Annotated in this window: 54 protein-coding genes and 4 tRNA genes (2 of these 58 running past the window's edge); 42 read left to right on the forward strand and 16 right to left on the reverse strand. The window is 71.7% G+C overall.

The features are described 5' to 3' along the window. The 4 genes from ROT00_RS02140 to ROT00_RS02155 form a co-directional block, all read right to left on the reverse strand. Positions 1–410 carry the beginning of a 3-hydroxyacyl-CoA dehydrogenase NAD-binding domain-containing protein gene (locus tag ROT00_RS02140; protein ID WP_404771978.1) on the reverse strand. Its footprint begins 1,732 nt before the window's first position, so the window shows 410 of its 2,142 coding nt (coding positions 1–410); the start codon lies at positions 408–410; the stop codon falls past the left edge of the window. Positions 411–415: 5 nt separating this feature from the next. Beyond that, positions 416–1,621 carry a thiolase family protein gene (locus tag ROT00_RS02145; protein ID WP_404771980.1) on the reverse strand — a complete coding sequence of 402 codons (1,206 nt, stop codon included), beginning with the start codon at positions 1,619–1,621 and terminating at the stop codon, positions 416–418. A 77-nt stretch (positions 1,622–1,698) separates the two neighbouring features. After that, the gene (locus tag ROT00_RS02150) at positions 1,699–2,895 is read right to left on the reverse strand and encodes a ribonuclease D (RefSeq protein ID WP_404771981.1); all 1,197 of its coding nucleotides are present in this window, start codon (positions 2,893–2,895) and stop codon (positions 1,699–1,701) included. Then, positions 2,888–3,472, reverse strand: coding sequence for a DUF3000 domain-containing protein (locus ROT00_RS02155; RefSeq protein ID WP_404771982.1), 585 nt, complete (start codon positions 3,470–3,472; stop codon positions 2,888–2,890). Before ROT00_RS02155 ends, ROT00_RS02150 begins: the two co-directional genes overlap by 8 nt. A gap of 91 nt (positions 3,473–3,563) precedes the next feature. Between ROT00_RS02155 and ROT00_RS02160 the strand changes: the two genes are divergently transcribed. Then, entirely contained in the window at positions 3,564–4,733 is a 1,170-nt protein-coding gene (locus tag ROT00_RS02160; protein WP_404771984.1) for an alpha/beta hydrolase family protein, read from the forward strand. A 54-nt stretch (positions 4,734–4,787) separates the two neighbouring features. Here ROT00_RS02160 and ROT00_RS02165 read toward each other — a convergent pair whose 3' ends face one another. After that, on the reverse strand, positions 4,788–5,222 hold the full coding sequence (locus ROT00_RS02165) for a SufE family protein (RefSeq protein ID WP_404771986.1): 435 nt from the start codon (positions 5,220–5,222) through the stop codon (positions 4,788–4,790). Positions 5,223–5,290: 68 nt separating this feature from the next. Further along, positions 5,291–6,190 carry a sulfurtransferase gene (locus ROT00_RS02170; RefSeq protein ID WP_404771987.1) on the reverse strand — a complete coding sequence of 300 codons (900 nt, stop codon included), beginning with the start codon at positions 6,188–6,190 and terminating at the stop codon, positions 5,291–5,293. 144 nt (positions 6,191–6,334) lie between these two features. Between ROT00_RS02170 and zapE the strand changes: the two genes are divergently transcribed. From zapE to ROT00_RS02190, 4 genes are all read left to right on the forward strand, one after another. Further along, positions 6,335–7,390: a cell division protein ZapE gene (gene zapE, locus ROT00_RS02175; RefSeq protein WP_404771989.1), complete on the forward strand. Its 1,056-nt coding sequence runs from the start codon at positions 6,335–6,337 to the stop codon at positions 7,388–7,390. Positions 7,391–7,620: 230 nt separating this feature from the next. Further along, on the forward strand, positions 7,621–8,883 hold the full coding sequence (locus ROT00_RS02180) for an ammonium transporter (protein ID WP_404771990.1): 1,263 nt from the start codon (positions 7,621–7,623) through the stop codon (positions 8,881–8,883). A 40-nt stretch (positions 8,884–8,923) separates the two neighbouring features. After that, on the forward strand, positions 8,924–9,505 hold the full coding sequence (locus tag ROT00_RS02185) for a type II toxin-antitoxin system PemK/MazF family toxin (RefSeq protein ID WP_404771992.1): 582 nt from the start codon (positions 8,924–8,926) through the stop codon (positions 9,503–9,505). Between the two features lie 25 nt (positions 9,506–9,530). Further along, a complete protein-coding gene (locus tag ROT00_RS02190; RefSeq protein WP_404771993.1) occupies positions 9,531–10,424 on the forward strand; it encodes an EamA family transporter in 894 nt (297 codons plus the stop codon). A gap of 69 nt (positions 10,425–10,493) precedes the next feature. On the opposite strand, the gene ROT00_RS02195 is transcribed toward ROT00_RS02190, so the two are convergent. After that, positions 10,494–10,569 (reverse strand) — tRNA-Val (locus ROT00_RS02195). 271 nt (positions 10,570–10,840) lie between these two features. Between ROT00_RS02195 and ROT00_RS02200 the strand changes: the two genes are divergently transcribed. The 6 genes from ROT00_RS02200 to ROT00_RS02225 all read left to right on the forward strand — a co-directional run bounded on the left by ROT00_RS02200 (position 10,841) and on the right by ROT00_RS02225 (position 15,552). Then, a tRNA-Gly gene (locus ROT00_RS02200) sits at positions 10,841–10,913 on the forward strand. 55 nt (positions 10,914–10,968) lie between these two features. After that, positions 10,969–11,042 (forward strand) — tRNA-Cys (locus ROT00_RS02205). A 25-nt stretch (positions 11,043–11,067) separates the two neighbouring features. Further along, a tRNA-Val gene (locus ROT00_RS02210) sits at positions 11,068–11,142 on the forward strand. Positions 11,143–11,375: 233 nt separating this feature from the next. After that, positions 11,376–12,830, forward strand: a complete 1,455-nt coding sequence (locus ROT00_RS02215; RefSeq protein WP_404771995.1) for a cell wall-binding repeat-containing protein — start codon at positions 11,376–11,378, stop codon at positions 12,828–12,830. Positions 12,831–13,003: 173 nt separating this feature from the next. Continuing rightward, a complete protein-coding gene (gene thrS, locus ROT00_RS02220; protein WP_404771996.1) occupies positions 13,004–14,998 on the forward strand; it encodes a threonine--tRNA ligase in 1,995 nt (664 codons plus the stop codon). Continuing rightward, complete coding sequence (locus ROT00_RS02225; RefSeq protein WP_404771997.1) at positions 14,995–15,552, forward strand: HIT family protein; 558 nt, start codon at positions 14,995–14,997, stop codon at positions 15,550–15,552. The genes thrS and ROT00_RS02225 overlap by 4 nt, the downstream gene beginning before the upstream one ends. A 43-nt stretch (positions 15,553–15,595) precedes the next feature. Here ROT00_RS02225 and ROT00_RS02230 read toward each other — a convergent pair whose 3' ends face one another. Continuing rightward, complete coding sequence (locus ROT00_RS02230) at positions 15,596–16,198, reverse strand: response regulator transcription factor (RefSeq protein ID WP_404772146.1); 603 nt, start codon at positions 16,196–16,198, stop codon at positions 15,596–15,598. A 23-nt stretch (positions 16,199–16,221) separates the two neighbouring features. Next, positions 16,222–17,427, reverse strand: coding sequence for a sensor histidine kinase (locus ROT00_RS02235; RefSeq protein WP_404771999.1), 1,206 nt, complete (start codon positions 17,425–17,427; stop codon positions 16,222–16,224). Between the two features lie 160 nt (positions 17,428–17,587). Between ROT00_RS02235 and ROT00_RS02240 the strand changes: the two genes are divergently transcribed. Then, positions 17,588–18,064, forward strand: coding sequence for a hypothetical protein (locus tag ROT00_RS02240; protein ID WP_404772001.1), 477 nt, complete (start codon positions 17,588–17,590; stop codon positions 18,062–18,064). A gap of 76 nt (positions 18,065–18,140) precedes the next feature. On the opposite strand, the gene pdxY is transcribed toward ROT00_RS02240, so the two are convergent. Both pdxY and ROT00_RS02250 read right to left on the reverse strand, forming a co-directional pair. Continuing rightward, the gene (gene pdxY / locus ROT00_RS02245) at positions 18,141–18,992 is read right to left on the reverse strand and encodes a pyridoxal kinase PdxY (RefSeq protein ID WP_404772002.1); all 852 of its coding nucleotides are present in this window, start codon (positions 18,990–18,992) and stop codon (positions 18,141–18,143) included. 7 nt (positions 18,993–18,999) lie between these two features. Further along, positions 19,000–20,385, reverse strand: coding sequence for an aminotransferase class I/II-fold pyridoxal phosphate-dependent enzyme (locus ROT00_RS02250; protein ID WP_404772004.1), 1,386 nt, complete (start codon positions 20,383–20,385; stop codon positions 19,000–19,002). A gap of 89 nt (positions 20,386–20,474) precedes the next feature. Between ROT00_RS02250 and pdxS the strand changes: the two genes are divergently transcribed. From pdxS to ROT00_RS02305, 11 genes are all read left to right on the forward strand, one after another. Further along, complete coding sequence (pdxS, locus tag ROT00_RS02255) at positions 20,475–21,365, forward strand: pyridoxal 5'-phosphate synthase lyase subunit PdxS (RefSeq protein WP_279399732.1); 891 nt, start codon at positions 20,475–20,477, stop codon at positions 21,363–21,365. Then, entirely contained in the window at positions 21,362–21,997 is a 636-nt protein-coding gene (pdxT, locus tag ROT00_RS02260; RefSeq protein WP_404772006.1) for a pyridoxal 5'-phosphate synthase glutaminase subunit PdxT, read from the forward strand. The genes pdxS and pdxT overlap by 4 nt, the downstream gene beginning before the upstream one ends. A gap of 9 nt (positions 21,998–22,006) precedes the next feature. Then, positions 22,007–22,543, forward strand: a complete 537-nt coding sequence (locus ROT00_RS02265; protein ID WP_404772008.1) for a DUF1697 domain-containing protein — start codon at positions 22,007–22,009, stop codon at positions 22,541–22,543. An 87-nt stretch (positions 22,544–22,630) separates the two neighbouring features. Continuing rightward, positions 22,631–23,386, forward strand: a complete 756-nt coding sequence (locus tag ROT00_RS02270; protein ID WP_404772010.1) for a YebC/PmpR family DNA-binding transcriptional regulator — start codon at positions 22,631–22,633, stop codon at positions 23,384–23,386. Positions 23,387–23,396: 10 nt separating this feature from the next. After that, positions 23,397–24,029 (forward strand): crossover junction endodeoxyribonuclease RuvC, encoded by a 633-nt coding sequence (gene ruvC / locus ROT00_RS02275; RefSeq protein ID WP_404772011.1) that lies wholly within the window; start codon positions 23,397–23,399, stop codon positions 24,027–24,029. Continuing rightward, positions 24,026–24,646 (forward strand): Holliday junction branch migration protein RuvA, encoded by a 621-nt coding sequence (gene ruvA, locus ROT00_RS02280; RefSeq protein WP_404772012.1) that lies wholly within the window; start codon positions 24,026–24,028, stop codon positions 24,644–24,646. The genes ruvC and ruvA overlap by 4 nt, the downstream gene beginning before the upstream one ends. Further along, a complete protein-coding gene (gene ruvB, locus ROT00_RS02285; RefSeq protein ID WP_404772014.1) occupies positions 24,643–25,701 on the forward strand; it encodes a Holliday junction branch migration DNA helicase RuvB in 1,059 nt (352 codons plus the stop codon). The genes ruvA and ruvB overlap by 4 nt, the downstream gene beginning before the upstream one ends. 98 nt (positions 25,702–25,799) lie before the next feature. Beyond that, entirely contained in the window at positions 25,800–26,183 is a 384-nt protein-coding gene (gene yajC, locus ROT00_RS02290) for a preprotein translocase subunit YajC (protein ID WP_404772016.1), read from the forward strand. Positions 26,184–26,250: 67 nt separating this feature from the next. After that, entirely contained in the window at positions 26,251–27,978 is a 1,728-nt protein-coding gene (secD, locus tag ROT00_RS02295) for a protein translocase subunit SecD (RefSeq protein WP_404772017.1), read from the forward strand. Beyond that, positions 27,978–28,982 carry a protein translocase subunit SecF gene (gene secF, locus ROT00_RS02300; RefSeq protein WP_404772019.1) on the forward strand — a complete coding sequence of 335 codons (1,005 nt, stop codon included), beginning with the start codon at positions 27,978–27,980 and terminating at the stop codon, positions 28,980–28,982. The genes secD and secF overlap by 1 nt, the downstream gene beginning before the upstream one ends. Positions 28,983–29,050: 68 nt before the next feature. Next, positions 29,051–31,297, forward strand: coding sequence for a RelA/SpoT family protein (locus ROT00_RS02305; RefSeq protein WP_404772020.1), 2,247 nt, complete (start codon positions 29,051–29,053; stop codon positions 31,295–31,297). Here the strand turns inward: ROT00_RS02305 and ROT00_RS02310 are convergent. The 3 genes from ROT00_RS02310 to ROT00_RS02320 form a co-directional block, all read right to left on the reverse strand. After that, positions 31,284–31,886, reverse strand: coding sequence for a hypothetical protein (locus tag ROT00_RS02310; RefSeq protein ID WP_404772022.1), 603 nt, complete (start codon positions 31,884–31,886; stop codon positions 31,284–31,286). The genes ROT00_RS02305 and ROT00_RS02310 overlap by 14 nt on opposite strands. A 92-nt stretch (positions 31,887–31,978) precedes the next feature. Beyond that, on the reverse strand, positions 31,979–33,211 hold the full coding sequence (locus tag ROT00_RS02315; RefSeq protein WP_404772024.1) for a DUF349 domain-containing protein: 1,233 nt from the start codon (positions 33,209–33,211) through the stop codon (positions 31,979–31,981). 123 nt (positions 33,212–33,334) lie between these two features. Beyond that, positions 33,335–34,108 carry a peptidylprolyl isomerase gene (locus ROT00_RS02320; protein ID WP_404772025.1) on the reverse strand — a complete coding sequence of 258 codons (774 nt, stop codon included), beginning with the start codon at positions 34,106–34,108 and terminating at the stop codon, positions 33,335–33,337. Positions 34,109–34,221: 113 nt separating this feature from the next. Here ROT00_RS02320 and ROT00_RS02325 point away from each other — a divergent pair, with 113 nt between their 5' ends. The 13 genes from ROT00_RS02325 to nusB all read left to right on the forward strand — a co-directional run bounded on the left by ROT00_RS02325 (position 34,222) and on the right by nusB (position 46,923). Then, on the forward strand, positions 34,222–35,787 hold the full coding sequence (locus ROT00_RS02325; RefSeq protein ID WP_404772147.1) for a replication-associated recombination protein A: 1,566 nt from the start codon (positions 34,222–34,224) through the stop codon (positions 35,785–35,787). Between the two features lie 180 nt (positions 35,788–35,967). Further along, the gene (gene rpsD / locus ROT00_RS02330) at positions 35,968–36,591 is read left to right on the forward strand and encodes a 30S ribosomal protein S4 (protein WP_404772027.1); all 624 of its coding nucleotides are present in this window, start codon (positions 35,968–35,970) and stop codon (positions 36,589–36,591) included. Between the two features lie 147 nt (positions 36,592–36,738). After that, entirely contained in the window at positions 36,739–36,933 is a 195-nt protein-coding gene (locus ROT00_RS02335) for a hypothetical protein (RefSeq protein WP_404772028.1), read from the forward strand. 78 nt (positions 36,934–37,011) lie between these two features. After that, entirely contained in the window at positions 37,012–39,669 is a 2,658-nt protein-coding gene (alaS, locus tag ROT00_RS02340; protein ID WP_404772029.1) for an alanine--tRNA ligase, read from the forward strand. Beyond that, positions 39,669–40,148 (forward strand): Holliday junction resolvase RuvX, encoded by a 480-nt coding sequence (gene ruvX / locus ROT00_RS02345; RefSeq protein WP_404772031.1) that lies wholly within the window; start codon positions 39,669–39,671, stop codon positions 40,146–40,148. Before alaS ends, ruvX begins: the two co-directional genes overlap by 1 nt. Then, positions 40,145–41,632 carry an endolytic transglycosylase MltG gene (gene mltG, locus ROT00_RS02350; protein ID WP_404772033.1) on the forward strand — a complete coding sequence of 496 codons (1,488 nt, stop codon included), beginning with the start codon at positions 40,145–40,147 and terminating at the stop codon, positions 41,630–41,632. The genes ruvX and mltG overlap by 4 nt, the downstream gene beginning before the upstream one ends. Further along, positions 41,629–42,477 (forward strand): shikimate dehydrogenase, encoded by an 849-nt coding sequence (locus ROT00_RS02355; RefSeq protein ID WP_404772034.1) that lies wholly within the window; start codon positions 41,629–41,631, stop codon positions 42,475–42,477. Before mltG ends, ROT00_RS02355 begins: the two co-directional genes overlap by 4 nt. Before the next feature lie 75 nt (positions 42,478–42,552). Continuing rightward, positions 42,553–43,782 carry a chorismate synthase gene (gene aroC, locus ROT00_RS02360; RefSeq protein ID WP_404772035.1) on the forward strand — a complete coding sequence of 410 codons (1,230 nt, stop codon included), beginning with the start codon at positions 42,553–42,555 and terminating at the stop codon, positions 43,780–43,782. Then, positions 43,779–44,312 carry a shikimate kinase gene (locus ROT00_RS02365; RefSeq protein WP_404772036.1) on the forward strand — a complete coding sequence of 178 codons (534 nt, stop codon included), beginning with the start codon at positions 43,779–43,781 and terminating at the stop codon, positions 44,310–44,312. The genes aroC and ROT00_RS02365 overlap by 4 nt, the downstream gene beginning before the upstream one ends. Then, positions 44,309–45,403, forward strand: coding sequence for a 3-dehydroquinate synthase (aroB, locus tag ROT00_RS02370; RefSeq protein ID WP_404772037.1), 1,095 nt, complete (start codon positions 44,309–44,311; stop codon positions 45,401–45,403). Before ROT00_RS02365 ends, aroB begins: the two co-directional genes overlap by 4 nt. A gap of 31 nt (positions 45,404–45,434) precedes the next feature. After that, entirely contained in the window at positions 45,435–45,872 is a 438-nt protein-coding gene (locus ROT00_RS02375) for a type II 3-dehydroquinate dehydratase (protein ID WP_404772038.1), read from the forward strand. Between the two features lie 74 nt (positions 45,873–45,946). Further along, entirely contained in the window at positions 45,947–46,510 is a 564-nt protein-coding gene (gene efp / locus ROT00_RS02380) for an elongation factor P (RefSeq protein ID WP_243568243.1), read from the forward strand. After that, the gene (gene nusB, locus ROT00_RS02385; protein ID WP_404772040.1) at positions 46,510–46,923 is read left to right on the forward strand and encodes a transcription antitermination factor NusB; all 414 of its coding nucleotides are present in this window, start codon (positions 46,510–46,512) and stop codon (positions 46,921–46,923) included. The genes efp and nusB overlap by 1 nt, the downstream gene beginning before the upstream one ends. 113 nt (positions 46,924–47,036) lie before the next feature. Here nusB and ROT00_RS02390 read toward each other — a convergent pair whose 3' ends face one another. Then, positions 47,037–48,395, reverse strand: a complete 1,359-nt coding sequence (locus ROT00_RS02390; RefSeq protein ID WP_404772042.1) for an 8-oxoguanine deaminase — start codon at positions 48,393–48,395, stop codon at positions 47,037–47,039. Between the two features lie 213 nt (positions 48,396–48,608). Then, positions 48,609–49,949 (reverse strand): MFS transporter, encoded by a 1,341-nt coding sequence (locus tag ROT00_RS02395; RefSeq protein WP_404772043.1) that lies wholly within the window; start codon positions 49,947–49,949, stop codon positions 48,609–48,611. A gap of 103 nt (positions 49,950–50,052) precedes the next feature. Between ROT00_RS02395 and pyrR the strand changes: the two genes are divergently transcribed. The 6 genes in view from pyrR to carB are tightly spaced (each overlapping or abutting the next) and all read left to right on the forward strand, a layout consistent with a single transcriptional unit that may run on beyond the window. Then, entirely contained in the window at positions 50,053–50,640 is a 588-nt protein-coding gene (gene pyrR, locus ROT00_RS02400; protein WP_404772044.1) for a bifunctional pyr operon transcriptional regulator/uracil phosphoribosyltransferase PyrR, read from the forward strand. Further along, a complete protein-coding gene (locus ROT00_RS02405) occupies positions 50,637–51,590 on the forward strand; it encodes an aspartate carbamoyltransferase catalytic subunit (RefSeq protein ID WP_404772046.1) in 954 nt (317 codons plus the stop codon). The genes pyrR and ROT00_RS02405 overlap by 4 nt, the downstream gene beginning before the upstream one ends. After that, complete coding sequence (locus tag ROT00_RS02410) at positions 51,587–52,927, forward strand: dihydroorotase (RefSeq protein WP_404772048.1); 1,341 nt, start codon at positions 51,587–51,589, stop codon at positions 52,925–52,927. The genes ROT00_RS02405 and ROT00_RS02410 overlap by 4 nt, the downstream gene beginning before the upstream one ends. Then, on the forward strand, positions 52,920–53,468 hold the full coding sequence (locus ROT00_RS02415) for a PH-like domain-containing protein (protein WP_404772049.1): 549 nt from the start codon (positions 52,920–52,922) through the stop codon (positions 53,466–53,468). Before ROT00_RS02410 ends, ROT00_RS02415 begins: the two co-directional genes overlap by 8 nt. Further along, on the forward strand, positions 53,461–54,615 hold the full coding sequence (gene carA, locus ROT00_RS02420; protein ID WP_404772051.1) for a glutamine-hydrolyzing carbamoyl-phosphate synthase small subunit: 1,155 nt from the start codon (positions 53,461–53,463) through the stop codon (positions 54,613–54,615). Before ROT00_RS02415 ends, carA begins: the two co-directional genes overlap by 8 nt. Continuing rightward, positions 54,615–56,928, forward strand: the 5' portion of a protein-coding gene (gene carB / locus ROT00_RS02425; RefSeq protein ID WP_404772052.1) for a carbamoyl-phosphate synthase large subunit. The gene runs 977 nt beyond the window's last position; only the first 2,314 of its 3,291 coding nucleotides appear in the window; it begins with the start codon at positions 54,615–54,617; its stop codon lies off the right edge, out of view. Before carA ends, carB begins: the two co-directional genes overlap by 1 nt.

Genomic DNA, 56,928 nt, shown 5'->3' on the forward strand with positions numbered 1-56,928 from the left:
GCGAGGCCGTTGATGAAGCAGAACGAGGGGACGCCGAGCTCGCCCAGCTTGCCGAGCACGAAGTGGCCGAGCTGACCCATCTTCAGCGCGACCTCGCGGCTCGGGATCTCGCCGACCTTCGAGAGGTCGGCCCCGGCGGCGAGGAAGTACGGCTTGCCGGTGATCGCGACGGCGTCGATCTCGCCGGCCGCGGCGCGGGCCCGCAGCTCGACGAGGCGCTCGTCGAGCTCGAGCAGGGTGACCGGACCGAGCGTGGTGGGCCGGGTGTGGTCGCGCCCGTTGTCGAGCGTGATGAGCGCCAGCGTCTTGCCCGACGGCAGGCGGACGTCGCGCACGTAGGAGTGCGTGACGACCTCGTCGGCCGACATGGCGGCGAGCTCGGAGAAGTCGATCTTCGAGTAGTCGGTCATGTCGTTCAGCGACCCTTTCCGTAGCGCTTGTGGTGCGGGTTCTCCCAGATGACGGTGCCGCCCTGGCCGAGGCCGACGCACATCGCCGTGATGCCGTAGCGCACGTCGGGACGCTGCGCGAACTGGCGAGCGAGCTGGGTCATCAGGCGGACGCCGGATGCCGCCAGCGGGTGCCCGATGGCGATGGCGCCGCCCCACGGGTTCACCCGCTCGTCGTCGTCGGCGATGCCGAAGTGGTCGAGGAAGCTCAGCACCTGCACCGCGAACGCCTCGTTCAGCTCGAACAGGCCGATGTCGGTGATGTCGAGGCCGGCGCGCTTCAGCGCCTTCTCGGTCGAGGGGATCGGGCCGATGCCCATCACCTCGGGCTCGACGCCGGCGAAGGCGAAGCTGACCATGCGCATCTTCGTGCCGAGACCGAGCTCCTTCGCGGCGTCCGAGCTCGCGAGGATGGCGGCGGTGGCGCCGTCGGTGAGCGGCGAGGCGTTGCCCGCGGTGACGCGCCCATGCGGGCGGAACGGCGTCTTCAGCGTCGCGAGGCCCTCCATGGTCGTCTCGGGGCGGCGGCCCTCGTCCTCCGTCGCGAGGCCCCAGCCCGACTCGGTGCGGAGGGCGACCGGGACGAGGTCGGGCTGGATGCTGCCGGCGTCGTAGGCGGCCTGCACCTTCTGCTGGCTGAGCATGCCGAAACGGTCGGCCCGCTCCTTCGTGAGCTCGGGGAAGCGGTCGTGCAGTCGCTCGGCGGTGTTGCCCATGTTGAGCGCGTCGGCGGCGACGAGCTTCTCGGCGAGGAACCGGGGGTTCGGGTCGGCGTCGAGCCCCATCGGATGACGGCCCATGTGCTCGACCCCGCCGGCGATGACGACGTCGTACTGGCCGAAGCCGATGCCGGATCCCGTCGTCGTGACCGCGGTCATGGCGCCCGCGCACATGCGGTCGATCGCGAAGCCCGGCACGCTCATCGGCAGGCCGGCCAAGATCGCGGCCGTGCGGCCCAGGGTCAGGCCCTGGTCTCCCTGCTGCGTCGTCGCCGCGATGGCGACGTCGTCGACCCGCGCGGGCGGGAGGGAGGGATTGCGTTCGAGGAGCCCGGTGATGGTCTTGACCGCGAGGTCGTCGGCCCTGGTGTTCCAGTACATGCCCTTTTCACCGGCTCGTCCGAACGGGGTCCGGACCCCGTCGACGAACACGACATCAGCTCGTTCAGCCACGCTGCAGCTCCCTTTCGGATCAGGATGACTCGATCCTACGAAGCCTCGGTTCGGGGCGTGGAATCGCTTGACGGAACCTACGAAGCGCTGTCCTCGGCATCCTGAATGCTTTGTGCCGCTTCGCTAAAGGCCTCCGCGATCTTCTGTGCGGTGGCCTCAATCTGCCACGGCCGTGCGCCGTGCTGCGCGAGCGCTGCGGAGATGCCGTCGGCATCGCGCTCGACCGGCGGATGCCACGCCACGCGCCGCAGGGTGTCGGGCGTGAGGAGGTTCTCCACGGGCATCCCGTACTCCTCGGCGATCGCGGCGACGGCCTCCTTCGCGAGACGCAGCCGCGCGTCCGCCTCGGGGTTCCGGGCAGCCCACGCCCGCGGCGGCGGCGGCGCGTCGCTCGGCACGCGGGCGGCGGGCAGGTCGCTCGTCTGGATGGCGGCCTCGACGGCCTTCCACCAGCGGTCGAGCTCGCTGCGGCTCGCGCGGCCGTTGAAGTCCTTCATGTCGGCGAGGGCACGACGGGTGCGCGGCATCGCCTTCGCGACCGTGAGGATCGAGGAGTCCGGCACGAGCCGGCCCGGTGCCACGTCGCGCTCGATCGCGAGCTCGTCGCGCGCGTGCCAGAGGGCTCGGGCGACCGCCAGGTTCCGCGGCGAGCGGAGCGCGTGGATGCCGGAGAGCCGGCGCCAGGGCTCGTTGCTCGCCGGCTTCGGCTCGCGTCGGAGCACCGCGTCGAACTCCTGCTCGGCGATCCCCGTCTTGCCGGCCGCGACGAGCTCCTCGGCGAGCCGGTCGCGGACGTCCACGAGGAGCTCGACGTCGAGGGCCGCGTACGTCAACCAGGGCTGGGGGAGCGGACGCGTCGACCAGTCGGCGGCCGAGTGCTCCTTCGCGAGCGTGACGCCGAGGAGCTCCTCGACCACCGCCGCGAGGCCGACCCGCTGCATGCCGAGGAGGCGCGCGGCCAGCTCCGTGTCGAAGATGCGCTCCGGGTCGAGGCCGACCTCGCGCAGGCAGGCGAGGTCCTGGCTCGCCGCGTGCAGCACCCACTCGTCGTGGTGCACGAGCTCCTGCAGCCGGCCGAACTCGCCGAGCGCCGGCGGGTCGAAGAGGAACGTGCCCGAGCCGCGCCGGAAGAGCTGGATCAGGTAGGCGCGCTGCGAGTAGCGGAATCCGCTCGCCCGCTCGGCGTCGACCGCGATGGGGCCGTCGCCGTCGGCGATCCGGTCGACCGCGGCCGCGAACGCGTCGGGCGTGTCGATCACCCGGTAGTCAGTCACGGTTCCTCCGTCTGGGTAGGGTCGTCACCCCTTCGGAACGGGGTGGGAGCCCGGCAAGCATGCACAGCAACTCGCCCCAGCCTTCCACATGCGCGTCGATCCGGGGGTCGAGCGGGGTCCACGAGGCGCGGAGTTCGATCTGGGCGCCGTCGCCCTGCTGGGACAGCTCCCCGAAGCCCGTCGAGAGGATCTTCGTCGCGGTGCCCGAGGCGGCGACGTAGCTCGCACCGCGGGCGTCGAGCGCGTCGACGAGCCACGACCAGGCGACGTCCGCGAGGAAGGGGTCGAGCCCGATGTCGGTCTCGAGCGGCGCCTGGGCGAAGCACACGACGCGGAAACTGCCGCCCCACTGCTCGGGTTCGCTCGGATCGTAGAGCAGCACGAACCGCCCGGTGCCGAGCTCGGAGTCGGCATGTCGACTCGGCAGCACATCGGCGGACAGCGCGGTCGCGTACGGGGCGAGCGCCGCGGGCGCGGGGATCTCGGACACGCGGAGCTCGCTTCGGGGCGAGGCCGCTCGGATGGATTCGAGCGCGACCTCGAACTCGTGGGGCGGTCGCGTCGCTGAGTCGGGCACGAGTGCAGACTAGAGTCTGCGTCGAGGCGGATGTCGGCGGCACGCCGGTCCGGCCGGCACCACCTCGACGGGAACGCACGGAGGGGGACGTATGCCACGGGGAGCGCGCATCGCGAAGGGACTGGGGATCGCGATCGGCGTGGTCGCGCTGACGGCGGTCGCCGCCGCGGCGGCGACGGCCGCGATCGGCGTCCGCTTCGCCCGCAAGGTCGTCACTCCGCCGCTCGAACGCGAGGAGGACGTGCGGATCCTCGGCGTCGACCGGGCGCGGAACGAGATCCTGCTCGCGCCGTCCGACGAAGCGCGGATGGCCGGCCGGTACGGCTTCTGGTTCGACCGCGACGCCGGCTACGCGAGACTCGGCGAGGTGCTCGACGAGGGGCCGCGCGGGGTGCGACGCGTGATCGAGTCCATCGACTTCGGTCGGCTGGAGCGCGCGCAGCGCGGCCGGATGAGCGGCTGGTACCACCTGGGGCCGTGGGAGCTCGGCATCCCGTACGAGAACGTCGCGATCCAGACGCCGATCGGTCCGGCGCCGGCCTGGCACGTGCCGGCTGCCGAGCCCGGCGGCGACTGGATCATCCAGGTGCACGGCTGGGGCGCCCGGCGGGCGGAGGGGCTCCGCGCCGTCGCGCCGGCTCGTGCGCAGGGCTGGGACACCCTCCTCATCTCCTACCGCAACGACGGCGAGGCGCCCGCCTCCGGCGACGGCCGGTTCGGCCTCGGCAGCACGGAGTGGCGCGACGTCGAGGCCGCCGTCGCCTACGCGAAGGAGCACGGCGCGCGCCGCATCGTCCTCATGGGCTGGTCGATGGGCGGCGGCACGGTGCTGCAGGCGATGCTCCGTTCGCCGGGCATCGCCGATGCGGTGTGCGGCCTCGTGCTCGAGTCGCCCGCCGTCGACTGGGCCGACATCCTGCGCTTCCAGGGCACCCTGTACCGGCTTCCGGCGGAGTTCGCCGTGGTCGTCTCGCGGGTGCTCCGCGACCGGCTCGGCTCAGGCCTCGCCGGCCTCGCCGAGCCGATCGACCTCGCCGAGCTGGACGCGGCCGACCGCGCCGATGAGCTGGCGGTGCCGATGCTGCTGCTGCACAGCGTCGACGACGGCTTCGTGCCGATCGACGGCTCCCGCCGGCTCGCCGAGGCGCGTCCCGATCTCGTGCAGTTCGAGATCTTCGAGGGAGCCCGACACACGAAGCTCTGGAACGAGGATCCGGACCGCTGGAGCGGGCTCATCGAGGACTGGCTCGCCGCGCGCTGAGCGCCGACCGGATGCCGCCCGCCGTGCGCCCCGGGGCGCGACGGTCCGATCGGCTCAGGCGGTGCGCTCGCGCACCTGGCGCTTGATGCGGCCGAGCATGCCGGTCATACCGCGCACGCGGAGCGGCGACACGGCCTCGCCAAGCCCGAGCGACTGCGGGTAGTCGGCGGGGACGTCGAGCACCTCCTGGACGCCGAGCCCGTCGAGCCCCTGCACGAGGATCGAGGCGAAGCCGCGCGTCGTCGGCGCCTCCCGCGGCGCCGTCGCGTGCAGATGCACCCGGCCGTCGTCGACCTCGACGAAGAGGAAGACGGGGGACTGGCACTCCTCGACGCGCTCGAGGAGCTCGGGGTGATCGGCGTAGCGCTCGGGAAGCTCGGGCAGCTCGTTCGAGAACTCGAGCAGGAGCTGCAGGCGGTCCTTCACGCCGAGCGCGAGGAAGTCGTCGCGGGTCTCGGCGAGCCGCTCGGGGAGTGCGGTGGTGTCCATCCCGTCGATTCTCCCACCGATCGGGGCGGCGTGGACGGGCGCGCCGCCTCGATCGCCGCCGGCGCCCCTCAGCGGGACGGCAGCTCGCCGCGCGCCTCGCCGGTGACGATGGGCACGCGCACCGCGCTGCCCCACTCCGTCCACGATCCGTCGTAGTTGCGCACGTGCTCGAAGCCGAGCAGGTGCGTGAGCACGAACCAGGTGTGGCTGGAGCGCTCGCCGATCCGGCAGTAGGCGACGACCTCGTCGTCGTCCTCGAGGCCGACCTCCTCGCGGTAGATGGCGTCGAGCTCCGCGCGCGTGCGGAAGGTGCCGTCGGACGCGGCGGCGCGCGCCCACGGCACCGACGCGGCCGTCGGGATGTGCCCGGCGCGGAGCGCGCCCTCCTCCGGATAGGCCGGCGCGGTCGTGCGCTCGCCCGAGTACTCCTCAGGGGATCGCACGTCGATGAGCGGCTTGCCGAGGTGAGCGAGCACGTCCTCCTTGAACGCGCGCACGGCGGTGTCGTCGCGCTCGACGACAGGGTACTCGACGGGCGTCACCTCGGCCGGAGCCGTCGTGAGCTCCCGGCCCTCGGCGATCCAGAGGTCGCGCCCGCCGTCGAGCAGCCGGACGTCCTCGTGCCCGAAGAGCGTGAACACCCACAGCGCGTACGCGGCCCACCAGTTGTTCTTGTCGCCGTAGATGACGACGGTGGTGTCGCGGGCGATGCCCTTGGAACCGAGCAGCGCGGCGAACTGCTCGCCGTCGAGGTAGTCGCGGACGACCGGGTCGTTGAGCTCCGTGTGCCAGTCGATCTTCACCGCGCCGGGGATGTGCCCGGTCTCGTAGAGGAGCACGTCCTCGTCGGACTCGACCACCACGAGGCCCGGTTCGCCCAGGCGTTCGGCGAGCCACTCGGTGGAGACGAGGCGCTCCGGGTGGGCGTACTCGGCGAACTTCTCGGCGGGGTCGAACGCGATGGACATGCTGGCCTCCTGCGGGCGCCCGGTCGGGCGCGTGGGTTCGGGGGAGCGGACTAGGCTGGTGGCGAAATCCAACTCGAATCTACGCGGCGCGCCGGTCGAAGTCACAGGGGCCGTCATCGGATGCAACACGGGAGACCCCTGAACATGACCACGGCTGAGGCCAGCACGCTCGTCCGGCTCATCGAGCGGAACCCGACCATCACGGGCGCCGAGATCGCCGCGGCGCTGACCCCGCCCCCGCAGTTCGAGCACGCGTCCTTCGACTCGTACCGTCCCGACCCCGACTTCCCCTCCCAGCAGGCCGCGCTCGCGCGACTCAAGGAGTTCGCCGGCGCCTGGCGCGCCGCGCAGCGGCCCGGCGGGTTCTTCTCGCGCAAGCGGCCCGCGCGCATCGAGCTTCCGGGCGTCTACCTCGACGGCGGCTTCGGCGTCGGCAAGACGCACCTCCTCGCGGCCCTCTGGCACGTCGCGCACGGGCCGACGTACTTCGGCACCTTCATCGAGTACACGGCGCTCGTCGGCGCGCTCGGCTACGCGCAGGCGGTCGAGCTCCTCCGCGGGGCGAAGCTCGTCTGCATCGACGAGTTCGAGCTCGACGACCCGGGCGACACGATGCTCATGACCCGCTTCCTCGGCGAGCTGATGGCGGGCGGCACGCGCGTCGCCGCGACGAGCAACACCCCGCCGAACGCGCTCGGCGAGGGGCGGTTCGCCGCCGCCGACTTCCTGCGTGAGATCCACGCGCTCTCCTCGAACTTCGAGACCCTGCGGATCGACGGCCTCGACTACCGCCGTCGCGACACCGAAGGCCACGCGGTCGTCGCCGGCGACGACGGGACCGTGCAGCGCACCGCGGCGGCGCTCGCGAACCACGGGCACGCCACCTCCCTCGACGGCTTCGACGAGCTCATCGCGCACCTCGCGACGGTGCATCCCTCGAAGTACGTGCGACTCATCGACGGCGTCGACGCGATCGCCCTCACCGGCGCGCACGTGCTCCATGACCAGAACGCGGCACTGCGCCTCGTCGCGTTCATCGACCGCGTCTACGACGCCGAGGTCCCGATCATCGCGAGCGGCGTGCCGCTCGACGAGGTCTTCGACGACGAGATGATGGCCGGCGGCTACCGCAAGAAGTACCTGCGCTCCATGAGCCGGATGATCGCCCTCACCTCCGGCGAGCTGCCGCCGCACGACTGAGGGTCGTCGGAGGGGACGGCGACGGCCGCTCGGCCGCGAATCGGCGCCGCCTCCGCTCCGGGCATCCCCTCGGCGGATGCCCGGAGGACTCACCGCGCCTCGAAACGTGCTGTTTACATCGGGGGCCGCTCCGTAACCGCGCCGAAACACGACGAAGAATCGTTCGAAACCCGCTCTCGTGACACTGGGCGAGCACCGGATCCCCAGTTGCACCCGAGAGAGGTTTCGAGATGGACCAAGGCAACACCGCGTTCCTGTTGATCGCGGCGGCACTCGTGCTGCTGATGACCCCAGGGCTCGCGTTCTTCTACGGCGGCCTCGTGAAGGCGAAGAGCGTCATCAGCATGATGATGATGAGCTTCGGCGCGATGGGCCTCATCGGCGTGCTCTGGGTGCTGTTCGGCTACGCGATCGCGTTCCCCTCGGCCGAGGGGCTGAGCGCGCCCTGGTCGATCGACTGGTCGGCGATCGGCCTGCAGAGCCTCCTCGAGACGCCCGAGGACGCGGCCTTCCCGCCGCTCGCCTTCGTGGCCTTCCAGGCGACGTTCGCGATCCTCACCGTCGCGCTCATCTCCGGCGCCATCGCCGACCGTGCGAAGTTCGGCGCCTGGATGATCTTCGCCGGGATCTGGGCCGTGGTCGTGTACTTCCCGGTCGCGAGCTGGGTCTTCAACTTCGGGCTCGCCGACGACGGCAGCTTCGCGTACGGCGGCTGGATCACGTACGGCCTGCAGCAGGCGTTCGGCGTCGGGGCGATCGACTTCGCGGGCGGCACCGCCGTCCACATCAACGCCGGCGCTGCGGCCCTCGCCCTCGCCCTGGTGCTCGGCAAGCGGGTCGGGTTCTCCAAGGGCGCGCACGTGCCCCACAACCCGCCCTTCGTCCTCCTCGGCGCCGGCCTCCTCTGGTTCGGCTGGTTCGGCTTCAACGCCGGGTCGGAGCTCGCGGCCGACGGCACCGCCGCCCTCGCCTTCGTGAACACGATCGCGGCGCCCGCGGCGGCGCTGCTCGCCTGGCTCGTCGTCGAGAAGATCAAGGACGGCAAGCCGACCTCCGTCGGGGCCGCGTCCGGTGCCGTCGCCGGCCTCGTGGCCATCACCCCGGCCTGCGCCTCGCTGACCCCGGTCTGGGCGATCGTGCTCGGCCTCGTGGCGGGAGCGGTGTGCGCCGTGGCGATCGACCTCAAGTTCAAGTTCGGCTTCGACGACTCGCTCGACGTCGTCGGCATCCACCTCGTCGGCGGCCTCATCGGCACGCTGTACCTCGGCGTCTTCGCGAACGGCACCGGCCTGATCTACAGCGGCGAGCTGACCCAGCTGGCCGTGCAGGCGATCGCGGCCTTCTCGGTGCTGGCCTACTCGTTCATCCTCACCTTCGTGATCGGGTTCGCGATCCAGAAGATCGTCGGATTCCGGGTCCGCAACGAGGACGAGATCGCCGGGATCGACACGGCGGTGCACGGCGAGGACGCGTACAAGCTCGAGCTCGTCTAGCGCGGGTTCCCGCCCGAGGGCGGTGGGGTAGTGTGCCGGTGTGTCAGACACCAGCCGCTTCCTCACCGCCCTCGTCCGTGCGATCGGCCAGGTGTTCCGATCGGGCGGGACGGCGCGGACCACCGCACGCGGCGCGTCGACGCGCAGCGCTCGGGCGGACGGCGGTTCCGGGGGCGGTCGCTCGGCGACGGACACGCTCTCGCCGGGGCAGGCCGGTGCGTCGGCGACGGAGGAGATCGACCCGCGCGGCCTCGGCCGGGTGACGCTGGCGTACGCGCCGAGTCCCGACGGCGAGCCCGATCCGGGTGAGATCGTGTGGACCTGGGTGCCGTACGAGGAGCACGACGGCCGCGGCAAGGACCGCCCGGTCGTGGTCGTCGCGGCCGACGGCCGAGGCCGCTTCCTCGCGGTCCAGCTGACGAGCAAGGGGCGGCCGGGGGATCGCAACTTCCTGAGTCTCGGCGCCGGCCCCTGGGATGCCGAGGGCCGACCGAGCTGGGCGCGCCTCGACCGGGTGTTCCTGGTGCACGCGGAGGGGATGCGGCGGGAGGCCGCCTCGCTCGACGAGGCGCGCTACCTCCGCGTCGCCGAGGCGCTGCGCGGCCGCTACGGCTGGCGATGACCCCGCCGTCCGCCGAGGTCGCCGGATGACCGGACGACTGCAGCTCCGGGTTCCCGCGTGGTCAATGTCGATCGCGGCGATGCTCCTGATCCAGCTGTCGAACGCGCTCTCGGTCGGGGTGATCGAGCAGATCGGCCCGGCCGGCACCGCCTGGCTCCGTATGTGCTGTGGCGGCGTGTTCCTGCTCCTCCTCGTGCGACCGTCGCTCCGGGGGATCCGGCGTCGCGACCTTCCGGCGCTCCTCGCGCTCGGCGCCGTCACGGGGTTCATGACGACGTTCTTCCTCGCCGCGGTGGAGCGGATCCCGCTCGGCACCGCCGTGGCGATCGAGTTCCTCGGGCCCCTCGCGGTCGCCGGTTTCGCGAGCCGGCGTCGGAGCGGCCTGCTGTGGGCGCTGCTCGCGCTCGTCGGCGTCGTCCTGCTCACGGAGCCCTGGCACGGCGAGATCGACCTCCTCGGCGTCGCGTTCGCCGCGATCGCCGGGGTCTGCTGGGGCGGCTACAACCTCCTGACGCAGCACGTCGGCGATCGCTTCGCGGGGATCAGCGGGCTCGCGCTCACGATCCCCGTCGCGGCGGTGTTCACGACCGTCGTGGGATTGCCGCAGGTGCTCGGGGGAGCGTTCGACTGGCGGGTGCTGCTGCTCGTCGCCGGGATCGCGCTCGTCACCCCGGTCATCTCCTTCGCGCTCGAGATGCTCGCGCTCCGCCGGATGACGCACAGCGCCTTCGGCACGCTCCTCGCTGTGGAGCCCGCGTTCGGCGTGCTCATCGGCCTGCTCGTGCTGAGCCAGCTCCCGAGCCCGGTGCAGCTGCTCGGCGTCGCGCTCGTGGTGCTGGCCGGTGCGGCCGCTCAACGAGGAGGAACGCGCAGCGGGCGGGACGCACCCGGTCCCGTCGGCGAGCCGCAGCTCGGGTGAGCGGTCCGGCGTCGAAGCGGACGCCGCCCGCGGAACGACGAAGCCCCCGGCTGCTGCCGGGGGCTTGTCTGGTGGGCGATGCCGGGCTCGAACCGACGACCTCTTCCGTGTGAAGGAAGCGCGCTACCAGCTGCGCCAATCGCCCAGAGGGATTCGGGCACGAACGCGTCGTGCCGCGGGTTCGATAGTAGCCGACGCCGAGGGGTGAATGCACATCGGGCGGGCGGGCGCCGGATCCCGGGCGTGTCCGACCTCGTGCCGTCCGCCGCCGGAGCGTCGCGTCGGCACTCGACACGCCCGGGTTGCACGTGCGGATTCGTCCGCTGACCGGGCCGAACCGTGGGGGAGCCATCCTCGGTTTGTGAATCGTTCACTCTTTCAGTTACAGTTTCTGTGTTGCCGGAAACGGCGATAACGCGGATGTGGCGCAGTTGGTAGCGCATCACCTTGCCAAGGTGAGGGTCGCGAGTTCGAGTCTCGTCATCCGCTCTGATCAGAATCGGGCGCAAGCCCGATTCTGGTTTCTGGTGGTGAACCCAGACACGGTGGATTGGCCGAGAGGCGAGGCAGCGGCCTGCAAAGCCGTATACACGGGTTCGAATCCCGTATCCACCTCCAAGCCGAATTCCTTTCGACTTGACACGGGCGATTGGCGCAGCGGTAGCGCGCTTCCCTGACACGGAAGAGGTCACTGGTTCGATCCCAGTATCGCCCACCACATGCAACGCCCCGGCAGCAGCCGGGGCGTTCGTCGTTTCAACAGCGTTCGCAGGCCATTCGGTGGCCGAGTCCGCGTCCCCAGAGCTGGGGCATGAACCGGACCGAGTCTGCCGTTACGTTGAGTCGAGACGTCCGACCCGGCCGACCCGAGGCGCGTCGAACGGCGCCACGACGGTGCCGGGGAAGGTGGGCATCGTGCCTGTTCGTGCTGGATCCGCGCTCCTCGCTGCGGTGGCTCTCGTTTCGACCCTGCTCGTCGCATCGCCGGCGACGGCGTCGGAGGCGCCGCCCGTCCCCGACGATTCGCTGTCTGCCGCTGCCGGCGTCTCGGGGATCACCGCGTTCCCCGCGGGGCAGACGCGCTTGGCGGGGGCGTCCCGGTACGACACCGCGATCAGCGTCTCGAAGCGCTACGCGCCCGGGGTGCCGGCCGTCTTCGTCGCGACCGGGACGAACTTCCCGGACGCGCTCTCGGCGGCCGCCGCCGCCGCGCTCCTCGGCGGCCCGCTCCTGCTGACCACCCCGACCGAGCTGCCTGGGGCAGTGGCGGCGGAGATCGCGCGGCTGGCGCCGGAGCGCATCTACGTCGTCGGGGGTACCGGCGCGGTCTCGAACGGGGTCATGCGCACGCTGAAGGGCATCGCGCCGACGCAGCGGCTCGAAGGGAGTGGCCGGTACGAAACCGGCCGCGCCATCGTGTCGGAACTGTTCGCCTCCGCAGACACGGTCTTCCTCGCGACCGGCGCGTCGTTCCCCGACGCGCTCGCCGCCACGGGCGCGGCGGGCGCGCAGCAGGCGCCCGTCCTCCTCGTCCCTGGTACGGCCAAGTCGCTCGACTCGGCGACCCTCTCCGTGATCGCGGGGCTCGGGGCGAGCGAGGTGGTCCTCGTCGGCGGGACGGCCGTGGTCTCGAGCGGCATCGAGAGTCAGTTGTCACGCGGCGGGCTCCAGGTCACGAGATACGGCGGGGCATCCCGATACGACACCGCTGCAGCGATCAACGTCGCCTTCTTCCCGCGCGGCGCCACGGACACGATGTTCCTGGCGACAGGCGCGAACTTCCCCGATGCACTCGCGGGTGCTGCGCTGGCAGGACGACTCGGAGCTCCGCTCTTCGTCACGACCGCCGGCTGCGTCCCGGACTCCGTGCGCAGTGCGGTCGTCGGGCTCGGCGCAGCGAAACAGGTCATCATGGGCGGCGCAGCAGTGGTGAGCGCGGCGGCGGCCTCGAACAGCGGATGCCTCACCGCGGCGGTGCCGACCATCGGCGGGAACGCGCAGGTCACCGCGACGCTCACGGCTCGGCCCGGCGCATGGACCCCGGGCACGACGTTCCGTTACCAGTGGTACGCGAACGGTGCAGCGATCTCCGGCGCGACCGGCGCCTCACTCACCGTCTGGGCGAGCCTCAAGGGCAAGCGGCTCTCGGTGAAGGTGACGGGGGCGAAGGCGGGGTACGTGAGCGCCAGCGCGATGTCGGCCCGGACGGCGGCGATCGTCTATCCCAGCCGGACGACGCCGATCGACACGTGGACCTGCCCGTCGTGGGCGCCGATCAAGGGCAACGCCCAGTCGATGATCTACCACATGCCGTACGGACAGTTCTATTCGAGGACGAACCCGGAGGAGTGCTTCGCGACCGAGGCGGCGGCGCGGGCCGCCGGGTACCGCAAGTCGAAGCGCTGACCGTCCGCGTCGACCGGTCCCGGTGCGGCGCGCAGTTCGGCGCAGACGGCTCCGCCGCGCGACTACAGTTGAGGGGCGGCGTCATCGCCTGCGATCGGCATCCGATCCGCCGCGACATCCGGATAATCGACGATCCGACCGCGACGCCCGGCGCGGCGGTCGGATCAAGCTGCATGGGAGTGGACCAGGTGACCGACGGCTTCGAGCTCTTCACCGACCGTTCCGTTGTCGCGATGCGCGTCAACGGCGAGCTCAAGGACCTGGCCACGACGGTCACGGAGACCGACGTCGTCGAGCCGGTGACGATCGACTCGCCCGACGGGCTGAACATCCTGCGGCACTCGACGGCGCACGTCCTCGCCCAGGCGGTGCAGAACGTGAACCCCGAGGCGAAGCTCGGCATCGGGCCGCCCGTGACCGACGGCTTCTATTACGACTTCGACGTCGCCGAGGCCTTCAGCACCGACGACCTCAAGGCGCTCGACAAGGAGATGTCGCGCATCGTCCGCGCGGGCCAGCGCTTCGTGCGACGCGTCGTCACCGACGAGGAGGCGCGTGCCGAGCTGGCGGACGAGCCGTACAAGCTCGAGCTCATCGGGCTGAAGGGCAGCGCCTCGGCCGGCGACGACAACGAGAACGTCGAGGTCGGCGGCGGCGAGCTGACGATCTACGACAACGTCGACCCCAAGACGGGCGAGGTCGCCTGGAAGGACCTCTGCCGCGGGCCGCACCTGCCGAACACCCGCATGATCGGCAACGGCTGGGCGCTCATGCGCGTCGCCGGCGCATACTGGCGGGGGAGCGAGAAGAACCCCCAGCTGCAGCGCATCTACGGCACCGCCTGGCCCACGAAGGACGAGCTGCGCGCGTATCAGCACCGCCTCGCGGAGGCCGCGAAGCGCGACCACCGCAAGCTCGGCAAGGAGCTCGACCTGTTCAGCTTCCCCGACGAGATCGGCTCGGGGCTCTCGGTCTGGCACCCGAAGGGCGGCATCATCCGCGGCGAGATGGAGCAGCACGCCCGCCGCCGACACATCGAGGGCGGCTACACCTACGTGTACACGCCGCACATCTCGAAGGAGGACCTCTTCCTCCAGTCGAACCACCTCGTGACCTACCGCGAGGGCATGTTCCCGCCCATCGTCATGGACGAGGAGCGCGACGCCGAGGGCAACATCACGAAGCAGGGCCAGGACTACTACCTGAAGCCCATGAACTGCCCGATGCACATCCTCATCTACAAGGAGCGGGCGCGCAGCTACCGCGATCTGCCGATGCGCCTGGCCGAGAATGGCACGGTGTACCGCAACGAACTCTCGGGCGCGCTGCACGGGCTCACCCGCGTGCGCGGATTCACCCAGGACGACTCGCACCTCTTCGTCACGCCCGAGCAGCTCGAGGCCGAGGCGACGCGGGTGCTCGAGTTCGTCATCTCGATGCTCCGCGACTTCGGCCTCGAGGACTTCGAGCTCGAGCTCTCGATGCGCGACGACGAGAAGTCGAAGTGGATCGGCTCGGACGAGTTCTGGGAGTACTCGACGAACGCGCTGCGCAACGTCGCCGTCGCGAGCGGGCTGAAGCTCACCGAGGTGCCGGGCGAGGCCGCGTTCTACGGCCCGAAGATCGACCTGAAGACCCGCGACGCGATCGGCCGCACCTGGCAACTCTCGACCGTCCAGGTCGACCCGAACCTGCCCGAGCGCTTCGAGCTGGAGTACACGGGTTCGGACGGCGAGAAGCACCGCCCGATCATGATCCACCGGGCGCTGTTCGGCTCGATCGAGCGCTTCTTCGCGATCCTGCTCGAGCACTACGCGGGCGTCTTCCCGGTGTGGCTCGCCCCGGTGCAGGTGGTCGGCATCCCCGTCGCCGACGAGTTCGCGCCCTACCTCGGCGACATCGTCGAGCGGCTGCGCATCGCCGGCGTGCGGGCCGAGCTCGACACGAGCGACGACCGCATGCAGAAGAAGATCCGCACCCACACGACGCAGAAGATCCCGTTCCAGCTCATCGCGGGCGAGAACGACCGCTCGGCGGGCACCGTGAGCTTCCGCTTCCGCGACGGCACGCAGGAGAACGGCGTCGCGGTCGACGCGGCGATCGAACACGTGCTCACCGCGATCCGCGACCACCGCCAGGTGACGAGCCGGGACGACCTGTTCGGATGACCGACGCGCGCGACGAGGAGCTCCAGCTGGAGTCGTCCGCCGAGTTCGCGGCGGCGCCGGACGCGTTCGAGCGCCTCTGGACGCCGCACCGGATGGTCTACATCCAGCAGGGCGAGCCGGAGTCGCACGAGTGCCCCTTCTGCCGTGCGCCCGAGCGCAGCGATGAGGACGCCCTCATCGTCGCGCGCGGGCGCACCGCGTACGCCCTGTTGAACCTGTACCCCTACAACAGCGGGCACCTCCTCGTCTGCCCGTACCGGCACATCGCCACCTACGACCAGGCGACGCCCGAAGAGGTCGCCGAGATCGGGGAACTGACCCAGACGGCGATGCGGGTCATCCGCGCCGTCTCGCGCTGCGACGGGTTCAACCTGGGAATGAACCAGGGGCGCATCGCCGGCGCGGGCATCTCGGAGCATCTGCACCAGCACGTCGTGCCCCGCTGGGCGTCCGACGCGAACTTCTTCCCGATCATCGCGGGCACGAAGGCGCTGCCGCAGCTCCTCGGCGACGTCCGGCGCACGATCGCGGAGGCCTGGCCGGCCTCGGCCTGATCGCCGGCGCGGCGCCGCTCCTCGGTCGACGGCGCGCCCGGCGTCAGATCCAGCCCTGCTGCCAGGCCTTCTCCGCCGCCTCGTGCCGTGATGCGGCGTCGAGCTTCGTCATCGCCGACGAGAGGTAGTTCCGCACCGTGCCCTGCGCGAGATGCAGTCGCTCGGCGATCTGCTGGACGCTGAGCGTCGAGCGGCTGTGCCGGAGCGCGTCGAGCTCCCGGTCGGTGAGCGGGCAGCGCTCGGCGGTGAGCGCCGCCGCGGCGATCTCCGGATCGATGTACCGGCGCCCGGCGGCGACATCGCGGATCACCTCGGCGAGGTGCTCGGCCGGGGTCGACTTCGGCACGAAGCCCGAGACCTTCGCCGCGAGCGCCCGGCGGAGGACGCCGGGTCGCGCGTGCCTCGTGACGATCACGACGCGGGTCGGGACGGCCGAGAGGATGCGGGCGGCGGCCTCCACCCCGTCGGCGCCCGGCATCTCGAGATCGAGCAGGCAGACGTCCGGCCGCGCCGCGAGCGCCTGCTCGACGGCGGCCGTGCCCGTGTCCGCGGTCGCGACGACCTCGATGTCCGGCTCGAGCTCGAGGAGCGCCACGAGCGCCCCGCGGATGAGGTGCTCGTCGTCGGCGACCAGGAGCCGGATCAGCGGCGCGGCGGGCTCGTGGCCGCTCACGCGCCGACCGCCGAGCGGACGGGCGCGCTCGCGACGACGAGGAACGTGCCGGCCGAGGCATCCACCGCCGTCGTGAGCGAGCCGCCCACGGCCGCGAGCCGGTCGCGGAGCCCGGCGAGCCCGGTGCCCGCGGCGATCCCCGCCCGCTCGGCGTCGTCGCCCGGCCGTGCGACGCCGTCGTTCGTGATCCGCAGCTCGCTGCGCTCGTCGTCGGTCAGGAGCTCGATCCGGACGGCGGTCGCCTCGCTGTGCCGCAGGATGTTCGTCGTCGCCTCGCGCACGACCGAGCCGAGCGCCCGTTCGGCGGCGGGATCGGCCGGCGGCCGGCCCAGGGCGAGCGTGCACTGCGCGCCCGCGGCGGTGAGCACCTCCCGGGCGTTCTCGAGCTCCTGGTCGAACGTCACCCGGCGGTATCCGGCGACGAGCGAGCGGGTCTCCTCGAGCGCCTCCTTCGCGATCAGGCGAACCTCGTGGACGAGCTCCCGAGCGCGTTCCGGGTCGCGCTCGAGCAGCCGCTCGGCGAGCTCCGACTTCAGCGAGATGACCTGCAGATGATGCCCCTGGATGTCGTGGAGGTCGGAGGCGAAGCGGAGCCGCTCCTGGGTGACGGCGAGCTCGCCGGCGGTGCGCCGGTTCCGATCGAGCCGGACGACGACCTCCCACCACCACAGGCTCGTGAGGGCCATGATCGGCAGCATGACCGCGAAGAAGCCGATCATCCAGCCGGCGGACTGCTCACGGGCCGTCTCGGCTCCGCCGTGCATCGCGACCGAGACGAGCACGTGCGCCGCGGTCAGCCCGGCACCGACGGCGAGCAGGAGACCGCGGCGCGGCTTCGGCAGCAGCGGTGCGACGAGCGTCAGCGCGGCCCAGAGCGGCATCGCGCTCGTGAGCGCCAGGCCGGGGGCGAGGAGCCCGAGCACCCAGACGAGCGCCGCGGGCAGGAGCAGCACGGCGGTCCAGGCCGGGTGCGGCAGCCCCCCGCCGCGGCCGAGGTGCAGGAACCAGCAGTAGCGGAGCTGTGCGGCGGTCGCGATCAACTGGAGCACGAGGGCGGCGAGCACGAGCGGCGTGCGCTGGGCGAGGTACGCCTCGAGCAGCGTGAGCCCGACGATGAGATCGAAGAAGCCGTAGAAGAAGACGATCGACACGAGCGTGTAGAGCCAGGTCGCACGGACGCTGCGTGCGGGTTCGGGAGGCATGTCCCCGAGCCTATGGCAGTGACATTTGTCACGTCCGGGAGCGCGGAATCCCACGGTGTTCGCTGACATCGCGGCACTGCCGCGCCCCGGGCGGGGACGAGAGGCTGGAGGCATCCCGCTGCGGCTCGCAGCGATGACCCGCCCTCTCGAAAGGCCCGACATGATCGACGCGCTCCAGGACTTCGCCGGCTCCCTCCCCGCCTACCTCCAGTGGCTCGGGGTGATGCTCGTCGCGGCAATCCCGTTCGTGGAGTCGTACTTCGGCTCGGTCGTCGGCGTGCTCATCGGGCTGCCGCCCGCGGTCGCGATCGGCGTCGCGGTGATCGGCAACGTGGTGTCGATGCTGATCTTCGTGCTGACCGCGCACGGCGTGCGATCGAAGGTCGTCGCCGGGAAGCAGCAGGCGGCGCCGGAATCGCCCCGCCGGGAGAAGCTCCGCCGCGCGTTCGACAAGTACGGCGTGGCCGGCGTCAGCATCGTCGGGCAGACGATCCTACCGAGCCAGATCACCTCCGCGGCGATGGTCTCCTTCGGCGCGAACCGCAACGCGGTCATCTTCTGGCAGATCGTCTCGATCGTGCTGTGGGGCGTCGTGTTCGGCGTGCTCGCGACCCTCGGCGTCTCGCTGGTGCGCTGAGCCCGGCGAGCGCCCGGAGACGACGGATGCCCGGCGGGCTCGAACCCGCGGGGGCATCCGTCGCGCGTGCGTCGGCTCAGCGCACCCGGCGCACCGTGAACTGCATCGCCGGGTTCGCGTAGTCGTCCTGCGACTCGACGAGCTGGAGCTCGCGCTCACCCGAGCGGTGCGTGCGCTCCAGGAGGCCGAACACGCTCGACGTCGTGCGCGCGAGCGCGTCCGCGGCGTCGCCGGTGCTGCGGTAGTGCGCGGTGAAGAGGGCGGCGGTGACATCGCCCGATCCGTTCGCCTTGAGCGGCAGGAGCGGGGTCTGCACGATCCACGCGCCGTGCTCGTCGACGGCGAGCATCTCGATCGTGCCGGGTTCGCGGTGGGGGCGCTCGACGCTCGTCACGAGGACGGTGCGGGGCCCGGTCGCGCGGATGCGGTCGACCGCGTCGAGCGTCGACTCGAGGGTGTCGGGCTCGGTGTCCGTGAGGAAGCCGAGCTCGAACTGGTTCGGGGTGATCAGGTCGGCGGCGGGCACCACGCGATCGCGGAGCAGCACGGGGATCGCGGGTGCCACGAAGCAGCCCGACTTCGCGTTGCCCATGACCGGGTCGCAGGAGTAGATGGCCTCGGGATTGGCGGCCTTCACCTTCGCGACGGCCTCGAGGATGACATCGGCGATGCCCTCGCCGCCCTGGTAGCCGGAGAGCACCACGTCGATCTGGGGGAGCACCCCGCGGTCCTCGATGCCGGCGATGACCTCGCGCACGTCGTCGGGGGCGATGAGGGGGCCCCGCCAGGCGCCATAGCCGGTGTGGTTGGAGAAGTTCACCGTGTAGACCGGGAGGACCTCGACGCCGATGCGCTGCAGGGGGAAGACGGCGGCCGAGTTGCCCACGTGGCCGTAGGCGACCGCCGACTGGATCGAGAGGATCTTCATCCGACGATCATCCCACTTCGGCGAGGCGGGACGCGTCGAGGGGACCGCTCGCGCCCCGCGCCGCCCGGACCGACGCGCCGAGATCGCCGGCGAGTCGGCGCAGCTCCTCGTCGTCGAGCTCGTGGACCGTGAGGCGCAGCCGTTCGGGTGGCGCGCCGCCCGCGAGGGCGAACTCGTCACCCGGCCGGGCTAGCCAGCCGCGGCGCATGAGCTGCTCGGTGACCGCCCGCGCGGGGGCGCCGAGGGCCACCCAGACGTTCAGGCCGTCACCGGGCTCGGCGGCGATCCCCTCCTCGGCGAGCAGCGCGGCGAAGGCTCGGTTGCGCTCCGCGTAGTGCGCGCCGGCGGCGCGGATGCCGGCCTCGACCGCGGGGTCGGTCGCGAGGGCGTGCACAAGCCGCTGGAGGAGGTGGCTCACCCAGGTGGTACCGGGGGTGAGCCGCATGGCGAGGCGCTCGGCGGTCTCGGGGTCGGCGGCGGTGACGGCGAGGCACATGTCGGGGCCGAGGAACTTCGAGACGGAGCGGACGAGCGCCCAGCGCCGGTGCTCGGGGCCGATCAGCGAGTGGAAGGGCTGTTGCGAGAGCAGCGAGTAGTGGTCGTCCTCGATGACGAGCACGTAGGGGTGCTCGGCGAGCACCGTGCGCAGCTCGGCGGCGCGGCGCGCGCTGAGGCTCGCGCCCGTGGGGTTCTGCGCCCGCGGCGTGCAGATGACCGCGCGGACGCCCTGCTCGAGCGCGGCGCGGAGCCCGTCCACGGTCATGCCCTCCGCGTCGACCGGCACGGCGACCGGGCGGTAGCCGGCGACGCGGACCGTGTGGATGCTGGTGAGGAAGCACGGATCCTCGAGCGCCACCGCGTCGTCGCGGGTGAGCGCCTGGGCGAGGAGCCGTTCGACGGCGTCGGCCGCCCCGGAGGTCACGGTGAGCTGCAGGGGCAGGCCCGGCGGCAGGTCGTGCCGCATCCAGTCGTCGGCCCAGCGCTCGAGACCGGGGTCGATGACCGGCTCGCCGTAGAGCACCGGGCGCCGGGCGATGCCGGCGAGGGCGCGGGAGGGATCGGGGATGCGGGCGGGGTCGGGGTTGCCGGTGCCGATGTCGCGGAGCGCGGTGTCCGCGGCGAAGCCCTCCTGCGGGACCGGCGCGCCGCCGGCGACCCGCGTCCCCGCGCGGCCCCGGGTGACGACGAGCCCGGAGGCGCCGAGCAGGCGGTAGGCGGCGACGGCGGTGTTGCGGTTCACGCCGAGCTGCTCGGCGAGGGAGCGGACCGGGGGCAGCGCGTCACCGGGCCGGAGCCGGCCGCGCTCGATGAGCGCCCGCAGGCTGTCGGCGATCTCGGCGGCCGAACGCCCTTCGATCTCGGCGATCACGTCATGGTCCTTCCTCGTGTCCACGACCATGCTACATTTTGGCCTAGGACAATGATTCCGTTGGTCTGTTTCGAAGCGCGAGGTGGGCTCGCGCTCGATCGAGAGGATTCCCTGTGACGGTACCCGAGACGGGCTCGAGCCGCGTGAAGCGCGGCCTCGCCGAGATGCTGAAGGGCGGCGTCATCATGGACGTCGTCACCCCCGAGCAGGCGCGCATCGCCGAGGATGCCGGCGCCGTCGCCGTCATGGCGCTCGAGCGCGTGCCCGCCGACATCCGCGCCCAGGGCGGCGTCGCCCGCATGAGCGACCCCGACCTGATCGAGGCGATCATCGCCGAGGTCTCGATCCCGGTGATGGCGAAGGCGCGCATCGGCCACTTCGTCGAGGCCCAGGTGCTGCAGGCGCTCGACGTCGACTACATCGACGAGTCCGAGGTGCTCTCGCCCGCCGACTACGTGAACCACATCGACAAGTGGCAGTTCACCGTGCCGTTCGTCTGCGGTGCCACGAACCTCGGCGAGGCGCTCCGCCGCATCAACGAGGGCGCCGCCATGATCCGCTCGAAGGGCGAGGCCGGCACCGGCGACGTCTCGGAGGCGACGAAGCACATCCGCAAGATCACGAGCGAGGTCAACGCGCTGAAGTCGATGACGCGCGACGAGCTCTACGTCGCGGCGAAGGAGCTGCAGGCGCCGTACGAGCTCGTGCTCGAGGTCGCCGAGACCGGCAAACTGCCCGTCGTGCTCTTCACCGCGGGCGGCGTCGCGACGCCGGCCGACGCGGCGATGATGATGCAGCTCGGTGCCGACGGCGTCTTCGTCGGCTCCGGCATCTTCAAGTCGGGCAACCCCGAGCAGCGCGCCGCGGCGATCGTGAAGGCCACGACGTTCTACGACGACGCATCCGTCATCGCCGACGTCTCGCGCGGCCTCGGCGAGGCGATGGTCGGCATCAACGTCGGCGACCTGCCCGCCCCCCACCGGCTCGCCGAGCGCGGCTGGTGACGACCACCCTCCGCGAGGAGTCGCTCGACGCGGGGTCCGGCGCCGCCGGGCCCCGCGTGGGCGTCCTCGCCCTGCAGGGCGATTTCCGCGAGCACGCCCGCGTGCTCGCCGGGCTCGGCGCCCGGGTGACGCTCGTGCGGCGCCCGGCCGAGCTCGCCGAGGTCGACGGCCTCGTCATCCCCGGCGGCGAGTCGAGCGTCATCGACAAGCTCGCGCGCACCTTCGGGCTCGCCGAGCCGCTCATCGCGGCCATCCGGGGCGGGATGCCGGTCTACGGCACCTGCGCCGGGCTCATCATGCTCGCCGACACGGTGCTCGACGCGAGCCCCGGCCAGCGCTCCTTCGGCGGGCTCGACATCGTGGTGCGCCGCAACGCCTTCGGCTCGCAGAACCAGTCGTTCGAGACGGAGCTCGACGTGCCCGAGCTCGGCGGAGCGCCCGTGCGCGCCGCGTTCATCCGCGGCCCGGTGGTCGAGTCGCTCGGGCCGCTCGCGACGCCGCTCGCCGCACTCGCCGACGGCCGAGTCGTCGCCGTGCGCCAGGGCGCGCTCCTCGGCACGAGCTTTCACCCGGAGATCACGGGGGAGCACCGCTTCCACGAGTACTTCCTCGGGATGGTCCGCGCGCGCTAGCGTCGCCGTATGGGCACCTGGATCGCACTCCTGCGCGGCGTCAACGTCGGCGGGATCACCATCCGCTCGGCGGAGCTCCGCGACTGCTTCGCGGAGCTCGGCTTCGAGCAGGTCCGCACGGTGCTCGCGAGCGGCAACGTGGCCTTCGAGGCCGACGCGGAGGGCGCCGCGGCGGAGCGACGGCTGAAGGAGCGGATCGAGGCCGGACTCTCCGAGCGCTTCGGGTACGAGGCCTGGATCGTGCTCTGCTCCCGGGAGCGCTTGGCGGAGATCGTCGCGGCGTTCCCCTTCGACGCGAGCCGCGAGGGCTGGCATCCGTACGTGCTCTTCGCCTCGGACCCGGCCCCGATCGCCGAGCTGCTCGCGGCCGCGCCGACGCTCGACCCGGCCGACGAGTCGATCGCGGCGGGGGAGCAGGTCGTCTACTGGCACTGCCGCCGGGCCGTCGGCATCGACAGCGCCTTCTCGAAGCTCGTCGCGAAGGCGAGGTTCAAGCCGACGACGACGAACCGGAACCTGCGCACGCTGCAGAAGCTGCTGACGTGAGCGCGAGCTTCCCGGGGCGGGCGGCGACGCTGCCGTAGAATGGGAGCCCGGCGGGCGCCCCCGCCGGGCAATCGATCCAGGAGCAGCATGTCCGGGCATTCCAAGTGGGCCACGACGAAGCACAAGAAGGCCGTCATCGACGCGCGTCGCGCGAAGTCCTTCGCCAAGCTCATCAAGAACATCGAGGTCGCGGCCAAGCTCGGCGGCGCCGACCTGAACGGCAACCCGACCCTGTACGACGCCGTGCAGAAGGCCAAGAAGACCTCGGTTCCGAACGACAACATCGACCGCGCGATCAAGCGCGGCGCCGGCATCGGCGGCGAGGCGGTCGAGTACCAGAGCATCACCTACGAGGCGTACGGCCCCTCGGGGGTCGCCCTCATGGTCGAGGTGCTGACCGACAACAAGAACCGCGCCGCCGCCGAGGTGCGCACGGGCCTCAGCCGGAACGGCGGCACGCTCGCCGACCCCGGATCGGTCGCGTACAACTTCACCCGCAAGGGCGTCATCGTCGTCACCGGCGAGGGCACCACCGAGGACGACGTCATGATGGCGGCGCTCGAGGCGGGCGCCGAGGAGATCGAGCCCCACGCGGACGGCTTCGAGGTCATCACCGATCCCTCCGACATGGTCGAGGTGCGGAAGGCGCTGCAGGAGGCCGGGCTCGACTACGAGTCCGCCGACATCGAGTTCGTGCCGAACCTCAAGGTCGAGATCGACGCCGAGACGGCGCGCAAGGTGTTCCGCCTGATCGACGCGCTGGAAGACAGCGACGACGTGCAGAACGTCTACAGCAACTTCGACCTCACCGCCGAGGTGCAGGCCGAGCTCGAGGCGGAGTAGGCGCATCGCGATGCGGGTGCTCGGCATCGACCCCGGGCTCACCCGCTGCGGCGTCGGCGTCGTCGACGTCGAGCCGAACCGCCGTGCGCGGCTCGTCGACGTCGTCGTGCTCCGCTCGCCGACCGATGCGCCGATCGAGCGACGGCTCGCCCGCATCGCCGACGGCCTCGAGGCGATCTTCGAGGAGCACCGGCCGCAGGCGGTGGCGCTCGAGCGGGTCTTCGCCCGCTCCGACGTCTCGACGATCATGGGCACCGCCCAGATCTCCGGCGTGTCGATGCTGATCGCCGCCCGCCGCGAGCTCCCGGTGGCACTGCACACGCCGTCGGAGGTCAAGGCGGCGATCACCGGGTACGGACGCGCCGACAAGAAGCAGGTCGGCGCGATGGTCGCGCGCATCCTCGGTCTCGAGGAGGTGCCGAAGCCGGCGGATGCCGCGGACGCGCTCGCGCTCGCGATCTGCCACGCCTGGCGCACCGGCGGGGTCGCCGGGGCGGCGGTCCGCGACGCGGCCTCGGGCGGCGGCCTGGCGGGTGCGGCCGGCGGGCAGGATGCCTCGGGCCTCACCCCGGCGCAGCGGGCGTGGCTCGCCGCGGAGCGCTCCGCGGCGGTGTCGGGGGCGGCCCGTAGGGTGAAGGAGTGATCTCCTCCCTCCGCGGGCGCGTGCTCGTCGCAGCCGGCAACACCCTCGTGATCGACGTCGGCGGCGTCGGCTTCCAGGTCAACACCACTCCGGCCCTCGTGCTCGCCAGCCGGGTGGGCGAGGAGCTGTCCGTCCACACGGCGCTCATCGTGCGCGAGGACTCGCTCACGGTGTTCGGCTTCGCCACCCGCGACGAGCTCGACGTCTTCGAGCTGCTCGTCGGGGTGAACGGCGTCGGTCCGAAGTCCGCGCTCGGCGTGCTCTCGGTGCTCTCGCCGGACCAGGTCGCCGAGGCGGTCCACCGGGAGGACGACGCGGCATTCCGCAAGGTGAGCGGCATCGGCCCGAAGACCGCCAAGCTCATCGTCGTCTCGCTCACGGGCAAGCTCGCGGCGCCGACCGCCCGTGCGGCGAGCGCGCCGGTCGCGAGCGGGGGCATCGGCGACAGCGTGCTCGCCGCGCTCACCGGGCTCGGCTGGTCCGAGAAGATCGCCGCCGAAGCCCTCGACGAGACGATCCTGGCGGCGAGCGAGACCGATGCGGCATCCGTGCCGACGCTGCTGCGCCTGACGCTCGCGCGGCTCGGTCCGGCGCAGCAGAGCGGGCGTGCCCGATGAGCCACGACGACGGCCTCGATCTCACCGACCCGGAGCTCGCCTCCGACGCGGAGCTCGCCTTCGAGGGCGCGCTCCGGCCGCGCAGCTTGCAGGAGTTCGTGGGGCAGAGCAAGGTGCGCGGGCAGCTCCAGCTTCTGCTCACCGCTGCGCAGCTGCAGCAGCGCACCCCCGACCACATCCTCCTCGCGGGCCCGCCCGGGCTCGGCAAGACGACTCTCGCGATGATCGTCGCGCACGAGGGCGGCCGGCCGCTGCGCATGTCGAGCGGGCCGGCGATCCAGCACGCGGGCGATCTCGCGGCCATCCTGAGCTCGCTCGTGCCCGGCGAGGTGCTGTTCATCGACGAGATCCACCGCATGGCCCGCTCGGCCGAGGAGATGCTCTACCTCGCGATGGAAGACTTCCGCATCGACATCATGGTCGGCAAGGGCGCCGGCGCGACCTCGGTCCCGCTCGATCTCGCGCCGTTCACCCTCGTCGGCGCGACCACGAGGGCCGGCCTCCTGCCGAACCCGCTCCGCGACCGCTTCGGTTTCACCGCCCACCTCGAGTTCTACGACCGGGCCGAGCTCGAGCAGGTGCTCGAGCGGGCCGCTCGGATGCTCGGTCTCGACATCGACCGCGAGGCGCTCGCGGAGATCGCGGGGCGCTGCCGGGGCACCCCGCGCATCGCGAACCGGCTGCTGCGGCGCGTCCGCGACTACGCGCTCGTGCACTCTGGAGGCAGCGGTGCCACCGCCGATCTCGAGGCCGTGCGTTCGGCGCTCGAGCTCTACGACGTCGACGCGCTGGGACTCGACCGGCTCGACCGCGCGGTCATGACCATCCTGCTCGAGCGGTTCGGGGGCGGTCCCGTCGGACTCAACACCCTGGCGGTGTCGGTCGGTGAAGAGGCGGAGACGATCGAAGCGGTCGTCGAGCCCTTCCTGGTGCGCATCGGGCTCATCACGCGAACCCCGCGGGGACGCGTGGCGGCGCCCGCAGCGTGGCGCCACTTCGGTCTCGCCGAGCAGGCGCCGGGCGTCGAGCAGGCACTCCCCATCGATGACCTATAATCCAAGGAGGCTTCGGCCCCCTTGTCTCTGACTTCGCGCGCCGATGCGCGCACCGGAAGGTTTCCCAGCTCATGCCCTTCGATCCGCTGACTCTCATCATGCTCGCCGTCCTGGCGGTGCTGATCTTCTTCATGTTCCGCAACTCGCGGAAGCGCCAGGCCGAGGCGCGCGAGCTGCAGTCGAAGGTGCAGCCGGGCGCGAAGGTGATGACGAACTTCGGCGTCTTCGGCACGATCGTCTCCATCGACGAAGAGGAGAACCGTGCCGAGCTCGAGGTGAGCCCCGGCACCGTCCTCACGCTGCACCGTCAGACGATCGCCCGGGTCGTGGAGCCCGCCGAGGGCGCCGACGCACCGGCCATCGAGTCGATCGACGGCGAGCCCGAGTTCGGCGAGCGCATCGACGACAGCGCCGACGAGGCGCCGAAGGCGGCCGACGAGTCGCCGAAGGGCGACGAGTCGCCCAAGAAGTCCGAGGACTGACCCCCCCCGTTCCCACTGGCTCGGCCCGCGCACAGCTGCGCGGGCCGACGCAGAGAAAGCAGAGCACGTGGCTGCAGCACCGAAGCGGTCATCACGGCCGACCCCTGTTCGCAAGGCCTGGCGGTCGCTGAGCTGGCTCGGCGTGATCATCGTCGGCCTCTTCGCGATCAACGCCGCGGGCGTGATCTGGGGCGGCGGGTCGTGGACGCCGAAGCTCGCACTCGACCTCGAGGGCGGCACGCAGATCATCCTCGAGCCGAAGCTCGAGTCCGGTCAGACCGCGTCGCAGGAGCAGCTCGACCAGGCGGTCTCGATCATCCGCCAGCGCGTCGACGCCTCGGGCGTCGCGGAGCCGGAGATCAACACCGAGGGCTCGAACGTCGTCGTCCGCATCCCGGGCGAGCTCGACGAGCAGACTCGCAACCGCATCGAGCAGTCCGCGAAGCTGGAGCTGCGCCCGGTGCTCCTCGCGAGCGCGGCCACCGATCAGTCGATCAGCCCGAGCGAGTCGCCCGCGCCGAGCGACGACGCCGGCCTCGAGGCGACTCCGACGGTCGAGCCGACCGATCCGAGCGATCCGTCGTGGATCACCCCGGCGCTCCAGAACGAGTTCGACACCTTCCAGTGCTCGAGCCTCGACGACCCCGACGCCAACGTCGCTCCCGCCGATCAGCCGCTCGTCACGTGCGACGCGAGCCGGACGGCGAAGTACATCCTCGGCCCGGTCGAGGTGAGCGGCGCGAACATCGTCGACGCGACGAACGGCGTCGTGACGACGCAGAACGGCGCCTCGACCGGCCAGTGGGCGGTGAACCTCGTCTTCGACGACGAGGGCACGAAGGCCTTCGCCGACGTCTCGACCCGTCTCTACGGGCTCAAGGGCCAGACGCCGCGCGACCAGTTCGCCTTCGTCCTCGACGGCGCGGTCATCTCGGCGCCCTCGATGAACGGCGTCATCACCGACGGTCGTCCGCAGATCACCGGCTCCTTCACGCAGGAGACCTCGAAGGCCCTCGCTGACCAGCTGAAGTTCGGCGCGCTGCCGATCAGCTTCACGGTGCAGTCGTCCGAGACCATCTCGCCGACGCTCGGCACGCAGCAGCTGCAGAACGGTCTGATCGCCGGCCTCATCGGCCTCATCCTGGTCGTGCTGTACAGCATCTTCCAGTACCGGGCGCTCGCGTCGGTCACCGTGGCCTCGCTGATCATCGCCGGAATCATCACGTACCTGATGCTCACGATCCTGTCGTGGCGCGAGGGCTACCGCCTCTCGCTCGCCGGCATCGCGGGGGTGATCGTGGCGATCGGATTCACGGCCGACTCGTTCATCATCTACTTCGAACGCGTGAGAGATGAGTTGCGCGACGGCAGACCGCTGGTCGGCGCAGTCGAGGCGGGCTGGAAGCGCGCCTTCCGCACCGTCCTCGCCTCGAAGGGCGTGAACCTGCTCGCGGCGATCGTGCTCTTCATCCTCGCGGTCGGCAGCGTCAAGGGCTTCGCCTACACCCTGGGCCTCACGACCATCATCGACGTCGTGATCGTCATCCTGTTCACCCACCCGATGCTGCAGCTGCTCGCGCAGACGCGCTTCTTCTCCGGCGGTAATCCGCTGTCGGGGCTCGACCCGAACGCGCTGGGCGCGGTCTACCGCGGCCGCGCGGAGTTCCGCAAGCCGACCTCGGTGCCCGCGAAGAAGGCCGCGTCGAGCTCGAAGGAAGCGCAGCGCAGGCAGACGATCGCGGAGCGCAAGGCCGCCGAGCAGCTCAGCTCCACGAGCGAAGGCAAGGAGTCCTGATGGCCAGCCGTCTCACCACCTTCGGCAACGACCTCTACACGGGCAAGCGCTCGTTCAACTTCGTCGGCGGACGGCGCAAGTGGTACGTGATCGCCGCGGTGCTCGTCATCCTGTCGATCGCCGTGCCGCTCGTGCGCGGGGTGAACTTCAGCATCGAGTTCCTCGGCGGATCGCAGTTCCAGATCACCAACGTGCAGAACGCGACGGCCGAACCGGCGACGAAGGCCGTCGAGAGCGTGGTGCCCGACGCGACCGCGAAGGTCACCATCGTGGGCGACAGCGGCGTCCGCGTCCAGACCGACCAGCTCTCGCAGCAGGACTCGCACGACGTGTCGGCCGCGCTGGCGGAGGCGTACGACGTGCCCGTGAGCGAGGTCACCTCGAGCTTCATCGGTCCGAGCTGGGGCGCCGACGTCACGAGGCAGGCGATCGTCGGCCTCATCGCCTTCCTGCTGCTCGCCGGCATCATCATGGCGATCTACTTCCGCACGTGGAAGATGTCGCTCGCCGCGATCATCGCGCTGGTCGGCGACCTGATCGTCACGGTCGGCGTCTACGCCGCCGTCGGCTTCGAGATCTCACCGGCCGCGATGATCGGTGTGCTCACCATCCTGAGCTACTCGCTGTACGACACCGTCGTGGTGTTCGACAAGATCCGCGAGAACACCGCGGACGACGGCGACGAGTCGCGCCGCACCTTCGCCGAGTCGGTCAACCTCGCCGTGAACCAGACCCTCGTGCGCTCGATCAACACGAGCGTGATCGCGGCCCTGCCGGTCGCGGCGATCCTCTTCATCGGCGCGGGCGTGCTCGGCGCCGACACGCTGCGGGATATCTCGCTCTCGCTGCTCATCGGCATCCTGGTGGGCACCTGGTCGACGGTGTTCGTCGCGGCTCCGCTCTACTCGCAGCTGCGGGAGGGGGAGCCGGCGATCCGGCGGCATGACCAGAAGGTGTTGAAGGAGCGCGAGCGCGCGGGTTCGGCCGTCGCCGTCGAAGCGTAGCCCGGGACTGCCGGGCGGGCTCCAGGGGCCTCCGACAGTGGTAGGAATGGAAGCCTGGAGGTGCTGAGATGACCGAGACGGGAGTGAACTCCACGGCGTCCCTGCGCCGTCTCGTGCCGAGGATCTTCTCCAAGGCGCAGCCCTCCGGTGCGGTCGAGACCCTGCTGCGCACGGTGCGCATGCACCATCCCAAGGCCGACCTCGCGCTCATCGAGCGTGCATATCAGGTCGCCGACCGGGCGCATCAGGGTCAGAAGCGCAAGAGCGGCGAGCCGTACATCACCCACCCGGTGGCGGTCGCCCAGATCCTCGCCGATCTCGGCATCGGCTCCAAGACGGTCGCCGCGGCCCTGCTGCACGACACCGTCGAAGACACCGAGTACACGCTCGACCAGGTCCGCGCGGACTTCGGCGACGAGATCGCCATGCTCGTCGACGGGGTCACGAAGCTCGACAAGGTCAAGTACGGCGACTCGACGCAGGCCGAGACGGTCCGCAAGATGATCGTCGCGATGTCGAAGGACATCCGCGTCCTCATCATCAAGCTGGCCGATCGGCTGCACAACGCGCGGACGTGGGGCTTCGTCCCCGCCGCCTCGGCGACGCGCAAGGCGACCGAGACGCTCGAGATCTACGCCCCGCTCGCGCACCGCCTCGGCATCCAGACCATCAAGTGGGAGCTCGAGGACCTCTCCTTCGCGGTGCTCTACCCGAAGCTCTACGCCGAGATCGAGAGCCTCGTGCGGCAGCGGACGCCGCAGCGCGAGGAGTTCGTGCAGAACGTGATCGACCTGGTGAACGACGACCTCAAGTCCGCGAAGATCCGCGGCAAGGTCATGGGTCGGCCGAAGCAGTACTACTCGATATACCAGAAGATGATCGTGCGCGGCCGCGACTTCGACGAGATCTACGACCTCGTCGGCATCCGCGTCCTCGTCAACTCGGTGCGCGACTGCTATGCGGTGCTCGGGGCGATCCACGCTCGCTGGACGCCGGTGCCGGGCCGGTTCAAGGACTACATCGCCACCCCGAAGTACAACCTCTACCAGTCGCTGCACACGACGGTGATCGGCCCGAAGGGGCGCGCCGTCGAGATCCAGATCCGCACCCACGACATGCACCAGCGCGCCGAGTACGGTGTCGCGGCGCACTGGAAGTACAAGGAGCGGATGGCGAGCGGCCGCGTCGACGAGAAGCAGAGCAGCACCGACATGGCGTGGCTCGCGCACATCTCCGACTGGCAGGCCGAGACGGCGGATCCGGGGGAGTTCCTCGATTCGCTCCGCTTCGAGATCGGGGCGAAGGAGGTCTACGTCTTCACGCCGAAGGGCCGCGTCGTCGGACTTCCCGCCGGCGCCACCCCGATCGACTTCGCCTACGCCGTCCACACGGAGGTCGGCCACCGCACGATGGGCGCGAAGGTCAACGGGCGGCTCGTGCCGCTCGAGAGCGAGCTGTCGAGCGGTGACGTGGTCGAGGTGTTCACCTCGAAGAACCCCGATTCGGGTCCCAGCCAGGACTGGCTCAACTTCGTGAAGTCGGCGCGGGCGAGGAACAAGATCCGCCAGTGGTTCACGAAGGAACGGCGCGACGAGGCCATCGAGCAGGGGCGCGATGCGATCGCCCGCGCGATGCGCAAGCAGAACCTGCCGCTGCAGAAGCTGATGAGCCAGGAGTCGTTCGCGGAGGTCGCGGCGCAGCTGCGATACGACAACGTCTCCGCGCTGTATGCGGCCGTCGGCGAGGGGCACGTGTCGACGCAGTCGGTGCTCGAGAAGGTCGTCGCGCTCGTGCGCGACGTCGACGGGGGAGACGAGCCGGAGCTCGAGATCCCCGTCCGGTCGCGTCCGCTGCCGCGCAACAGCGACTCGGGTGTGCTCGTGCGCGGTGCGCCCGACATCCTCGTGAAGCTCGCGCGGTGCTGCACGCCGGTTCCGGGCGACGAGATCGTCGGCTTCGTCACGCGCGGCGCCGGAGTGTCGGTGCACCAGGCGAGCTGCCACAACGTGCAGTCGCTGCTGCGCGAGCCCGAGCGGATGATCGACGTCGAGTGGGCGCCGAGCTCGAAGAGCGTGTTCCTCGTGCAGATCCAGATCGAGGCGCTCGACCGCGCCGGACTCCTCTCCGACGTCACGCGCGTGCTCTCCGAGCACCACGTGAACATCCTCTCGGCGAACGTCACGACGTCGACCGATCGCCTCGCGCTCAGCCGCTTCGTCTTCGAGATGGGCGACACCACGCACCTCGACCGGGTGCTGAACGCCGTGCGGCGCATCGACGCGGTCTACGACGTCTACCGCGTCAGCGACGGCTAGTCTCCGTCGGGTCGTGGATCCGGGCGGATGACTCCGTCCGGGACGCCAGGCGCGTGATCGCCTCCGACAGGCGGACGAGCGCCAGGCGCCGGTGCGGCACGCGGCGCTCTGGTGCGAACCGCTCGCGCAACCGGGCCGCGGAGACCGCCCCGTCGTCGATGAGCGCGGCGATCACCTCCACGACCTCGGGCCCGAGCACGGGATCGCGGAGCAGATCGTAGGCGGTGCGCTCACCGGAGGTGCAGCGGAGCCCGCCCACGCGGACGATGTCGGTCTCGGCGATCGAGACTTCGCGGAGGGCCACCTCGGGATCGCGCGGCCGGGCGACCCGTGCGCCGTGCGGGACGCAGAACTGGGCCACTCGCGGCGGGACGGGCGTCGCGCCGTGGACCCACGCGGCCGACCATCCCTCGATCACCGGGCCGGTCGACCGGCCGCCGAGGACGCGGGCGCGCACCGCCGGGAGGTCGGGCGTATCGATCGGCATCCAGCGCCCGAGCACCCGGATGAGTTCGCCGTCGAGGCGCGCGGCGCAGAGCTCGGGCAGCGAGAACTCATCGGTGTCGAGGACGTCGGGCATTCGGGGCATGGACCGAGTCTGCCCGTGCGACGGCCGGACGAGGGACGGCCGGGACGTTCTGTGGAGAACGTCCCGGCCGTCGGGTCAGCGGAGGGCGCGGCTCAGCCGCCGACGGCCTTCAACCAGGCCTGCCGGGCCTCGAGCGCCTCGCGGGCCTCGGCGATCGCCTTCGCGTCGCCCGCAGCCTCCGCGGCGGCGAGCTCGGCCTCGAGCTTCGCGATCGCGTCCTGGAGCTGCCCCAGCATGCCCTCGGAGCGCGCCTTCTTCTCCGGGTCCTCACGCTGCCAGCGCTCGTCCTCCAGCTGGCGGACGTGCGTCTCGACCTTGCGCAGGCGGTCCTCGATGACGCGCACCTGGTCGCGCGGCACGCGACCGATCTCGTCCCAGCGGAGCTGGATGGCGTTCAGCGTCGGGCGGGCGCGCTTCGGGTCCTTCTCGGCGAGGAGCGCCTCGGCCTCGGTGATGAGCTCGAGCTTGCGCTCCAGGTTCTCGCGGTACTCGGCGTCGTCGCGGGCGTCGATCTCCGCCTTCGCGTGGAAGAGCACGTCGCCGGCGGCCTTGAACTTCGCCCACAGCGCGTCGTCGACCTTCTTGCCAGCACGGCCGGCGGCCTTCCACTCGTCGAGCAGCGCGCGGTAGTCGCCGACCGCGTCGGCGCCGCGGGGTGCGAGCGCCTCGGCCCGTTCGATGAGCTGCTGCTTGCGTGCGCGGACCTCGCGGTGCGCGCCGTCGAGCTGGGCGAAGAACGCCTTGCGGTGCGTCTCGATCGTCGAGCGCGCCGTGCGGAACCGCTTCCACAGCTCGTTGGCGTCGTTCTTCGGGAGCCGCGGGCCGTTCTGCTGGTGCTGCTGCCAGCGCGCGAAGAGCGCGTCGAGCTCCGCCGAGGTCTGCTTCCACTGCGTCTTCGCGGGGTCCTGGGCGGCGAGCGCCTCGGCTGCCTCGGCGATCGCGGTGCGCTCGGCGATGGCGTCGGCGAGCTGCGCCTTCGCCTCGGCCTGCTGCTGCTCGTTGAGCTCCTGCGTGGTGCCCGAGAGGGCATCGAGGCGGGTGCGGAGCGCATCGAGGTCGCCGACCGCGCGGGCATCGGCGACGGACTCCTGGAGGGCGGTGACGGCCTTGGCGACGTCGGCGGCGGGAGCGCCGCGGCGGACGCGCTGCTCGAGGAGGCCGACGGCGCCGGCGAGGTCCGCGTACTTGCGCTCGAAGTAGGCGAGGGCCTCCTCAGCGGTGCCGTCGGGGTACTCGCCCACGGCCCGTTCGCCGTCGGCGGTCCGAACGAAGACCGTGCCCGTCTCGTCGACGCGGCCCCACGGTTGCTGATCTGATTCGGTCACGGCCTCACCCTGTCGTAGGTCGGTAGGTGCCGCCTGACGGCGGCGGTGCGACATCAAGCCTATTGCACCTCCGGAGCGGGGTGCGGGTCGCGGCGGCGACGGGTTGAGGTCGCCGCCGGCCGCTCACTGCAGCGTGAAGGAGTCGATCGTGACCGGCACCGCGGGAGCGCCGTCGCCGGCGCCACCGGCGACGCCGGCGTCGATGACCGCGGTGCGGAGCTCGTCGAGGCCGCTCGTGACTGTGCCGAGCACGGTGTAGCCGCCCGTGTCTCCAGGCAGCGTCGTGTCCTCGTAGACGATGAAGAACTGGCTGCCCTGCGAGTACTGCGAGGTGCTCCGCGCCATCGCGATCGTGCCCGCGGGGTAGAGGCCGTCGGCGGGGGCGTTCTCGACCGGTCCGTAGTTGTAGCCCGGACCGCCGGTGCCGTCGCCGTTCGGGTCGCCGCACTGCAGGACGAAGAGCCCGGACGTGGTGAGCCGGTGGCAGCCGACGCCGTCGTAGAACCCGGCCTGGGCGAGGCTGATCTCGGAGGAGACCGCCTGCGGCGCTGCGGCGCCGTCGAGCTCGACGCCGAGGGGGATGCCGTTCAGCGTCAGCGTGCCCGTCCAAGTGCGCCCCTCGGCGAGGTCGGCCGGGGGCACGTCGCCCTGGTTCTCACCGGCCGGTTCCGTGGGCGCGGGCGTCTCGCTCGGGGCCGCCTCGGGCGCTCCGGGGCCGCCGCTGAAGTAGAACAGCTGCGCGGCGGTGGCGAGCACCAGCACGACCACGAGCGCGAGGACCGCGATCACGTTGTCGCGCGTCCGGCGGCGCTGCTTGCGCGTGTGGACCTCTTGCCGTGCCTGGTAGGTGCGAAGCCGCGCGCGCTCTTCGCGCGCCTGCCGGTCGTTCGATGCCACGCTGCTCCTTCTCGGGACTCCTGCGAGCCGACTCTACGCAAGGCCCGCGCACCGTGCCAATCATGACCGCCGCCGGAACGGCCGTGTCGGCGGCGATCGCTACGCTGGACGGCATGGTGGACACCGGCACGGGGCTGCGCTCCGGCGCGACCCCGCTCGCGGTGCGGATGCGTCCGACGACCCTCGACGAGGTCGCCGGCCAGCGCCATCTGCTGAGCCCGGGCTCGCCGCTCGTCGCACTCGCGAGCGACCGCGCCGGCACGAGCGGTTCGGTGTCCGTCATCCTGTGGGGTCCGCCCGGCACGGGCAAGACGACGCTCGCCCAGGCGATCGCGCGCAGCTCCGGGCGCCGCTTCGTCGAGCTCTCCGCCGTGACCGCGGGCGTGCGCGACGTCCGCCAGGTGATGGAGGAGGCGCAGTCGAGCCGCGACCTCTACGGGCTCTCCACGGTCCTCTTCCTCGACGAGATCCACCGCTTCACCAAGGCGCAGCAGGACGCGCTGCTGCCGGGGGTCGAGAACGGCTGGGTCATCCTGGTGGCGGCCACCACGGAGAACCCGTCGTTCTCCGTCATCTCGCCGCTGCTGTCGCGCTCGCTGCTGCTGACGCTCGAGCTGCTGAGCGACGACGACCTCGGCACCCTCGTCGACCGCGCAGCGAGCGACCCGAGGGGCCTCGCCGGCGCGTTCGTGCTCGAACCCGAGGCCAGAGAGGCGATCGTCCGGCTCGCGTCGGGCGACGCCCGCCGGGCGCTCACCGCGCTCGAGGCATCGGCGAACTCCGCGGTCGGCGAGTTCGCCGCGGCGCAGGCCGCCGCGGCTGCCGACACGGGGGCCGCGAGCGACGACCTCGATGCCGCGACCGAGGATGCCGCGACCGAGGATGCCGGGACCGAGGATGCCGCGACTGGCGGCGCTGCGACTGACTCCGAGACTGCGGATGGTGCGACTGACGCCGCTGCGACCGACGCCGCGACCGACGCCGACGCCGCGGCCGACGACGCCGCAGACCGGGATCGGGCCGACGCCGCTCCCGCGAAGCCCACGATCACCGCGGAGACGGTGGCGCGCGCCGTCGACCGCGCGCTGCTGCGCTACGACCGCAACGGCGACGAGCACTACGACGTCATCAGCGCCTTCATCAAGTCGGTGCGGGGGAGCGACGTCGACGCGGCACTGCACTACCTCGCGCGGATGATCGAGGCGGGGGAGGACCCGCGCTTCATCGCCCGGCGCATCATCGTGCTCGCCTCGGAGGACATCGGCATGGCCGATCCGACGGCGCTCGGCGTCGCCGTCGCCGCGGCCGATGCGGTCGCCCTGATCGGCATGCCGGAGGGGCGCATCCCGCTCGCCCAGGCCGTGGTCCACCTCGCGACCGCGCCGAAGTCGAACGCCGCGTACCTCGGCATCAACCAGGCGATCTCCGACGTGCGCGCGGGCAAGGCGGGCCGGGTGCCGAAGCACCTGCGCGACGCGCACTACGCCGGCGCGAAGCGGCTCGGCCACGGCAAGGGGTACCGCTATCCGCACGACGCCGACATCGGGGTGGTGCCGCAGCAGTACCTGCCGGACACGCTGCGCGGCGCGCGCTACTACGAGCCGACCGAGCACGGCTACGAGCGCGAGCTGTCGGCGAGGCTCGCGAAGCTCCGCCGCATCGTGCGCGGCGAGGGCTGAGCCCCGTGCTACCATCGTTGATGGCCTGAAGCCAGGTTTTCGCGTGCGGCTGCGCGATCTCCGACGGCGAAGCGGTGCGACCTGTAGCCGGTCGGCCCATGGCGAATCCCTCTGACTAGAGCTTTCCAGCGCGTTGTCGCGCGCCGGAACCCCGTTTCAGAACCTCCGAAAGGACCATTCGTGTCGAATCGTGCACGTAGCAAGACCCGCCTCTCCCGTGCGCTCGGCGTCGCCCTCACCCCGAAGGCCGCCCGCATCCTCGAGAAGCGCCCCTACGCTCCCGGCGAGCACGGCCGCACCAAGCGCAAGGCCGACAGCGACTACGCCGTCCGTCTGCGTGAGAAGCAGCGCCTCCGCGCCCAGTACGGCATCCGCGAGAAGCAGCTCCGCATCGCGTACAACGAGGCCAAGCGCATCGACGGCCAGACCGGTGAGAACCTGGTCGAGCTGCTCGAGATGCGTCTCGACGCCCTCGTGCTCCGCGCCGGCTTCGCCCGCACCATCGCGCAGGCCCGCCAGTTCGTGGTGCACCGCCACATCGTCGTCGACGGCAAGATCGTCGACCGCCCCTCGTTCCGCGTGAAGCCGGGCCAGCACATCGGCGTCAAGCAGCGCTCCGAGGGCACCGAGCCGTTCCAGGTCGCCGCCGCCGGTGGCCACGTGGACGTGCTGCCGAAGACCCCGGGCTACCTCGAGGTCCAGATCGACAAGCTGGAGGCGACCCTCGTGCGCCGCCCGAAGCGCGCCGAGGTCCCCGTCACCTGTGACGTGCAGCTCGTCGTCGAGTACTACGCCGCGCGCTGACCCAGCGTCGCGTGCAGACCGGAGGGGTCGCGGGTTCGCCCGCGGCCCCTCCGTCGTCCCGGCGGGCGAGCCCCCGGCTCGCCTAGACTGGACGGAAGCGTCAGGGGCCGCGGCCCCTCGAACGGAGTTCGACCAGAGGAGCAATCGGTGAAGAGCGTGCTGTGGTTCGTCGCGGGCATCGCGGCGGGATTCGTCGTGGCCCACCAGGTGAACCAGACCGTCGAGGGACGCAAGTTCTTCGAGTCGGTCGATGCCAAGGCCAGGGCGTTCGGGCAGGCGATCGCCGAGGGCTATCACGAGCGCGACGCCGAGCTCCGCGCCGCCGCCCACGACGAGCGCTGACGACCCGCGCTGACCACTTCGCGCCCCGCGCGCACAGTTCGCACCCCCACGCGGGGTGAAACGACCCGGAACGGAACCATGCAGACTGCCGAGATCAGCCGTCGCTACATCGACTTCTTCGCCGACCGCGGACACACCGTCGTCCCCTCGGCCTCGCTCGTCTCCGACGACCCCACCCTGCTCTTCACGGTCGCAGGCATGGTGCCGTTCGTGCCGTACCTGACCGGCGTCGTGCCCGCCCCTTACCCGCGCGCGGTCGACGTGCAGAAGTGCATCCGCACGAACGACATCGAAGAGGTCGGCAAGACCGCCCGCCACGGCACCTTCTTCCAGATGCTCGGCAACTGGTCGTTCGGCGACTACTTCAAGGAGGGGGCGATCACCTACGCGTGGGACCTCCTCACCAAGTCCGAGTCCGACGGCGGCCTCGGCTTCGACGAGCGCGACCTGTGGGTCACCGTGTACGAGACCGACGACGAGGCGGCGGCCCTCTGGCAGAAGATCGCCGGGCTCCCGGCCGAGCGCATCCAGCGCCTCGGCAAGGAGGACAACTACTGGCACACCGGCCAGCCCGGCCCCGGCGGCCCCTGCTCGGAGATCTACTTCGACCGCGGTCCGAAGTACGGCCGCGATGGCGGCCCCGCGGTCGACGACAACCGCTTCACCGAGATCTGGAACCTCGTCTTCATGCAGGAGCTGCTGAGCGAGGTCCGCTCCAAGGTCGACTTCGACGTCGTCGGCCCGCTGCCGAAGAAGAACATCGACACCGGCATGGGCCTCGAGCGCGTCGCCTTCATCAAGCAGGGCGTCGAGAACATGTACGAGATCGACCAGGTCCGGCCCGTGCTCGACCGCGCGGCCGAGCTCTCCGGTCGCCGCTACGGCGCCTCGCACGAGGACGACGTGCGCATGCGCATCATCGCCGACCACGTGCGCTCCTCGCTCATGCTCATGACCGACGGCGTCACCCCGTCGAACGAGGGCCGCGGGTACATCCTGCGCCGCCTCCTGCGCCGCTCGATCCGTGCGATGCGGCTGCTCGGCGTCGAGGGCCCGAGCTTCCGCGAGCTGTTCGCCGCCTCGCGCGACGCGATGCAGTCCGCGTACCCCGAGGTCGCGAGCGGCTACGGCCACCTCGAGCAGCTCGCCCTCGGCGAGGAGGACACCTTCCTGCGCACGCTCGCGTCGGGCACGTCGATCCTCGACGTCGCGGTCACGAAGACGAAGGAGCGGGGCTCCACCGAGCTCGCGGGCGACACCGCGTTCCTCCTGCACGACACCTACGGCTTCCCGATCGAGCTGACCCTCGAGATGGCCGACGAGGCGGGCATCCAGGTCGACCGCGGCGAGTTCGACCGCCTCATGACGGACCAGCGCGACCGCGCGAAGGCCGACGCCAAGTCCAAGAAGAAGGTGCTCGCCGACCTCTCGGTGTACGCCGACTTCCGCGCGCAGGGCGAGACGATCTTCACGGGCTACACCGAGCTGCAGACGGAGTCGAGCGTGCTCGGCCTCCTCGTCGACGGTCACCCGGTGCAGCGCGCGACGGCGGGGCAGACGGCGGAGGTCATCCTCGCCGAGACGGCCCTCTACGCCGAGTCCGGCGGGCAGGCGCCCGACCGCGGCCGCATCGTGGGCGACGGTTTCGAGCTCGAGGTCCTCGATGTGCAGCGCCCGGTCAAGGGGCTCGTCAGCCACACCGTGCGGGTCGTCCGCGGCGAGGTCGGGGTCGGCGAGCGTGCGACGAGCCTCGTCGACGAGGACTACCGCCGCGGCGCCACCCAGGCGCACTCGGGCACGCACCTCGTGCACGCGGCGCTCCGCCAGGTCCTCGGGCCCAACGCGCACCAGTCCGGCTCGTTCAACAAGGCCGGCTACCTCCGGCTCGACTTCGGCTGGAACCAGGCGCTGTCGGCCGAGACCCGCACCGAGATCGAGGAGATCGCGAACTCCGCGATCCGTGACAACCTCGAGGTGGTCACCCGCGAGCTGCCGCTCGACGAGGCGAAGGCGCTCGGCGCGATGGCGCTGTTCGGCGAGAAGTACGGCGACGTCGTGCGCGTCGTCGACATCGGCGGCCCGTGGTCGCGCGAGCTGTGCGCCGGCACCCACGTCCGCACGAGCGCCGAGGTCGGCATGATCAACCTGATCGGCGAGTCCTCGGTCGGCGCGACGAACCGCCGTGTCGAATCGCTCGTGGGCATCGAGGCCTTCCGCCAGTTCGCGGCCGAGCGCGCCCTCGTCGGCGAGCTCACGAGCTCGCTGAAGACGCGCCCGGAGCTGCTGGTCGACCGAGTCGGCGAGCTGCTCGCGAACCTCAAGGCCGCCGAGAAGAAGATCCAGGCGTACGAGGCGAAGGCGCTGAACGACCGCGTCCCGGCGCTGGCCGCGACGGCGGTGCGCACGGGCGAGGTGCTGCTCGTGGCCGAGCACGTCGGCTCGCTCGGCTCCGGCGACGAGCTGCGGGCGCTCGCGCTCGCGGTCCGCGCGCAGCTCGGCGACGCCGCCTCCGTGGTCGCGCTGACGGCCGAGGTGGGGGGCAAGCCGCTCGCGATCGCGGCGACGTCCCCGGCCGCGCGTGAAGCCGGTGCGAACGCCGGTGCGCTCGCGAAGCGGATGGCCTCGGTGCTCGGCGGCGGCGGCGGCGGCAAGCCCGACCTCGCGCAGGGCGGCGGCACGGATGTCGCGGCGATCCCCGCGGCGCTCGACGCGGTTCGCGACGAGCTCGGGCGCTAGTGCGCGACGGCGTCCGTCTCGGCGTCGACGTGGGCCGCGCCCGCATCGGCGTGGCCCGCTGCGATCCGTCGGCGATGCTCGCGGTCCCGGTCGAGACGGTGCCGCGCGCCCCTGAGGGCTCCGATGCCGACATCCGGCGCATCCTGGAGCTCGCCGAGGAGTTCGACGCCGTCGAGATCGTCGTGGGCCACCCGCTCTCCTTGTCCGGTCAGGCCACGCCGTCGACCGACGACGCCGTCGCCTTCGCGCGGCGGCTCGTCGGCACGGGGCCGGCGGTCCGGCTCGTGGACGAGCGGATGTCGACGGTGACCGCGCAGCAGGCGCTTCGTGCGAGCGGAAAACGCGCCAAGCAGCAGCGGTCCATCATCGACCAAGCCGCAGCCGTTATCATTCTGCAACACGCCATCGACGCCGAACGTGCGTCGGGCAGGCCGCCGGGGCAGTCCCTCGGCATCGACGAAGGGCCAGCACCCCTGTGACTCAGCTCCCCCCTGAGCAGCGCGCGTCGCGCGAGCGCACCGGTCTCGACTGGGACGCCATCCTCGCCGGAGACGAGGCGTCCGCCGGCGCGACGGGCGGCCGCTCAGCCGATGCGGCATCCGCCGGCGGGACGCGCGGGGGAGCGCGGGACGCGGGCTGGGTGAACGATCCGTTCGCCGCGCAGCCGGACGAGGCCGGGCGGCCGGCATCCGCTCCGGTCGCGCCGCGGTCGAACGACCCGTTCGCGGCGAACGACGAGGTGCCGCTCACCCGGCGCGAGCGCCGTGAGCTCGAGGAGCGTCAGGCGCTCCTCGAGACGGAGCCCGCGACGGGGCCGAGCGAGGCCCAGCGCCCGAGCCGCGCGGAGCGCCGGCAGGCAGCCGGGTACGACGACCACGACACCCCGAACCGGCCGAAGCGGCGCGGCGCGTGGGGATGCCTCATCGCGCTGCTCATCGTCGTCGCGCTCGGCGTCGGCGCCTTCTTCTTCCTGCAGGGCCCGATCTCCGCCGTCGTCGAGCGCTTCCAGCCCGCAGCGGACTACGAGGGCTCGGGCACCGGCGAGGTCACCTTCATGATCCACGAGGGCGACGACGGCTCCTCGATCGCCGAGAACCTCTACGACGAGGGCGTCGTGGCGTCCTCGAAGGCGTTCTACGACGTGCTCGTCGACCAGGACCCCGAGCCGGCGTTCTATCCGGGCGCCTACCGCCTGGCCGAGAAGATGAGCGCGCAATCCGCCCTCGACGCGCTGCTCGATCCGGCGAACAAGCTCGAGAACACCTTCGTGATCCCGGAGGGCACGGCCACCGCGGATGCGCTGCCGAGCATCTCGGAGGGCACGGGCGTGCCGCTCGAGGAGCTCCAGGCCGCCGCTGCCGAGTCGCCGCAGAGCTACGGCCTCCCGGCGGAGGCGAAGTCCCTCGAGGGCTTCCTGTTCCCGGCGACGTACACGCTCGACCCCGGTCTCGATGCCCGCGGCGTGCTGCAGACCCTCGTGGATCGGCAGTTCCAGGCGCTCGACGAGGCCGGCGTGGCGCCGGCCGACCGCTGGCGCACGATCGTGCTCGCCTCGCTCATCCAGCGCGAGGCCGGGCTCCGGGACGACTATTACAAGGTCTCGCGCGTCTTCCAGAACCGGCTCGACCCCGCGCAGTGGGAGTCGGGACTGCTGCAGTCCGACGCCACCGTCGCCTACGGCACCGGCAACACGCACCGCGTCGCCACGACCGACGCCGAGCGCGAGGACGCGTCGAACCCGTACAACACGTACGTGCACCCGGGGCTGCCCGTCGGGCCGATCTCGAACCCGGGGGACCTCGCGATCGACGCGGCGCTGCACCCGGCCGACGGCACCTGGTTGTTCTTCGTCACCTGGAACCTCGACACCGGCGAGACGATCTTCTCGACGACGGTCGAGGAGCACGACGCGGCCGTCGCGAAGTGGCTCGCCTGGATGGACGAGCACCCGGAGTACCAGTGAGCGACGGCGCAGCTCCACTCGCCCCGCACCGGCTCGCGGTGCTCGGCTCCCCGATCGCGCACTCGAAGTCGCCGGCGCTGCACCGCGCCGCCTACGCCGTGCTCGGCTTCGACTGGCAGTACGAGGCGGTCGAGGTGGCCTCGGCCGGGTTGGCCGACTTCGTGGGCTCGAGGGATGCCTCGTGGCGCGGGCTCTCGCTCACGATGCCCTTGAAGCAGGAGGTGCTCCCGCTCGTCGACGAGCTCGACCGTCGCGCTCGGCTCACGGGCGCCGCGAACACCGTCCGCTTCGACGGCGGCCGCCGGCTCGGTTTCAACACCGACATCGGCGGCATCGTCGGCGCGCTCGCGGATGCCGGGGTGAGCCACTCGGCCCGCGCCGGCGTGGTCGGCGGGGGAGCGACGGCCGCCTCGGCGATCGCCGCGATCGCCGAGCTCGGGGCGAGCGAGGTCGAGGTGTTCGTGCGGACGCCCGCCCGGGCCGCCGCGCTCGAGCCGCTCGCCGGGTCGCTCGGGCTCCGCATCGCCGTGCGCCCCATCGCGGAGCTGGCGTCGGCCGAGGGCCTCGACCTCGTGGTGGCGACGGTGCCGGGCGGCACCGAGCTCGGCGTCCGGCCGGGCGCGGCGCTCACCGCCGGATCCGTCCTGCTCGAGGTCGCCTACGATCCCTGGCCGAGCCCGCTCGTCGCCGCGTGGCTCGATGGCGGCGGCACGGTCGTGCACGGGCTCGGCATGCTCCTGCACCAGGCGCTGCTGCAGGTGCGCGTGTTCGCGAACGGCGACCCGGAGGCGGCGCTGCCGGGCGAGGCCGAGGTGCTCGCGGCGATGCGGGCCTCGATCGCCTGAGGTGCCCGCTCCGCCCGAGACGGGCGGTGCCGTCACGCGGAAGGCGCGCCCCCTCCGCTGTGGAAGGATAGAGCCATGCTTCGTTGGCTCACTGCCGGTGAGTCGCACGGCCCCGAACTCGTCGCGATCCTCGAGGGCCTCCCCGCCGGCATCCCCGTCTCGCTCGATCAGGTCCGTGAGGACCTCGCACGACGCAAGCTCGGCTACGGCCGCGGCGCGCGCATGAAGTTCGAGCAGGACGAGCTCGCGATCTCCGGCGGGGTGCGCCACGGCCTGAGCCTCGGCAGCCCCATCGCGCTCCGCGTCGGCAACACCGAGTGGCCGAAGTGGCAGGAGGTCATGAGCCCCGAACCGATCGAGCAGGACCGCCTCGGCCGCGGCCGCGGTGCGCCGCTGACCCGCCCGCGTCCGGGCCACGCCGACCTCGTCGGCATGCAGAAGTACGGCTTCGACGAGGCGCGCCCCGTGCTCGAGCGGGCGAGCGCCCGTGAGACGGCGGCCCGGGTCGCGCTCGGCGCCGTGGCGAAGGCGTTCCTCGCCGAGCTCGGCATCCGCACGATCGCCCACACGCTCTCGATCGGCCCGGTCCGGGTGCCCGAAGGCGCTGCGCTGCCGCTGCCCGCCGACCTCGCGACGGTCGACGCCGACCCGCTGCGCTGCTTCGACCCCGAGACCTCGGCCCGGATGGTCGCCGAGGTCGACGACGCTCACAAGTCCGGCGACACGCTCGGCGGCGTCGTCGAGGTGCTCGCCTACGGCGTGCCCCCGGGGCTCGGCTCGCACGTGCACTGGGACCGCCGCCTCGACGGGCAGCTCGCGGCCGCGCTCATGGGCATCCAGGCGATCAAGGGCGTCGAGGTCGGCGACGGCTTCGAGACCACCCGCCGCCGGGGCTCCGAGGCGCACGACGAGCTGCACCTCGACCGCGGCCGCATCGTCCGCGCGAGCGATCGCGCCGGCGGCACCGAGGGCGGCATGTCCACGGGCACCGTGCTCCGTGTCCGCGCGGGCATGAAGCCCATCGCCACCATTCCGCACGCCCTGCCGACGGTCGACGTCGCGACGGGCGAGCCGGCGCCCGCGCACCACCAGCGCTCGGACGTCTGCGCCGTGCCCGCGGCGGGGGTCGTGGCCGAGGCGATGGTCGCCCTCGTCCTCGCGAACTCCGTGCTCGAGAAGTTCGGCGGCGACTCGGTGGTCGAGACCCGCCGGAACCTCGAGGCGTACCTCGCCGCGATCCCCGAGGCGCTCGCGAGCGCCGGGGCGGACGGCGGCGCCGGGCTCGCGGCCGGCGCAGCGGGATGACGGAGGCGGGCGCGGCTGCGCCCGGTGCCCTCGCGCTTCCCCTCGTGCTCATCGGCCCGATGGGTGCCGGGAAGACCCGCGTCGGGCAGAAGCTTGCCGCCGAGACGGGCGCGCCGTTCGTCGACACCGACGCGCGCATCGTCGAGCGGTACGGTCCGATCGACGAGATCTTCGCGCGCGAGGGCGAGGAGTACTTCCGCATCGTCGAGCGCGAGGTCGTCGCCGAGGCGATCGCCGAGCAGGCCGTCGTCTCCCTCGGCGGGGGTGCGGTGCTGCATCCGGCGACCCGAGCGGAGCTCGCCGCGCTCCCGGTCGTCTGGCTGCAGGTGAGCGCGGCCGCGGTCGCGCCCCGGCTCGCCGGCGGTGCCCGACCCCTCATCGCCCAGGGCGGGCTCGACGCCTGGATCCGGATCCGCGACGAGCGGGCGCCCGTCTACGCCTCGCTCGCCGACCTCGCCATCGACACCTCGCGCCGCTCGGTCGCCCGGATCGTCGCCGACATCACCGAGCGCTTCGGAGGAGCAGCATGACCGCCAGCGAGCCGCAGGCCGAGCCGACCGTGATCCGCGTGGGCGGCGAGGAGGGCTACGACGTGGTCGTCGGGCGCGGACTCGTGCCGCGCATCGGCGACGCGCTCGGGCCCGCCGTGCGCAAGGTGCTGCTCGTGCATCCGGCGACCCTCGGCGCGCGCGCGGCCGAGCTGCGCGAGGCGCTCGTCGACCGCTTCGAGGTCATCCTCGCCGAGATCCCCGACGCCGAGGCCGGCAAGCGGGTCGAGGTCGCGGCGTTCTGCTGGCAGATCCTCGGGCAGGCCGACTTCACCCGCACCGACGCGGTCGTCGGCTTCGGCGGCGGCGCCGTCACCGACGTGGCCGGATTCGTCGCCGCGACCTGGCTGCGCGGCGTGCGCGTCGTGCAGGTGCCGACCACGGTGCTCGGCATGGTCGACGCTGCCGTCGGGGGCAAGACGGGGATCAACACGAACGAGGGCAAGAACCTCGTGGGCGTCTTCCACGCCCCCGCCGAGGTCATCTGCGACCTCGACCTCCTCGACACCCTCCCGAAGAACGAGATCCTGGCCGGCTTCGCAGAGATCGTGAAGGCGGGATTCATCCGCTACCCCGAGATCCTCGACGTCATCGAGGCCGATCCCGAGCGCGCGACCGACCCGGCCACGCCGGAGTTCCGCCGCGTCGTGGAGCTCGCGATCCGGATGAAGGCCGACGTCGTCACCGAGGACTTCAAGGAGGCGGGCCTCCGGGAGATCCTGAACTACGGGCACACGCTCGGCCATGCCGTCGAGCACGCCGAGCGCTACCAGTGGCGGCACGGTGCCGCGGTCGCCGTCGGCATGATGTTCGCCGCGGAGCTCGGCCGGCTCTCGGGCCGACTCTCGGACGAGGTCGCCGACCGGCACCGCCGGGTGCTCGAACTGCTCAGCCTCCCGACCAGCTACCCCGCCGGCCGGTGGAACACCCTCCTCGCCACGATGCAGCGCGACAAGAAGTCCCGCGGCGGGCAGCTCCGCTTCATCGTGCTCGACGACCTCGCGAAGCCGACCGTGATGCAGGCCCCCGACCAGTCGATGCTCTTCGCCGCGTACCAGGAGATCGGCTCCTGAGCACGTCGGGGCGCCCCGCTAGGCTGGGCGCATGACGACCATCCTCGTGCTGAACGGCCCGAACCTCGGCCGCCTCGGCACTCGCGAGCCGGAGGTCTACGGGAGCGAGACGCTCGCCGACATCGAGGCGTCCCTCCGGGGTTCGCTGCCCGACGGCGTCGAGCTGGAGCTCCGGCAGACCGACGACGAGGGCGAGCTCATCCGCTGGATCCACGAGGCGGTCGACCGGCGCACCCCCGTCGTCCTGAACCCGGCCGCGTTCACGCACTACAGCTACGGACTCCGCGATGCCGCGGCCCTGCTGAAGCAGGCGGGCGTGCCGCTCATCGAGGTCCACCTCTCGAACCCCCACACCCGCGAGCGCTTCCGGCACACGAGCGTGATCTCGGCCGTCGCCGCGGGGGTCATCGCCGGCTTCGGCAGCGACTCCTACCGCCTCGCCGTGCAGCAGCTGCTGCGCATCGTCTAGAATCGTTCGTCGGCCCGCGTGCGCCACCGCCGCCGGCCGAACGACTTCACCGAAACGGAACGGAACCCACGCGCATGGCATCGACCGCAGACATCAAGAACGGCGTCGTCCTCAGCATCGACGGCCAGCTCTGGAGCGTGATCGAGTTCCAGCACGTGAAGCCGGGCAAGGGCGGCGCGTTCGTCCGCACCAAGCTGAAGAACGTCGTCACGGGCAAGACCGTCGACCGCACCTACAACGCGGGCGCGAAGGTCGACATCGAGAACGTCGACCGCCGCGACTTCACGTACCTGTACAACGACGGCGACGGCTTCGTCTTCATGGACGCCGTCGACTACGACCAGATCACCGTGCCGGCCGCGACCGTCGGCGACGCCGCGAACTTCATGCTCGAGAACCAGGCCGTCACGATCGCCCTGAACAACGGCAACCCGCTCTACGTCGACCTGCCCGCCTCGGTCGTGCTCGAGATCACCTACACCGAGCCGGGCCTGCAGGGCGACCGCTCGACCGGCGGCACGAAGCCCGCGACCGTCGAGACCGGCTACGAGATCCAGGTCCCGCTCTTCCTCGAGACCGGCACCAAGGTCAAGGTCGACACCCGGTCGGGCGACTACCTCGGCCGCGTGAACGACTAGTGAGCGCTCGCACCAAAGCCCGCAAGCGCGCCCTCGATCTGCTCTACGCCGCCGAGATGCGCGGCATGCCGGTCGAGCAGCTCCTCGTCGTCGAGGCCGAGAAGGCCGTGAACGAGCCGGAGCGACAGGCGTCGTGGCTGTACGCGCGCGAGATCGTCGACGGCATCGTCGACCACCGGGCGGAGATCGACGAGCTGATCACGACGCACGCGCGGGGGTGGACGCTCGAGCGGATGCCGGCGGTCGACCGCGCGCTGCTGCGCATCGGCGTGTGGGAGATCGTCTTCAACGACGAGGTGCCCGACGCCGTGGCGATCGCCGAGGCCGTCGAGGCCGCGACGGTGCTCTCGACCGACGACTCCGCGGGGTTCGTGAACGGGCTGCTCGCAGCCGTCTCCCACGCGAAGGGCTGAGCCGGAGCGCGCACCAGCAGACGGAACGGCGGGCCGCCAGGAGCGGCCCGCCGTTCTGCGTCTGCGGTTCGGGTCTGCGGTTCGGGTCTACGTTCTGCGCCTGCGGTCGCGTCTCAGCCGACGACGAGACGGCGTGCGGCGGTCGAATGCGCGCGGATGAGGCCGTCGAGGTCGAGCCCGGGGATCCGACCGTCGACGACGCGCCACTGCCCGCCGACCATCACGCGGTCGGCCCGGTCGGCGCCGCACAGCACGAGCGCGGCGATCGGGTCGTGGCTCCCCGAGAAGCGCAGCTCGTCGAGGGTGAAGAGCGCGAGGTCGGCCTGCTTGCCGAGCTCGATCGATCCCAGCTCCCCGTCGCGTCCGAGCGCCCGAGCGGAGCCGAGCGTCGCCCAGCCGAGCGCGCGGGACACGGGCACGTCGGCGCCGTAGCGGAGCCGCTGCAGGTAGAGCGCCTGGCGCACCTCCTGGATGAGGTTCGAGGAGTCGTTCGAGGCCGAACCGTCGACGCCGAGTCCGAGCGGCACGCCGGCGTCCTCGAGCTCGATCGCGCGGGCGATGCCGGAGGCGAGCCGCATGTTCGAGGTCGGGCAGTGCGCGACGCCGGTGCCCGCGGCGCCGAGCCGGGCGATCTCCTGGTCGTCGAAGTGGATGCCGTGCCCGAGCCAGCTCTGCGGCCCGAGCCAGCCGACGCTCTCGAGGTAGTCGACCGTGCGGAGACCGAAGCGCTCCCGGCAGAAGTCCTCCTCGTCGAGCGTCTCGGCGAGGTGCGTGTGCAGGCGCACGCCGCGGCGGGCGGCGAGCTCCGCGCTCTCGGCCATGATCTCGCGCGTGACCGAGAACGGCGAGCACGGGGCGAGGGCGATCTGGATGTCGGCGCCGGGGGAGGTGTCGTGGTAGCGGTCGATGAGCCGCTCCGAGTCCGCGAGGATGACGTCCCCGTCCTGCACGACGCTCTGCGGCGGCAGGCCCCCGTCGCGCTGGCCCAGTGTCATCGAGCCGCGGGTGAGGGTCGCGCGCATGCCGAGCCGGCGGACGGCCTCGACCTCAAGGTCGATCGCCTCGTCGAGCCCGTTCGGGAAGACGTAGTGGTGATCGGCGGCGGTCGTGCAGCCGGAGAGGAGGAGCTCGGCGAGCGCGACGGTGACCGCGAGCTCGAGGCTCTCGGGGGTGAGGCGGGCCCAGACGGGGTAGAGGCCCTGCAGCCAGGGGAACAGCTTCGCGTCGGCGACCGGCGCCCAGGCGCGGGTGAGCGTCTGGAAGAAGTGGTGGTGGGTGTTGATCAGGCCGGGGAGGACGACGTGGTTCCCGGCGTCGAAGACCTCGTCCACCGGGGCCGCGGGCGATCCGCCCGCGGGCAGCAGCTCGGCGATCACGCCGTCGTCGACGACGATGCCGCCCGCGGCGGTACCGGGCGTCGCACCGTGGGCGGTGAAGACGGCGGCGGGGTTCTTGATCCAGACTCGTGCCATGAGCGGCATCCCTTCGACGGTGGAGGAGTGGTGCCAGCTCAGTGTTGACCTGTCTGCTGATCCAGGTCGCGCCAGACTACGTGCGCGGCGGCGGCTTCGTCAACGCCGCGTGATCCGAGCGATCGGAATCCGGAGTCGCCCGGCTTTCATGAAGTTCGGGCAACTCGGGCCGGGGCGGGTGGGGGTGAGGCCACCTCTCGGCGAGCCCGCGGCTCAGGGCGCGGGGTGCCTCGCGTCGTACTCGCGGAAGCCGCGCTGCACCCGGAGAATCGCGGCGGCCGCGGCGATGACGAGCAGGCCGCCGAGGAGCGGCGGGAACCAGAGCACGACGGCGGTCGCGAGGATGCCGACCCAGAGGTCGCCGAGCCGCGGTCCGCCGGTGACGACGACCTGGAAGACGCCCTGCATCCGGCCCTGGAGCTCGTCGGGCACGGCCGTCATCAGCATCGTGCTGCGGAAGATCGCGCTCACCTCGTCCGAGGCCCCGGCGCCGGCGAGCAGCACCGCGGCGATGAGGAGCGCGGGCACGTTCACCGCGGCTGTGGCGCCCGGATCCGCGCCGGTGAACGCCGTCGTCGCGATCACGCCGCCGAATCCGGCCACGCAGGCGCCGTAGACCATCACCGAGCGGCCGATCGCGAGCCCGTAGCGCCGGACATGCATGACCCGTCCGCTCAGCAAGCTGGTGAGGAAGGTGCCCACCGCGAACGCCGCGGTGAGGGCGCCGGCGGTCGCCGCGCCGCCGCCGATGACGACGGCGCCCACCGCCGGGAACAGGGCGTATGGGCGCCCGAACGTCATCGCGGCGAGGTCGATGAGGAATCCGGCCCGGATGTTGGGCGCCTGCCGCAGGAAGCGGAATCCGTCGGCGAGCGCCGCGAAGCCGGTGCGGCGTGCGGGTCCGTTCGCCGGGCTGGGCGGCACGGCGGGCAGCGTCAGGATGCCGAGGAAGCCGGCGCTGAAGAGCACGAGGTCGACGGCGAAGGTGAGCGGGTAGCCGACCGCGGCCACGAGCAGGCCGCCGAGGGCGGGCCCGAGGGTGAGCTGCACCCCGATGCCGATCCCGCTGAGCGCCGCCGCGCGGGAGACGAGCGCGGGCGCGAGCAGCCGGGGGGTCACGGCGGTGCGGGTCGCGCCGGTGACGGTCGCGCAGACGGAGATGAGGGTGGTCAGGACGTAGAACGGCCCGATGTCGACCGTGCGGCCCTCGGCGTGCTCGGCCGCGCTGAACGCCGACACGGCGACGAGCGCCGCCGTCGCCGCCCACGTGGTGCTCGCGCTCACGATGAGCACGCGCCGACGGTCGAGCGCGTCGGCGAGGACACCGCCCCAGAGCCCGGCCACGAGCATCGGCAGGAGTGCGATGCCGCCCACGAGCCCGACGGCGAGCGTCGAGGAGGTGAGCTCGTAGAGCTGGAGGCCCACCGCCAGCACGGTCAGCTGCGCGCCGACGCCGGCGATGGTGCCGCCGATCCAGAGGCGGGCGAAGGCCGGCGACTCCCGGAGCGGGGCGAGGTCGACGAGGTGCGACCGTCGCGGCCGGGGAGAAGTCACTCCTGCATCGTACGCAGGACGGAACCGCGTCGGCCGCGCTGCTAGACTCGACGGAGTTTGGCACCTTTAAGGCCGTCCAGTGAGGCGGAGAAGGGAGGCCGCAGTGGCACGCGCTGTGCTCACGCAGGCTGACATCCAACGGGCGCTGACCCGCATCTCGCACGAGATCCTCGAATCCAACCGCGGGGGAAGCGACCTCGTCATCCTCGGCATCCCGACCCGTGGCGTCGTCCTCGCCCGGCGCATCGCCGAGACGATCGCCCGCATCGAACCCGACGCGGCTCCGGTCCCCGTCGGCTCGATCGACGTCACGATGTACCGCGACGACCTCTCGCGCACGCGCACGCGCACCCCGCAGCCGACGGAGGTCCCGCCGGGCGGGATCGACGGGCGCACCGTCGTCCTCGTCGACGACGTGCTGTATTCGGGGCGCACCATCCGCGCCGCGTTCGACGCGCTGTCCGACCTCGGTCGGGCCCGCGCGGTGCGTCTCGCCGTGCTCGTCGACCGCGGCCACCGCGAGTTCCCGATCCGGGCGGACTTCGTCGGCAAGAACCTGCCGTCCTCGCACGAGGAGCGCATCAACGTCCGCCTCCTCGAGGTCGACGGCGACGAGGGCGTCGCGATCGAGACCGCGTCGCTCGAGACCGCGCCGGGCGAGCCGGCGCCGGTCGCGGGGGAGGCGAAGTGAACCACCTCCTCGGCACGCGGGAGCTGTCCCGCGAGCAGGCCATCGAGCTCCTCGACATCGCCGAGGACATGGCCGCCGTGCAGGAGCGCGAGGTGAAGAAGCTGCCGACGCTCCGCGGGAAGACGGTCGTGAACCTCTTCTTCGAGGACTCCACGCGCACGCGCATCTCCTTCGAGGCCGCGGCGAAGCGGCTCTCCGCCGACGTCATCAACTTCAGCGCCAAGGGCTCGAGCGTCTCGAAGGGCGAGAGCCTGAAGGACACCGCGCAGACGCTGCAGGCGATGGGCGCGGACGGCGTCGTCATCCGCCATCCCGCCTCCGGCGCTCCGCTCACGCTCGCGACGAGCGGTTGGATCGACGCGGGCGTCGTGAACGCGGGCGACGGCACCCACGAGCACCCGACCCAGGCCCTCCTCGACGCATTCACGATGCGCCGGCGGCTGCACGGGGCGGCCTCCCGCGGTCGCGGCCTCGACGGGGCACGCGTGCTCATCGTCGGCGACGTGCTGCACTCGCGGGTCGCCCGCTCGAACTCCTGGCTGCTGCCGACGCTCGGCGCGGAGGTCGAGCTCGTGGCGCCGCCGACGCTGCTGCCCGTCGATACGAGCCGCTGGCCGGTGACGACCTCGTTCGATCTCGACGAGGCGCTCGGCCGCCGTCCCGACGTCGTCATGATGCTCCGCATCCAGGCGGAGCGGATGCACGGCGCCTTCTTCCCGAACAGCCGGGAGTACGCCCGCACCTGGGGGCTCGACGACGCACGGTTCGACGCGCTTCCCGACACTACGATGGTCATGCACCCCGGACCGATGAACCGCGGTCTCGAGATCGCAGCACGCGCGGCCGATTCGCCGCAGTCCACGGTGCGCGAGCAGGTCGCGAACGGAGTATCAGTGAGAATGGCCGCCCTCTATCTGCTGCTGTCCGGTGAACGGGGGGCCGTCGCATGAGCGAACGCCACCTGATCGTCGGGGCGCAGCTGCCGACCGGCGAGCGCACGGACCTGCTGCTCGAGGGCGGCCGGATCGTCGAGCTCGGCTCCGGGCTCGACGCGCACGGCGCCGAGCGCATCGACGCCGACGGCCTCATCGCGCTGCCCGGCCTCGTCGACCTGCACACGCACCTCCGCGAGCCCGGCTACGAGCAGAGCGAGACGGTGCTCACCGGCACGCGCGCCGCAGCCGCGGGCGGGTTCACCGCGGTGTTCGCGATGGCGAACACCTCGCCGGTCGCCGACACGGCGGGCGTCGTGGAGCAGGAGCTCAGCCTCGGCCGCGCGGCGGGGTACGCCGCGGTGCAACCGATCGGCGCCGTCACGGTCGGACTCGCCGGCGAACGGCTCGCCGAGCTCGGCGCGATGGCGCACTCCCGCGCCCGCGTCCGGGTGTTCTCGGACGACGGCTTCTGCGTGCACGACCCGCTGCTCATGCGCCGCGCGCTCGAGTACGTGAAGGCGTTCGGCGGCGTGATCGCCCAGCACGCCCAGGAGCCCCGCCTCACCGAGGGCGCCCAGATGAACGAGGGCGCGCTCTCCGGCGAGCTCGGACTCACGGGATGGCCCGCGGTCGCCGAGGAGTCGATCATCGCGCGGGACGTGCTCCTCGCCGAGCACGTCGGCAGCCGCCTCCACGTCTGCCACGTCTCGACCGCCGGCTCCGTCGAGGTCATCCGCTGGGCGAAGGCCCGGGGCATCGACGTCACCGCCGAGGTGACGCCGCACCACCTCCTGCTCACCGAGGAGCGCGTCGCGAGCTACGACCCGCGGTTCAAGGTGAACCCGCCGCTCCGGCGCGCCGAGGACGTCGAGGCTCTCCGCGAGGCGCTCGCCGACGGCACCATCGACATCGTCGCCACCGACCACGCGCCGCATCCGGTCGAGGCGAAGGAGGGCGAGTGGGACGTCTCGGCGAACGGCATGGTCGGACTGGAGTCGGCGCTCTCCGTCGTGCACCGCACCATGGTCGAGCCCGGACGGCTGGGCTGGGCCGACGTCGCCCGCGTGCTGAGCGAGTCGCCCGCGCGCATCGGCCGGCTCGCCGGCCAGGGCAACGCGATCGAACCCGGCGCCCCCGCCGAGCTGGTGCTCTACGACCCGGCCGCGAACGGGGAGTTCGACCTCGACCGGCTCGCCGGCCGCAGCACGAACTCGCCCTACCTGGGCGAGACGCTGCCCGGCTCGGTGCGCTGGACGTTCCACCAGGGCTACGCCACGGTCAGCGACGGCGCGGTCCGCGATGCCGACGAGGTCGCGCGCCTCGCAGCAGAAGCGGGGGGCGGCGATGGATAAGCTCATCGGCGCGATCGTCGCGGTGCTCATCGTCGCGGTCGTCGTCTGGCTCATGGTCCGCTCCTGGCGCCGACGACGGGCGCGCGACGCCCGGCTGTCGGCGTTCCCGGTGCCCACCGCCCTCGCTGCGTCGATCCTCGAGACGGAGGTGCTCTACGTCGCCTCCACCCCCGAGGACGAGCCGTTCGAGCGGCTCGCCGTCGACGGGCTCGCGTTCCGCGGCGCCGCGCACCTCGAGGTGTTCGACGCCGGCGTGCTGCTCCGCATCGCGGGGGAGCCGGCGAGCTTCGTCCCGGTGGAGCGCATCGTCGGCGTCGGCGCGGCGAGCCACGCGATCGACCGCGGCGTCGAGGCCGAGGGGCTGGTTGCCCTCACCTGGCAGCCGCAGGAGTCGGAGCCCGGCGAAGTGCCGGTGCGCATCGACAGTTATCTTCGGGCGCGATACCCGGGCGACACCGCCCGGATCATCGACGCCGTCACGGACATCACCGCGGCCGAGGCGCCGCGGTCGCAACAGGAAGGCGAGGCCTCTGGTGACTGAGACCACGACCCGCACGGCCCCCGCCGTGCTCGTCCTCGAGGACGGAACCCGCTACGAGGGACGCGCGTACGGCGCCCTCGGCCGCACGCTCGGCGAGGCGGTCTTCGCGACCGGCATGACCGGCTACCAGGAGACGCTCACCGACCCGTCGTACGCGGGGCAGATCGTGCTCATGACCGCGCCGCACATCGGCAACACGGGCATGAACGACGAGGACATGGAGTCCAAGCAGATCTGGGTGGCCGGCTTCGTCGTGCGCGACCCCTCCCGCGTCGTCTCGAACTTCCGCTCGCAGCGGAGCCTCGACGACGACCTCGCGGCGGCGGGCATCGTCGGCATCTCCGGCATCGACACCCGCGCGGTCACGCGCCGCATCCGCGACGCCGGGGCCATGCGCGCCGGCGTGTTCTCCGGTGAGGACGCGGCGCTGAGCGCGGGCGAGCAGCTCGACCTCGTGCTCGGCGGCGCCGAGATGTCGGGGCAGAACCTCTCCGGCGAGGTGTCGACGGGCGAGCGCTACTCGCTGCCCGCTACCGGCGAGCGGATCGGCACCGTCGCGGTGCTCGACCTCGGGGTGAAGACCTCGACGCTGAACTTCCTCGCGGAGCGCGGCTTCGACGTGGAGGTGCTGCCGCAGACGGTCACGATCGAGGAGGTGCGCGCGCTCGAGCCCGACGCGTTGTTCTTCTCGAACGGGCCCGGCGACCCGAGTGCGAGCGACCGCCACGTGGAGCTCCTCCGCGAGTCGCTCCGCGACGGCCGGCCCTACTTCGGGATCTGCTTCGGCAATCAGCTGCTCGGCCGCGCCCTCGGCTTCGGCACCTACAAGCTGCCCTTCGGCCACCGCGGCATCAACCAGCCCGTGCTCGACAAGGCCACCGGCCGGGTCGAGATCACGGCGCACAACCACGGCTTCGCCGTCGACGCCCCGATCGACCGCGTGAGCGAGTCGAGCGAGGGCTTCGGCCGCGTTGAGGTCAGCCATGTCGACCTCAACGACGACGTGGTCGAGGGCCTCAACTGCCTCGACATCCCCGCGTTCAGCGTCCAGTACCACCCGGAGTCGGCTGCCGGCCCGCACGACGCGAACTACCTCTTCGATCGTTTCCGCGAGCTGGTCATCGCGAGCAAGGAGAACCGCGACTAATGCCCAAGCGCGACGACATCAATTCCGTCCTCGTCATCGGCTCCGGCCCGATCGTCATCGGCCAGGCGGCCGAGTTCGACTACTCGGGCACGCAGGCCTGCCGGGTCCTCCGCGCGGAGGGCGTCCGCGTCATCCTCGTGAACCCGAACCCCGCGACGATCATGACCGATCCCGACTTCGCCGACGCGACGTACATCGAGCCGATCACGCCGGAGATCATCGAGTCGATCATCGTCAAGGAGCGCCCCGACGCGATCCTGCCGACGCTCGGCGGGCAGACCGCGCTGAACGCGGCGATCGCCCTGCACGACGCGGGAATCCTCGAGAAGCACGGCGTCGAACTCATCGGCGCGAAGGTCGACGCCATCCGCAAGGGCGAGGACCGCCAGCTCTTCAAGGAGCTCGTCGTGGAGTGCGGCGCCGACGTCGCCCGCTCGCACATCGCGCACACGATGGACGAGGTACTCGCGGCCGCGGAGGACCTCGGCTACCCGCTCGTCGTCCGCCCCTCGTTCACGATGGGCGGCCTGGGCTCCGGCTTCGCGTACGACGAGACCGACCTCCGCCGCATCGCCGGCGCCGGTCTGCACGACTCGCCCACCACCGAGGTGCTCCTCGAGGAGTCGATCCTCGGCTGGAAGGAGTACGAGCTCGAGCTCATGCGCGACACGCACGACAACACCGTCGTCGTGTGCTCGATCGAAAACGTCGACCCGGTCGGCGTCCACACGGGCGACTCGATCACCGTGGCGCCTGCGCTGACGCTCACCGACCGCGAGTACCAGCGCCTCCGCGACATCGGCATCGACATCATCCGCGCCGTCGGCGTCGACACCGGCGGCTGCAACATCCAGTTCGCCATCGACCCGTCGAACGGCCGCGTCATCGTCATCGAGATGAACCCCCGCGTGTCGCGCTCCTCGGCACTCGCGTCGAAGGCGACGGGCTTCCCGATCGCGAAGATCGCGGCGAAGCTCGCGATCGGCTACCGCCTCGACGAGATCCCGAACGACATCACCCGGGTGACCCCGGCGAGCTTCGAGCCGACGCTCGACTACGTCGTCGTGAAGGTGCCGCGCTTCGCGTTCGAGAAGTTCCCGGCCGCCGACCCGACCCTCACGACCACCATGAAGTCGGTCGGCGAGGCCATGGCGATCGGCCGCAACTACGCGACGGCCCTGCAGAAGGCCCTGCGCTCGCTCGAGAAGCGCGGCTCCTCGTTCCACTGGGGCGAGGAGGAGCGCAGCGTCGAGGAGCTCCTCGAGCTCGCGCAGACGCCGACCGACGGCCGCATCGTGCTCGTGCAGCAGGCGCTCCGCAAGGGCGCCACGATCGAGCAGGCCTTCGAGGCGACGAAGATCGACCCGTGGTTCCTCGACCAGATCGTGCTGATCAACGAGGTCGCCGACACGATCGCCGCCGCCGACGCGCTCGACACCGAGACGATCCTGCTCGCGAAGGACCACGGCTTCTCCGACGCGCAGATCGCCCAGCTCCGCGGCTTCGGCAGCGAGCAGGACGCCCGCGAGGTCCGGCACATCCTCGGCATCCGCCCGGTCTACAAGACCGTCGACACGTGCGCGGGGGAGTTCCCGGCGCTCACGCCGTACCACTACTCGAGCTACGACCAGGAGACGGAGGTCGCCCCGAGCGACCGCCGCAAGGTCGTCATCCTCGGCTCCGGCCCGAACCGCATCGGTCAGGGCGTGGAGTTCGACTACTCCTGCGTGCACGCCTCCTTCGCCCTGCACGACGCGGGCTTCGAGACGATCATGATCAACTGCAACCCGGAGACGGTCTCGACCGACTACGACACGAGCGACCGGCTCTACTTCGAGCCGCTCACGCTCGAGGACGTGCTCGAGGTCATCCACGCGGAGTCGCAGTCCGGCGAGCTCGTCGGGGTCGTCGTCCAGCTCGGCGGCCAGACCGCGCTCGGTCTCGCGAAGGGACTCGAGGCGGCCGGCGTGCCGATCCTCGGCACCTCGCCCTCGGCGATCGACCTCGCGGAGGAGCGCGGCCTCTTCGCCGGGATCCTCGAAGACGCGGGCCTCCTCGCGCCGCGCAACGGCACCGCCGTCGACCTCGCGGGCGCCCAGCAGATCGCGGAGGGCATCGGCTACCCCGTGCTCGTGCGTCCGAGCTACGTGCTCGGCGGCCGCGGCATGGAGATCGTCTACGACAGCGGCAACCTCGCCGAATACTTCGACCGCATCGAGGGTCAGGGCATCGTCGGCCCGAGCCACCCGCTGCTCGTGGACCGCTTCCTCGACGACGCGATCGAGATCGACGTCGACGCGCTCTACGACGGCA

Origin of the sequence: Agromyces mediolanus (assembly GCF_044917495.1) — a bacterium.
Taxonomy (GTDB): domain Bacteria; phylum Actinomycetota; class Actinomycetes; order Actinomycetales; family Microbacteriaceae; genus Agromyces; species Agromyces mediolanus_B.

Excerpts from the sequence above, each read along its gene's own strand:
- aroB (WP_404772037.1), top strand. The coding sequence starts at position 44,309 with ATGACCGCCAGCGAGCCGCAGGCCGAGCCGACCGTGATCCGCGTGGGC.
- ROT00_RS02325 (WP_404772147.1), top strand. The coding sequence starts at position 34,222 with ATGGTGGACACCGGCACGGGGCTGCGCTCCGGCGCGACCCCGCTCGCG.
- ROT00_RS02415 (WP_404772049.1), top strand. The coding sequence starts at position 52,920 with ATGGATAAGCTCATCGGCGCGATCGTCGCGGTGCTCATCGTCGCGGTC.
- ruvB (WP_404772014.1), top strand. The coding sequence starts at position 24,643 with ATGAGCCACGACGACGGCCTCGATCTCACCGACCCGGAGCTCGCCTCC.
- zapE (WP_404771989.1), top strand. The coding sequence starts at position 6,335 with ATGACCACGGCTGAGGCCAGCACGCTCGTCCGGCTCATCGAGCGGAAC.
- ROT00_RS02310 (WP_404772022.1), bottom strand. The coding sequence starts at position 31,886 with ATGCCCCGAATGCCCGACGTCCTCGACACCGATGAGTTCTCGCTGCCC.
- ROT00_RS02180 (WP_404771990.1), top strand. The coding sequence starts at position 7,621 with ATGGACCAAGGCAACACCGCGTTCCTGTTGATCGCGGCGGCACTCGTG.
- ROT00_RS02170 (WP_404771987.1), bottom strand. The coding sequence starts at position 6,190 with ATGTCCATCGCGTTCGACCCCGCCGAGAAGTTCGCCGAGTACGCCCAC.
- alaS (WP_404772029.1), top strand. The coding sequence starts at position 37,012 with ATGCAGACTGCCGAGATCAGCCGTCGCTACATCGACTTCTTCGCCGAC.
- ROT00_RS02165 (WP_404771986.1), bottom strand. The coding sequence starts at position 5,222 with ATGGACACCACCGCACTCCCCGAGCGGCTCGCCGAGACCCGCGACGAC.
- thrS (WP_404771996.1), top strand. The coding sequence starts at position 13,004 with ATGGGAGTGGACCAGGTGACCGACGGCTTCGAGCTCTTCACCGACCGT.
- ROT00_RS02270 (WP_404772010.1), top strand. The coding sequence starts at position 22,631 with ATGTCCGGGCATTCCAAGTGGGCCACGACGAAGCACAAGAAGGCCGTC.
- yajC (WP_404772016.1), top strand. The coding sequence starts at position 25,800 with ATGCTCGCCGTCCTGGCGGTGCTGATCTTCTTCATGTTCCGCAACTCG.
- ROT00_RS02305 (WP_404772020.1), top strand. The coding sequence starts at position 29,051 with ATGACCGAGACGGGAGTGAACTCCACGGCGTCCCTGCGCCGTCTCGTG.
- ROT00_RS02190 (WP_404771993.1), top strand. The coding sequence starts at position 9,531 with ATGACCGGACGACTGCAGCTCCGGGTTCCCGCGTGGTCAATGTCGATC.
- ROT00_RS02375 (WP_404772038.1), top strand. The coding sequence starts at position 45,435 with ATGACGACCATCCTCGTGCTGAACGGCCCGAACCTCGGCCGCCTCGGC.
- ROT00_RS02410 (WP_404772048.1), top strand. The coding sequence starts at position 51,587 with ATGAGCGAACGCCACCTGATCGTCGGGGCGCAGCTGCCGACCGGCGAG.
- ruvC (WP_404772011.1), top strand. The coding sequence starts at position 23,397 with ATGCGGGTGCTCGGCATCGACCCCGGGCTCACCCGCTGCGGCGTCGGC.
- aroC (WP_404772035.1), top strand. The coding sequence starts at position 42,553 with ATGCTTCGTTGGCTCACTGCCGGTGAGTCGCACGGCCCCGAACTCGTC.
- ROT00_RS02235 (WP_404771999.1), bottom strand. The coding sequence starts at position 17,427 with ATGCCTCCCGAACCCGCACGCAGCGTCCGTGCGACCTGGCTCTACACG.
- ROT00_RS02390 (WP_404772042.1), bottom strand. The coding sequence starts at position 48,395 with ATGGCACGAGTCTGGATCAAGAACCCCGCCGCCGTCTTCACCGCCCAC.
- pdxY (WP_404772002.1), bottom strand. The coding sequence starts at position 18,992 with ATGAAGATCCTCTCGATCCAGTCGGCGGTCGCCTACGGCCACGTGGGC.
- ROT00_RS02225 (WP_404771997.1), top strand. The coding sequence starts at position 14,995 with ATGACCGACGCGCGCGACGAGGAGCTCCAGCTGGAGTCGTCCGCCGAG.
- secF (WP_404772019.1), top strand. The coding sequence starts at position 27,978 with ATGGCCAGCCGTCTCACCACCTTCGGCAACGACCTCTACACGGGCAAG.
- ROT00_RS02160 (WP_404771984.1), top strand. The coding sequence starts at position 3,564 with ATGCCACGGGGAGCGCGCATCGCGAAGGGACTGGGGATCGCGATCGGC.
- ROT00_RS02365 (WP_404772036.1), top strand. The coding sequence starts at position 43,779 with ATGACGGAGGCGGGCGCGGCTGCGCCCGGTGCCCTCGCGCTTCCCCTC.
- ROT00_RS02240 (WP_404772001.1), top strand. The coding sequence starts at position 17,588 with ATGATCGACGCGCTCCAGGACTTCGCCGGCTCCCTCCCCGCCTACCTC.
- efp (WP_243568243.1), top strand. The coding sequence starts at position 45,947 with ATGGCATCGACCGCAGACATCAAGAACGGCGTCGTCCTCAGCATCGAC.
- ROT00_RS02265 (WP_404772008.1), top strand. The coding sequence starts at position 22,007 with ATGGGCACCTGGATCGCACTCCTGCGCGGCGTCAACGTCGGCGGGATC.